This is a genomic window from Asanoa siamensis (assembly GCF_016862555.1).
In the GTDB taxonomy this organism is placed as follows: Bacteria; Actinomycetota; Actinomycetes; order Mycobacteriales; family Micromonosporaceae; genus Asanoa; species Asanoa siamensis.
The window spans coordinates 1-55,647 of sequence record NZ_BONE01000048.1; the positions used below are offsets into that span (position 1 = coordinate 1).

A 55,647-nucleotide genomic window follows, 5' to 3' on the forward strand; every position below is an offset into this window, starting at 1 on the left:
GGCCGGGCGGGGTGCCCCAGCCACCGGGCGGCGTGGCCTGCGGGCCGCCACCGGCCACGGCCGTGCCGATCACCCGGACGAGCCAGGCGTTGACGGAGATGCCCTCGGTCGCGGCGGAGCGCTCGACGGCATCCTTGAGACCCTCGGGCATCCGCAGGGTGATCCGGGTGACGTCACCGCCGGCGTCAGGTGACGTCGCAGTGCCGCCGGGTGGCGGCGGGGGAGCGGGCGGGGTCGGGGGCAGCGGCGGCTCGGGCAGGTGCTCGGTCACCACCAGCTCCGGCTCGCGGCCGCGCAGGCGGAGCTCGACGCTCGCGGCGCTGAGCTTGGTGGTCACCTCGTCGGCGGCCTGGGCGAGCGCGTCGAGGAGCGCCAGCCGGGCCGCCGCGTCGATCGAGCCGGTGAGCAGCTCGGCCGCGCGGGTGACCTCGGGCCCGCCGGGCGCCGCGGCCGCGTTGAGGTCGCGGCGGAGGCTTTCGACGAACGGTGCGATGTCCATGACGTCACTATGCCACCCGAGTGACGTCACCGCAAGACACAATGACAGCATCGTGGTGTCGCGAACCGGCCACCAACCGCCGGGGGTTAGAGTCTGCCGAGTCGCGCGAGGCAGAGGGGGCGCCGTGCCTGAGATCGTTCCGCCGCAGGTCAGGATCATCGCCTGGACCCAGTTCGAGGCACCGGAGGACGTGCCCTGGAGCACGGACGCCGAGGGTGGCGAGGCGCTCGCCGAGTTCGCCGGGCGGGCCTGCTACCAGTCGTGGAAGAAGCCGAACCCGGCCACCGCGACCAACGCGGGTTATCTCGCCCACATCCTCGAGGTCGGTCACCTCTCCGTCCTCGAGCACGGCTCGGTGACCTTCTACCTGAGCGGCGTCTCCCGCTCGTTCACCCACGAGCTCATCCGCCACCGGCACTTCAGCTACAGCCAGTTGTCGCAGCGGTACGTGCCCGGCCGGGACGCCGCGATGGTCGAGCCCGACGTGATCGCCACCGACCCGGACCTGCACAAGACGTTCGTCGAGGCGGCCGAGGCCAGCGTGCGGGCCTACAACGAGCTGCTGGAAGGGCTGGAGCGCCGGTTCGCCGACGAGCCCAACGGCACGCTGCGGCGCAAGCAGGCCCGCCAGGCCGCCCGGGCCGTGCTGCCCAACGCGGCGGAGACCCGGATCGTGGTCACCGGCAACTACCGTGCGTGGCGGCACTTCGTCGCGCTGCGGGCCACCGAGACGGCCGACGTCGAGATCCGCGAGATCGCCGTCGCCTGCCTGCGGGAGCTCCAGCGGGTGGCCCCGAACGTCTTCGCCGACTTCACGATCACCACGCTGCCGGACGGCACCGAGGTGGCCGCGAGCCCCTACGCGGAGCGTTCCTAGCAGAGCGTGCGCTTCGCGCGGAACCCGACCGGACGAGACCGGCGCCGACCTGCCGTCCGCTAGGTTTGTCAGCATGACGCAGGAGCTTTCTGTCGCGCGGCCGTTCGGCGAGCTGATCACGGCCATGGTGTCGCCGTTCACCGCCGACGGCGCGCTCGACCTCGACGGCGTCCAGCGCCTGGCGACCCACCTGGTCGACGAGCAGGGCAACGACGCGCTGGTGATCAACGGGACGGCCGGCGAGTCGCCGACCACCACCGACGCCGAGAAGGAAGCCCTGGTCCGGGCGGTGGTCGAAGCCGTCGGCGACCGGGCCAAGGTGCTCGCCGGTGTCGGCACCAACGACACCCGGCACACGATCGAGCTGGCGCTGGGTGCCGAGAAGGCGGGCGCCCACGGCCTTCTCGTGGTGACGCCCTACTACAACAAGCCGCCCCAGGCCGGCCTGCTGCGCCACTTCACCGCGGTCGCGGAGGCCACCGGCCTGCCGATCCTGCTCTACGACATCCCGCACCGCAGCGGTGTGCCGATCGAGACCGAGACCCTGGTCCGGCTCGCCGCGCACCCGCGCATCGTCGGCGTCAAGGACGCCAAGGGCGACCTCACCGCGACGTCGTGGGTGCTGGCCCGCTCCGACCTCGCCTACTACAGCGGCGACGACGCCACCACGTTGCCGGCGCTGTCGGTGGGCGCGGTCGGCATCGTCGGCACCTCGACCCACTTCACGGGGCCACAGACCAAGCAGATGATCCAGGCGTACGCGCGCGGCGACGTCGCCGGAGCACTGGCCCTGCATCGCCGCCTCATGCCGTTGTTCACCGGCGTCTTCCGTACCCAGGGCACGATCCTGGTCAAGGCCGGCCTCGCCCTGCGGGGCCTGCCCGCCGGCCCGGTCCGGTCGCCCCTGGTCGACGCGACCGCGGACCAGGTCGCCCAGCTACGCGCCGACGCCGCCGCGTGCGGACTGGAGTTCCCTGCATGACCCTGGCACATCTCGAGCTCGAACCGCCGCCGCCGCTGCCCGAGGGTGGCCTGCGGGTCATCCCGTTGGGTGGCCTCGGCGCGATCGGCCGCAACATGACGGTCTTCGAATACGACGGCAAGCTGCTGGTCGTCGACTGCGGCGTGCTCTTCCCCGACGTCGAGCAGCCCGGCGTCGACCTGATCCTGCCCGACTTCGCGCCGATCATCGACCGGCTCGACGACGTCCAGGCGATCGTGCTCACGCACGGCCACGAGGACCACATCGGCGCGGTGCCCTACCTGCTCGCCCACAAGAACGACATCCCGCTGGTGGGCTCGCAGTTCACGCTCGCGCTGGTCGAGGCCAAGCTGCAGGAGCGGCGGATCGAGCCCTACACGCTGACCGTCACCGAGGGGCAGCGCGAGCGGCTCGGCCCGTTCGACGTCGAGTTCTTCGCCGTCAACCACTCCATCCCGGACGCCATGGCGGTCGCCATCCGCACGCCGGCCGGGCTGGTGCTGCACACCGGCGACTTCAAGATGGACCAGCTTCCGCTGGACGGCCGGATCACCGACCTCGCGGGCTTCGCCCGGCTGGGCTCCGAGGGCGTCGACCTGCTGCTCTCCGACTCGACCAACGCCGAGATCCCGGGCTTCGTGACGCCGGAGCGCGAGATCGGCCCCGTGCTCGACGCGATCTTCGCGAAGGCCCGCGGCCGGGTCATCGTCGCGTCGTTCGCCTCCCACGTGCACCGGGTGCAGCAGGTGCTCGACGCCGCCGCCGTGCACGGCCGGCAGGTGGCGTTCATCGGCCGCTCGATGGTGCGCAACATGGGCATCGCCCGCGACCTCGGCCTGCTCCGCATCGAGCCCGGCCTGGTGGCCAGCATGGACGACGCGATGCAGGCGCCGCCCGAGCGGATCGTGCTGATGTCGACCGGCTCCCAGGGCGAGCCGATGAGCGCGCTGGGCCGGATGGCCACCGGCGACCACCGGCACATCACGATCGCCCAGGGCGACACGGTGGTGCTGGCCAGCTCGCTGGTGCCCGGCAACGAGACCTCGGTCTACCGCGTGATCAACCAGCTCTCCCGGGCGGGCGCCAACGTCATCCACAAGGACGTCGCCAAGGTGCACGTCTCCGGCCACGCGCCGGCCGGCGAGCTGCTCTACCTGCTCAACGTGGTGCGGCCGAGCAACCTGCTGCCGGTGCACGGCGAGTGGCGCCACCTGCGCGCCCACGCCCGCATCGGCGTCGAGTCCGGCATCGCGCCGGAGAACGTCGTGCTCTGCGAGGACGGCGACGTCGTCGACCTGGTCGAGGGTCAGGCCCGGCTGGTCGGCCACGTGAAGAGCCGCTACATCTACGTCGACGGGCTGGCCGTCGGCGACATCGGCGAGTCGCTGCTGACGGAGCGCCGGATGCTCGGCGACGGCGGTTTCATCGCGGCCACCGTGGTGATCGACTCGGTCACCGGCAAGGTGGTCGGCGGTCCGGCGGTGTCGGCGAAGGGCTTCTCGGAGAACCCCGAGGCGTTCGACGAGGTGGTCCCGCTGATCACCGAGGCGCTCAGCCGGGCGGCGGCCGACAACATCACCGACCCGCACCAGCTCCAGCAGGTGGTCCGGCGCACGGTGGGCCGCTGGGTCAACGACCGCTACCGCCGCCGGCCCATGATCGTGCCGACCGTGGTCGAGGTCTGACCCCTGACGATGCACCCGGGCGAGCTGCCCATCACCGAGGACCTGGTCGCCCGGCTCGTGGCCGACCAGTTCCCGGCGTGGGCGGGCCGGCCCGTCACCAGGGTGGCGTCGTCGGGCACCGTCAACGCGCTGTTCCGGCTCGGCGACGACCTGGTGGCCCGGCTGCCCCGGGTCGACTGGTCGCTGCAGGACGTCGAGACCGAGGCGACCTGGCTGCCCCGGCTGGCCCCGCTGCTGCCGGTGGCGATCCCGGCGCACGTCGCGGCCGGTGCGCCGGGGGAGGGCTATCCCTGGCCGTGGGGCGTCTACCGGTGGCTGCCCGGCACCGTGCCGGTCGAGGGCCGGCTGGCGGACCCGCTCGGGCTGGCCGCCGACCTGGCGGCCTTCGTCCGGGCGATGCGCGCGGTCGACCTCCCGGACGCCCCGGCGGCCTACCGCGGCGGTGGACACTCCCTGCTGGACGAGACCGCCCGGCGCGCCCTGGCCGGGCTGGGCGACCTGCTCGACCCCGGGACGCTCGACGCCGCACGGGCGGTCTGGGACGCGGCCCTGGCCGTGCCGGACCACCCCGGGCCGCCGGTCTGGCTGCACGCCGACCTGATGCCCGGCAACCTGCTGGTCGACGCCGGCGGCCGGCTGACCGCGGTGATCGATTTCGGCACCCTCGGCGTCGGTGACCCGTCCTGCGACCTGATCGTCGCCTGGAACCTGCTCACCCCCGCGGGCCGGGACGTCTTCCGGGCCGCCCTCGACGTCGACGACGCGACCTGGACCCGCGGCCGCGGCCGGGCGCTCGCCCAGTCGCTCGGGAGCCTGGTGTACTACCACCGGACCAATCCGGCGTTCGCCGCCAACGCCCGCCACACGATCAGCGAGGTGCTCGCTTCATGGCAGCCGTCGAGGAGCACCTGACCGGCGGGAACGTGACCGCCGGGGTCGTCCGGGTCGGCGCCACCGTGCGGCGGCCGGTCGGGCCGCAGACCGACGCGGTCGACGCGCTGCTGGCCCACCTGCACGCGGTGGGCTTCACCGGCGCGCCGCGGCCGCTGGGCCGGGACGAGCGGGGCCGCCAGGTGCTGGAGTACGTACCGGGCGAGCTGACCGAGGACCTGGACCCGCGGCACCTGCCGGACATCGCCCGGATGCTGCGCGACCTGCACGCGGCGGCCGCCTCGTTCACGCCGCCCCCCGGGGCGGTCTGGCACACCGAGATCCCGCCCGTCGGCGTGCCCGGCTCCCCGGTCGGCGAGGTGATCTGCCACCACGACGCCGCGCCGTGGAACCTGGTCCGCGCCGACCGCGGCTGGGTGCTGATCGACTGGGACAACGCGGGGCCGGGCTCCCGCGCCTGGGAGCTCGCGTACGCGTCGCTGACGTGCTGCGGGATGCGCCCGGAGCGCCCGATCCCGGAGTCGGCGGCCCGGCTGCGGTCCTTCGTGGACGGCTACGGCCTCGACCCGGCACTGCGGCCGGCGCTGGCCGCCCTGCTGGGGGTCAACGCCGGCGCGATGTACGACCTGCTGGCCACCGGCGCCCGCGACGGACGCCAACCTTGGGCCCGCATCTACACGGAGGACGGCGCCTTCTGGCGGGGCGTCGCCGACCACCTGCACGCCAACGTGGCGGAATGGCGCTCAGCCCTGGGCGAGGAGTAGCCCGACCTCCTTGGAGCGTTGGCCCAGCACGGCGCGCAGCAGCGCGGCCTGCTCCTGCGGGGTCGCGACGGCGCCCAGCCGCTCGACCACCTGCTCGTCGACCTGGCTGGTCTCGGCGCGGCTCGCGGCCACCGCCGCGTCGATCGCGGCGAGGTCCTTCTTGAGCTGGGCGGCCACGTTCTCGTCGACCTGGCTCACCGCGTTCGCGATCGCCTTGACGGTCCGGACCATCCACATCGCCTCGTTGCGGCTCGGGCCGCCGCGCACGCTGTCGGCGCCGACGGTCAGGGCGTCCAGCCGCCAGGCGTCCACCTCGAGCTGCTTGGCCTGTGCTGGGGTCATCTCGTCCTCCTCGACGAACCAGGGCTTGGTGCTGCGCTCGTGCGACTGGCGACTGTTCCAGTGCACGTGCTTGTCATGGCGGTTGCGGTTCGGGCCGGCGTACGCGTAGGACCGGGGGCGCCAGCCCTCGTCGCGGAACGCGATCCGGTCGTTGTGGATCCAGTAGCCGGCGGCCTCGTGCGCCTGGAACGCGCGCTTGCAGGCCGCGACGTCCACGCGGTCGACGTCCATGTCCCAGGCGTCGACCGAGCCGTCCCCGTCGGGGTTGTGGTCGGAGTTGGACGCCTGATGCGCCTCGTCGCCGATCGTGCCGTCGGACGTCCGGTCACGGCGCGGCCAGCGGCTGTCGACCTCGTTGCGGAAACGGGTCAGCGCGGGGTTGAGGAACCAGGCCATATGCCCGAAGTTACCGGTGTGCCCGGCAAGTCGCATCCCCCCAGAGCGGGACAGCGTCAGCCCGCCCACTCCTCCGCGAGCAGCCCGAACACCGCCTCGTCGAGGAACTCACCGTCCACCCAGGAGTTGCGTCGCAGCGTCCCCTCGCGCCGGAAGCCGACCCGCTCCGCCGCGCCGGTCATGGCCGTGTTGTCGGCGAGCGTCTCCAGTTGCAGCCGGTGCAGCCCGCGCACCCGGAAGGCGTAGTGGCAGAGCACCCGGACCGCGTCGGTGCCCAGGCCGCCGCCGCGCATCGCCCGGCGCAGCGACAGGCCGACGTGGGCCTGCCGGTTGTGCGTGTCGATGCCCCAGAGCAGGGCCTCGCCGGCCAGCGTGTCGTCGGCCAGCCGGACGACGCTGAAGATCGCGGCGTCGTCGCTCGGCGGCCCGGGCGCGAACGGGGACGCGGGGGAGTTGGCCGGGATGGGGCGCCAGGCCCGCCCGTCGGCCCGCGACCGCATCGCCACGTCCTCGTAGAGGTCGGCGTGCAGCACGGGCACGTCCTCCTCGCGCCGGGCCCGCAGGAGCACCTTCTCGCCGCGCAACATGGCGTGTTCGTACCCGATGGCGGCCGGAAGGATCAACCCGGCTCGGCAAATCCGACATCCTGGGCGAGTCTCGCGCCATAGCCTGAACGGGTCAGAACACCCCAGGGAGGCCGGATGCCGTTGCACGCCGGAAAGGCACCCGATGCTCGGCCGCACCACCGCGCCGGCAACGCCGTCGCCACCGTCGCCAACCCGGACTTCGGCCGGGAGCTGACCCCGCCGATCCACGCCCTGGGCGCGGACCCGGTGCCGGCCGCCGTCGCGTACCAGTTGATCCACGACGAACTGCTGCTCGACGGCAACGCGGCGCTCAACCTGGCCACGTTCGTGACCACCTGGATGGAGCCGGAAGCCGGCGTCCTGATGGCCGAGTGCGCCGACAAGAACATGATCGACAAGGATGAGTACCCGATGACCGCGGAGCTCGAGCGGCGGTGCGTGGCCATCCTGGCCGACCTGTGGCACGCGCCCGACCCGGCCGGCACCGTCGGCTGCTCGACCACCGGCTCCAGCGAGGCCTGCATGCTCGCCGGCATGGCGCTCAAGCGGCGCTGGGCCAAGCAGTCCATGGGCGGGCGGCCCAACCTGGTCATGGGCGGCAACGTGCAGGTGTGCTGGGAGAAGTTCTGCAACTACTGGGAGGTCGAGCCGCGGCTGGTGCCGATGGCCGGCGACCGGTTCCACCTGAACGCGGCCGAGGCGGTCGCCCGCTGCGACGAGAACACCATCGGCGTGGTCGCGGTGCTCGGCTCCACCTTCGACGGCTCGTACGAGCCGGTCGCGGAGATCGCCGCCGCCCTCGACGACCTGCAGGCGCGCAAGGGCTGGGACATCCCGGTGCACGTCGACGGCGCCTCGGGCGGGATGATCGCGCCGTTCCTCGACCCGGACCTGGTCTGGGACTTCCGGCTGCCGCGGGTGGCGTCGATCAACACCAGCGGCCACAAGTACGGCCTGGTCTACCCGGGCGTCGGCTGGGTGCTCTGGCGCGAGAAGCACCTGCTCCCCGAAGAGCTGATCTTCGACGTGAACTACCTCGGCGGCAGCATGCCGACCTTCGCGCTCAACTTCTCGCGGCCGGGTGCCGAGGTGGTCGCGCAGTACTACATGTTCCTGCGGCTGGGCCGGGAAGGCTTCCGGGCGGTGCAGCAGGCGTCCCGCGACGTGGCCCGCTACCTGGCCCACAGGATCGCCGGCACCGGCGAGTTCCAGCTCGTCAGCACCGGCGACCAGCTACCGGTATTCGCGTTCACCACCGCGCCCCGGGTGACCTCGTACAACGTCTTCGACGTGTCCCGGGCGCTGCGTGAGCGGCGCTGGCTCGTCCCCGCGTACACGTTCCCGAAGAACCGCACCGACCTCGCCGTGTGCCGGATCGTGATCCGCAACGGGTTCTCGCACGACATGGCCGACCTGCTGATGGCCGACCTGGAACGGGCCCTGCCGGACCTGCGGGCGCAGCCCGCGCCGCGCCGGTCCGCCAAGGACGCGTCGTCGTTCCACCACTGAAAGGGGCGCTGCGATGTGCCGCTGGATGGCGTTCTCCGGCTCGCCGCTGCTGATCGACACGCTGCTCTACAAGCCGAAGCACTCGCTGATCGACCAGAGCCAGCACGCGGAGCTCGGCGCCGAGACGACGAACGGCGACGGGTTCGGGCTCGGCTGGTACCCGACCGACCCGGTGCTGAGCGGCACGCCCGGCACGTTCCACGGCGTCGGGCCGGCGTGGAGCAACCGGAACCTGCGCGACCTCGCCGGCCACCTGCGCTCGCCGCTGTTCTTCGCGCACGTCCGGGCCTCGTCCGGCACGGCCGTGCAGGAGACCAACTGCCACCCCTTCCGCCACGAGAACTGGCTGTGGATGCACAACGGCTCGATCCGGGACTTCGCGCGGCTCAAGCGCGACCTGCTGCTGGAGGTGGACGACGCGCTGTTCCCGCTGATCCAGGGCAGCACGGACTCCGAGGCGATGTTCTACCTGGCCCTGACGTACGGGCTGCGGGACGACCCGGTGCCGGCGGTCGAGCGGATGGTCGGCTTCGTCGAGGCGACCGCCGCGCGGCACGGCGTGGCCGATCCGGTGCAGATGACCGTGGCCACCACCGACGGCGAGCGCATCTGGGCGTTCCGCTACTCGACCGCGCACCAGTCCCGCACGTTGTTCTACTCGCGCACCGTGGACGGCCTGCGCGCCGTGCACCCGGAGGTCGAGGCGCTGCGGCTGCTCTCCGACCAGGACCGGCTGGTGGTCTCCGAGCCGCTGGGCGTCATGCCGGACGCGTTCCGGGAGGTGCCCGAGTCGACCTACAGCGTGATCTATGCCGGCCAGGACGAGATGTCCGGTTTCAACCCGCGCTGAGCTGGGTCCGCGTACTCACGGAACGGGCGCCGGATCCGTCATACGCTCGCTGCGTGGGTTGGTCTGCGCTCGCGCTCGTGTTCCTGGCCCTGCACTTCGCCTTCATGGCGTACGTGCTGCTCGGCGGCTTCCTCGCCTGGAAGTGGCCGAAGACGCTCTGGCTGCACGTCCCGGCCATCGCCTGGGGCATCGCGCTGATCGGCTTCGGGCTCAACTGCCCGCTCACGTACGCGCAGAACTGGGCCCGCGGCCACGCCGGTGAAGGACCCCTGACCCGCGGCTTCGTCGACACCTACATCGAGGGTGTCCTCTATCCCGAGCGCTACGTGCATATCGCGCAGGCGGTGCTGGCCCTGATCGTGCTGGTCTCGTACGTCGGCATCTTCGTGCTCTGGCGCCGCCGCCGGAACCGCGCCGGCGCGGTCGAGATGCACCGCGAACGCGTCTAGGGGAGCTCCGCCACGGCCGCCGCGAACGTCGTGCCCGTCGCGATCGCCGCGTTGATCAGGGTCGCGAGCTGCCCGGTGGTCGCGCCGTGCTCCAGGTCCGTGGTCACCTCGCCGGCGACCAGCAGGTCACCCTCGCCGGAGTCGTGCACGTACGCCTTCGGCATCAGCTTGTCGTGGTTCCAGGCGTTGCAGAACTCGTAGGCCTCCAGCAGCCGGCCGGCCGGCAACCGCCGCTCCGCCACCACCCGCACCTGCAGGATCTCCCGGCGCTCGCCGAGCCGCTCGAACTGGATGTACGCGCCCGGCCAGCGCCCGCCGACCAGCCCGTCCTCGTCGACCGCGTAGTGGTCGCCGCGGGCGTCCAGCACCTCCATGATCGATTCGAGCGTGAGCGGGCCGACCGCCACGTCGTCGAGCAGGATCGCGCCGCCCGTGACCACCGGCAGCTCCGTCAGCCACTCGCCGACCAGCCGCGACTGGTGGTCGGTGCCGTTGCGGGCGTCGAACCGCGCGGCCAGCGTCGCCGCGACCGCCGCCAGCACGCTGCCCAGCTCCCGCACCGTCAGGTCGGCGGCGGGCCGGTCACCGTGGGCCGGCCGGTGCACCCGCCGGTCGCCGAGACCCTCGGCGGTGGCCCGCCGGCAGACCAGCGTGCCGGCGGCGGCGAAGCGCATCGCGGACAGCTCGTCGTAGGGGTCGTCGAGGTCGCCGAGGTGGGTGGCGAGCAGGTCGACGCCGCGCCCGGCGAGCCCGGCCAGCGCGCAGAACCGCAGGTGGTCCGCGAGCAGCGGGAACGAGGCCCGGTCGAGCCGGTGGCGCCGGTAGGCGCGCAGGTGCGCCGCGGCGGCCTCGTCGAGCCGGCCGAGCCGCAGATAGGGGATCATCAGCGCCGCCAGCGCGCGCTCGGGTTGCTCGGGGCAGGCACCGGCGGACCGCAGGACCGGCTCGGCGACCGCCACGGCCGCGGCCCAGTCGCCCCACGCCGCGTGCAGGAACGCCCGGTCGGCGGGGTAGCAGGACGGGCAGAAGCCCGCGTCGCCCGGCTGGCCGTCGGAGAACCACGCGGCGTCGCCCGGCGGCGGCAGCTCGGCGTCGCAGCGGGCCAGCCACTCCCGGGCCGCCGCCAGGTCACCGACGTGGTCGGCCACCTCGGCGCGCAGCCGGTGCACCGCGAACAGCGGGCGCTGGTCCTCGCGGAACCGGCGCTCCAGGTCGTCCAGCAGCGCTTCGGCCTCGGCGCGGCCGACGCCCGGCGACGCGCGAAACGTGCCGACCGCCCACAGGTGGTAGTAGCGCAGCAGGGCGAGCTCCGTGTCGGAGAACAGCAGCGGCTCGCGGTCGGCGGCGGCCCGGCACCAGGCGAACAGGCCCAGCACCCGGGCCGGTTCCGCGGCGTCCAGGCACGCGTCGATCAGGTCGAGCCGGGCCTCGAAGCCGAGCCGGACGTCGCCCGCCCGGTCGGCCGCGGCCACGACGGCGTCCAGCTCGGCCACCTTGGCGGGGCCGGGCGGCAGGTCGCGGGCGTCCGCGAGAGCGTCGCTCACAGCTTCAGCCGTTCGAGCGTGTCGGCGAGCTGGCAGCCGCTGGAGATGCCGCAGGCCACGAGCTGGTCGAGCTGGTCGGCGGTGACGCCGTGGTCGAGATCGGCCACGACCTCACCCAGGACGCGTACGGTGCCGTCGTCGTTGACGTGCACGAACGCCTTGGGCCAGAGCTTGTCCTGGTTCCAGCCGTTGCAGAAGTCGTAGAGCGGCAGCACGTCGTCGATCGTGAAGACCCGGCTCGCCAGGGTGCGGATCTGCAGGATCTCGCCGCCGCGGCCCAGCCGGAAGAAGTAGATGAGGTTGTCGTCCCACCGGCCCACGAGGTCACCGGCGTCGTCCCGGGCGAACGCGTAGCCGTGCCCGTCGAGAACGCCCGCGATCAGCTCGTTGGTCAGGGGCAGCAACGCTCCGCCCGGCGATTCCACGCCCGCGATAGTAGGCGCGCCGCGCGCCCACCAGCCAGTGCCGGCAAAGCCGACGGATTCTCGCGGCGCGTCGCGCGCCGCACGACCTGCGGCCCCTTACCGTGAGACCATGCCCGGCCGCGCCCCGCAGACCAGCCGGCGTCGCACCGCGGCGTCGCCACGGTCCGGCACGACCGCGCGCGGGCGCACCACCAGCACCAACACCCGGGCGCGCCCGACCTCGACCTACCGGCGCCGGCCGACCAACAGCGTGGGCTCGGTGGTGGGCCGGGCCGGCGGCGCGCTCTGGATGGGCGTCGCCCACAGCGTCGGGTGGATGGTCCGCGGCCTCGGCCGGGGTGCCGCCACCGCCCGCGACCTCGACCCCGAGCACCGCCGCGACGGCGCCGGCCTGCTCCTGCTGGGCCTCGCGATCCTGACCAGCGTCGCCGTCTGGTTCTCCTCGGCAGGCCCCCTCGGCCAGCGCATCGAGGACGGCGTCCGCCTGTTCATCGGCGCGATCGCCGTCGCGCTGCCGGTGCTGCTGCTGTTCTGGGCGGTGCGGCTGATGCGGCCGCTGGTCGAGCTCGAGCACCGCGGCCGGGGGCTGGTCGGCTGGGGCTCGCTGCTGGTGTCGGTCTCCGGCCTCCTGCACATCGCCCAGTCGCCGATCGACACCGCGCAGCGCGACCACGCGGGCGGGCTGATCGGCGCCGCCGTCGGCACCGCCCTCGAACGGGCGATCACGGCCTATGTCGCGGTCCCGCTGCTGGTCCTCCTGCTGCTGTTCGGCCTGCTCGTGGTGACCGCGACCCCGATCAACAAGGTGCCCGAGCGGGTCGGTGCGCTGTTCGCGGTCCTGCTGGGCCGGCCGGCGCCGGCCGACGAGCGCGAGCCCTTCGACGACGAGGACGAGGAGGAGCAGCCGACCGCCCGCCGCCGCCCCGCCCGCCGCCGGCAGGGCACCAAGGTCCTCGGGCTGGGCGACGACGAGCCCGGCGCCGACGACGACGACGAGGTCGTGCACGACACCGTCGCGCTGCCGCGGGTCAAGCCGGCCAAGGTGCCCACCGTCCGGAAGCAGGCGCCCGAGCACTCGCCGATGCCCACGCGGGCCGAGCAGCTCGCCATCAACGGGGTCGAGGGTGGCTACCTGCTGCCGCCGGCCAACCTGCTGCGCGGCGGCAGCGCCCCGAAGACCCGCAGCAAGGCCAACGACGAGGTGATCGCGGCCCTGACGGGCGTCTTCGAGCAGTTCGACGTCGACGCCGCGGTGACCGGCTTCACCCGGGGCCCGACGGTCACCCGCTACGAGGTCGAGCTCGGGCATGGCGTCAAGGTCGAGCGGATCACCCAGCTTTCGCGCAACATCGCGTACGCGGTGAAGTCGCCCGATGTCCGGATCCTGAGCCCGATCCCCGGCAAGAGCGCGGTCGGCGTGGAGATCCCCAACTCCGACCGGGAAGACGTCGCGCTCGGTGACGTGCTGCGCTCCCACGCGGCGACCTCCGACCAGCACCCGATGGTCGTCGCGCTCGGCAAGGACATCGAGGGCGGCTACGTGGTGGCCAACCTCGCCAAGATGCCGCACATCCTGATCGCCGGGGCGACCGGCGCGGGCAAGTCGTCCTGCCTCAACTCGCTGCTGGTCTCGATCCTGAGCCGGGCCACCCCCGACGAGGTGCGGCTCGTGCTGATCGACCCGAAGCGCGTCGAGATGTCCGCGTACGAGGGCATCCCGCACCTGGTCACGCCGATCATCACGAACCCGAAGAAGGCGGCCGACTCGCTCGACTGGGTCGTGCGCGAGATGGACATGCGCTACGACGACCTCGCCGCGGCCGGCGTACGCCACATCGACGACTACAACCGCAAGGTCCGGGCCGGCCAGATCAAGCCGCCGCCGGGCAGCGAGCGGGAGATCCGGCCCTATCCCTACCTGCTGGTCATCGTCGACGAGCTGGCCGACCTGATGATGGTCGCGCCGCGCGACGTCGAGGACTCGGTCGTCCGGATCACCCAGCTCGCCCGGGCCGCCGGCATCCACCTTGTGCTGGCCACCCAGCGGCCGTCGGTCGACGTGGTGACGGGCCTGATCAAGGCCAACGTGCCGTCGCGGCTCGCGTTCGCCACCTCGTCGCTGGCCGACTCGCGGGTCATCCTCGACCAGCCCGGCGCCGAGAAGCTGATCGGTCGCGGCGACGGGCTGTTCCTGCCGATGGGCGCGTCGAAGCCGGTCCGCATCCAGGGCGCCTGGGTCAACGAGTCCGAGATCACCGACATCGTCAACTTCTGCAAGAAGCAGCGCGAGCCGGAGTTCCGGCCCGACGTGCTGACCAAGCCCGAAGACCCGAAGAAGAAGATCGACGAGGAGATCGGCGACGACCTCGACCTGCTGGTGCAGGCGATCGAGCTGGTCGTCACCTCGCAGTTCGGCTCGACCTCGATGCTCCAGCGCAAGCTGCGGGTCGGCTTCGCCAAGGCGGGCCGGCTGATGGACCTGATGGAGACGCGCGGCATCGTCGGCCCCTCGGAGGGGTCGAAGGCGCGCGACGTGCTCGTCAAGCCTGATGAGCTGGAGGGGGCGCTGGCCGGTCTCCGCGTCGAATGAGGCGGGCCGCCAGGCTCACGGCGGACACGACGGTCCAGGTGCCTTCCAGCAGCAGGAAGCCCCACGACTGCTGGCCGGCCGCGATCACCGCGAGGATGCCGGCGCCGGCGATGTTCAGGACGAGGTACGGGATCGAGTGCGCATCCAGCTTGCCCGCCTGCGACGCGGCGAAGCCGGCGAGGATGAGCAGCGAGCCGATGATCTCGACAATGTCGACAAGATGCATGGTGTGTTGCGCGCCGTCTTTGCTCGGCCGGGTACGGGGCGCTGCTCGTCCGGGGTGGGCGCCGTGACTGGCGCCGCCGCCACACACCTTAGCGACGTTTGAGCGCCCGGGATGGTGGGATTCCTCACCGCGTGGGTCGTTGACCTGAACCGCGCTTCAACATCGAGGATGGTTTGGTGCCATTGCTCCTGACCGATGCCGACGTCGCCGCGCGGCTCGACGCGCCCACGGCCGTCGCCGCCATGCGCGACGCGCTGGTCGCGGCGCACGAGGGCCGGCTGATCGCCCCGCCGCGGGCCAGCGCCGTGCTGGAGGGCGGGCGGCTGGTGATGACCGCGGGCCATCTCGCCGACGAGTGGTACGGGTTCCGGTCCTACGACACCTTCGGGCACGCCGACGGCGAGCAACTCGTGGTGCTGCACGACGCCCGGGACGGGCGGATCCGGGCCATCGCGGTCGGCGAGGAGATCGGCTCGCGGCGCACGGGTGCGCTCGGCGGCGCCGCCGTCGACCTGCTGGCCCGCCCGGACGCGGCGTCGGTCGGCGTGATCGGCTCCGGGCGGCAGGCCTGGACCCAGCTCTGGGCGGCCGCCGCGGTGCGGCCGTTGTCGTCCGTGCGGGTGTTCAGCCGGTCCGCGGCGCGCCGGGGCGCCTTCGCGGCCCGGGTGTCCGCCGCGCTCGGTGTGCCGGCGGCGCCGGTGGAGTCCGCCGCCGACGCGGTGCGCGGCCGGGACCTGGTGATCGTCGCGACGACCAGCGAGGAGCCGGTGCTCTCGGCCGCGGACGTCGTGCCGGGCGCGCACGTCAACCTGGTCGGGTTCAAGCAGCGGGGGCGCGCGGAGTTCGGCATCGACCTGCTGGGCCGGGCCGGGGTGATCGCCACGGACTCGCCGGCGCAGGCGGTCGCGTACTCGCCGCCGCTGTTGATGTGCGGCACGCCCCTCGAGGGCGCGCTGTGCGACCTGGGCGCGATCGCCGCCGGCGCGGCGCCCGGCCGGCGGTCCGCCGACGAGATCACCGTGTTCCTGTCGGTGGGACTGGCGGGGACCGAGGTGTTCCTGCTCGACCGGGTCGCCACGCTGCTGACGTCAGCGGACGTCGGCTGAGGGTCGCCCGGTACCCTCGTTAGGTGTCCGCTTCCTCCTCGACCGATGGCGCCCGTCGCAGGGTCGCGCTGCTGACCCTGGGCTGCGCCCGCAACGAGGTCGACTCCGAGGAGCTGGCCGCCCGGTTGCACGGTGGCGGCTGGGACGTGACCACCGACGGCGAGGGCGCCGACGTGGTCCTGGTCAACACCTGTGGCTTCGTCGAGAAGGCCAAGCAGGACTCGATCCAGACGCTGCTCGCCGCGGCCGACACCGGCGCCAAGGTGGTCGCCGCCGGCTGCATGGCCGAGCGCTACGGCAAGGAGCTGGCCGACAGCCTGCCTGAGGCCGAGGCGGTGCTGGGCTTCGACGACTACCCCGACATCGCGGCCCGCCTCGACGCGGTGCTGGCCGGCGAGACGATCAACCCGCACATCCCGCGCGACCGCCGCGAGCTGCTGCCGCTGACCCCCGTCGCCCGCCGGGCCGCGGCCGTCGTGCAGCCCGGGCACGCGGTCGTCGACGAGCACACGCCCGCCCACCTGCGCACCGTGCTGCGCCGCCGGCTCGACCAGGGCCCGGTGGCCTCGCTCAAGCTGGCCAGCGGGTGCGACCGGCGGTGCACGTTCTGCGCGATCCCCGCGTTCCGTGGCGCGTTCGTCTCGCGTACCCCGGACGAGCTGTTGGCCGAGGCCGAGTGGCTCGCCGGCACGGGGGTCCGCGAGCTGGTCCTGGTCTCCGAGAACTCGACGTCCTACGGCAAGGACCTGGGCGACCCGCGCGCGCTGGAGAAGCTCGTGCCGCAGCTCGCGGCGGTGCCGGGCATCGTCCGGGTGCGGGCGAGCTACCTGCAGCCGGCGGAGACGCGGCCGGGCCTGGTCGAGGCGCTCGCGACGACACCGGGCGTCGCGCCCTACTTCGACCTGTCGTTCCAGCACTCCAGCGAGCCGGTGCTGCGCCGGATGCGCCGGTTCGGCTCGACGGAGCGGTTCCTGGAGCTGCTCGCGTCGGCCCGCGCGCTGGCGCCTTCGCTGGGCGCCCGGTCCAACTTCATCGTCGGCTTCCCGGGCGAGACCCGCGGCGACTTCGACGAGCTGGTCCGGTTCCTGAGCGAGGCGCGGCTCGACGCGATCGGCGTCTTCGACTACAGCGACGAGGACGGCACCGAGGCGGCGGGCTTCACCGACAAGGTCAAGAACGCCACGATCAAGCGGCGGTACGACAAGCTCGCGGCGCTGGCCGACGAGCTGTGCTCGCAGCGGGCCGAGGAGCGCCTCGGGTCGCTGGTCGAGGTGCTGGTCGACACCGTCGAGGACGGCGTCGTCGAGGGCCGCGGCGCGCACCAGGCCCCGGAGGTCGACGGCTCGACCACGCTGGTGGCGCCGGCCGACGGCTCTGTGGACCTGGCGGCCCTGCGCCCCGGCGACCTGGTCCGCGCCCGGGTGACCGGCTCCGAGGGCGTCGACCTCGTGGCGGTCCCGGAAGAGATGATCAGCGCGGCCCCGCTGGTCCGCGCCGCCGCGGACGTCCCGGCCCAGGCGGCCCGCCGGTGACCGGGGCTCCCGCTCCCGACCCCGCACCGACCGTCGCTCCCGTCCTCAACGCCGCCAACGGCCTCACGGCCCTGCGCATCCTGCTGGTCCCCGTCTTCGTGGCGCTGGTGATCGCGTCACAGCTCGAACACGCGGGCTGGCGCATCGCGGCGTGCCTGACCTTCGCCTTCGCCTCGGCCACGGACCTGGTCGACGGCTGGATCGCCCGCCGGTACGGCCTGGTCACGCCGTTCGGCAAGGTCGCGGACCCGATCGCCGACAAGGCCCTGACGGGCGCGGCGCTGGTGCTGCTCTCCTGGTACGGCGCCCTGCCGTGGTGGGTGACGGCGGTGATCCTGGTCCGCGAATGGGGCATCACGCTGATGCGCCTCTGGGTGATCCGCTACGGCGTGATCGCGGCGAGCCGCGGCGGCAAGCTGAAAACGGCACTGCAGATCGTCGCGATCGCCTGGTACCTCTGGCCGGTGCCGGACGCGATCGAGCCCATCGGCTTCTGGATCATGACGGCCGCGGTGGTGGTCACGGTGGTGACGGGCCTGGACTACATCCTGCAGGCGATCCGGCTACGCCAGAACGCCCGGCACACCCCGCCGAGCCACACCGTCGAGCCCACGGGCACGCCCGACACAGCGCTCTAGGGAACGGTCTCCGCTCTTCCCCCATCCCCCCGATCGGTGCCAGGTCCTCGGCTCTCGATCGGGGTCAAGGGTGGCCGGCAGGCCATCGGCGCAGCCGACGCGAAGCGCCCTTGATGCCGGTCGAGGGCCGTGGAGAATTGCAAGCCGGGGGGACGGATCTCCCTGCGAGATGCCACCCACACGAGCAGAATCGCCAAGGTGACAAACCCATCCGCCCCGGAACCGGTTCTCGCCGCCCCGGTCGTACACCTCCTGGTCGAACGCGGCGAAACCCTGGCCGTGGCCGAGTCGCTCACCGGCGGCCTCCTGGCTGCGACCATCGTGGAGGTAGCCGGCGTCAGCGCCGTCTTCCGCGGCGGCCTCGTCGTCTACGCGACGGACCTCAAGGCCACCCTGGCGGGTGTGCCACAACCTCTGCTCGACAAACAAGGCCCGGTCGACCCCGACGTCGCCCTGGCCCTGGCGGAAGGCGCGCGGCGCACCTGCCGCGCCGACTGGGGCCTCGCCACCACCGGCGTCGCGGGCCCCGACCCGCAGGACGACAAGCCACCCGGCCTGGTCTACGTCGCCGTCGCCGGCCCGACCGGCCGCCGGGTGGACGAACTCAAGATCGACGGCCCCCGGACGGCCGTCCGCGCCGGTGCCGTGTCCCACGCGCTGGAATCCCTGGTCACGCTGCTGCGTTCGCCCACGGCGAACACCCCGCACCACTGATGCCCGAGTGTCTCGGCGTGTCGTGGACAAAACGGACTTCTGACGCTCTCGGGCCGTCCGGCCGCCCGGCGGGGCAGGATGTCGGTGAAGCGGAGAACGGGTACGGTTGCGGGAAGCCTTCGGCGTAGGTCGGGGCGACGGCGGAGGGGGAGGTGCGAATGGTCCTGCTACGTCGGGTGATCGGCGACGCATTGCGCGCACGCCGGCAGGGGCAACACCGCACCCTGCGCGAGGTCTCCACGGCCGCCAACGTCAGCCTGGGCTACCTCTCCGAGATCGAGCGGGGGCAGAAAGAGGCCTCCAGCGAGCTCCTCTCGTCGATCTGCGACGCCCTCGACACCCAGCTGTCGCAACTGCTCCGCGAGGCCAGCGACACGCTGGCCCTGGCCGAGCAGCTCGGTGGCGTGCTGGTCGGGGTCGACGGCGACGACACGCCGCCGGAGCTCCAGCCGGCCCGCGTCGAGCCGACGACGCCGGTGCTCGACCCGTCCAAGACGCCGGCCGCGACCGCGCCGACCCCGGAGCCCGCGGCGCCCGCCGCCCTGGCCACCCGGGCCGCGCGCGCCAAGGCCCCCGTCCGTCAGGTCGCCACCGACGGCAAGGTTTCCGTCTCGGTGCACCAGACCTCGCCGCTCAAGGCCACTCTGCGGGCCAAGCGCAACACCGGCGGTCCCCGCGACCGCGACGTCGTTTTCGCAGCCTGAGAGGCATAGCCGCCGGTTTCCGCCGCGCGTACTGTGATCAATAGCTGCCAAGGCAGTGACCGGCTGGCGCGCGCCTGAGACGATGGAGCGAACGGCCGTAAGCACGGACACGAGGGGATACCGCGGACATGGCGAACCCGTTCGTCAAGGGATGGCGCTACATGATGGCGCTCTTCGGCGCCAAGATCGACGAGTACGCCGACCCGAAGGTGCAGATCCAGCAGGCGGTCGAGGACGCGCAACGGCAGCACCAGGCCCTCGTGCAGCAGGCCGCGGCCGTGATCGGCAACCAGCGCCAGCTCGAGATGAAGCTGTCGCGCCAGATGTCCGAGGTCGAGAAGCTGGGCTCGATGGCCCGTCAGTCGCTGGTGCTCGCCGACAAGGCGCGGGCCGAGGGCAACGAGTCCGAGGCCGGCAAATACGAGCAGACCGCGCAGCAGCTCGCCTCCCAGCTCGTCTCCGCCGAGCAGGGCATGGAAGACCTCAAGAGCCTGCACGACCAGGCGATCAGCGCGGCCGGCCAGGCTCGCAAGGCCGTCGAGAACAACCAGATGATCCTCCAGCAGAAGCTCGCCGAGCGCACCAAGCTGCTCAGCCAGCTCGAGCAGGCGCGCATGCAGGAGACGGTGGCGCGCTCGCTGGAGTCGATGTCGTCGCTGACCGCGGCGCCCGGCAACACCCCGTCGTTCGACGAGGTGCGGGAGCGCATCGAGCGGCGCTACGCCAACGCGATGGGTCGGGCCGAGCTCGCCTCCAACACGGTCGAGGGCCGGATGCTCGAGGTGCAGCGCTCGTCGCTCGACATGGCCGGCGCCAACCGGCTCGAGCAGATCCGGGCCAGCATGGCCGGCGAGAAGCTGGGCAGCGGCGCCGAGCGCCCCGCGGTCGAGGCGCCGGCCGAGGCCCAGCAGGGCAACGGCGACAAGGCGGCGGAGCAGCAGGCCGACGTCGCCGGGATAGCGCGCCTCGACGAGCTGCGCGCGAGCATGTCCAAGGACAAGAACCCCGGCGGTTCGAGCGCCGCCGGCTGACACCTGGGGGACTGAAGTGGCCGACGAGCGGGCCCGTTATTTCCGGCGACTGCGCCGGCTACGTCGTTCCGCCCGTCGCTGGAGTGTGGTCGGCGCCGGTTTCGCCGGCGCGGCCGCCGTCCTGACCCCGTACGCCGGCCTGGGCCTGCCCGACGCCGCCTGGGCGGCCGCCGCCGGCGGCTCGCTCGTGCTGGCCGGCTGGCGCTGGGCCGACCTGCGCCGGGTCTCCGCCCGCCCGGCCCCACCCGCGCCCGACCCGGCGATCGCCGCCGAACGCACCCGCGCCCGGCTGCTGGCCGCGGTCGAGGCGGCGCCCGGCGGCCGCACGGCCCTGGCCGAGGTCCGCCGGCAGCGAGGCCGCTACGCGCTGCGCGGCAGCGCCGCCGCGGCGGCCTGGGACCGCCTGGACCGCGCCAGCACGACGCTGGGCAGCCTCGCAGCGCGGTTGACCGGCATGGGCGCCAACGCGGTCCTGGAGGCCGCGGTGGCGGAGGACTCGCTCCGCGACCTGGCCCACCGCGTAGCCGGCGTCGAAAAGGCGCTGCGCTTCGCCCCACCCGACGCCCAGGCGAGCCTGACCGAGGCCCACCGCGACCTGGGCCACCAGCTCGACGAGGGCGTGTCGGCCTACGAACGCCTGGTCGCGGCCGCCGCCTCCTACGTCGCCGAGGACGGCCGGCTGGGCGCGGCCCACCCGTCGATCTCCCGCCTAACGGAGGCCAGCGACCTCCTCCGCGGCGTAGCCATGGGCCTGGCCGAGGTCCGCACCACCACCCCCGACCCGATGCGCGCGGCCTCCTGACCAGCTCCGGGTTGTCTGCCTGCGGGGCGGCGCGAAATCAGGGGACGTCGGACTGCGTGGCGCATGCCGTGACCCGGCGCGGGCCCGGCAGTGAAGCGGAGCGAGCGGTGCGCGCGGGAGCGAGCGGTCGTGACCACCGCGGACGTGCGTAAAGTCAAAGATTGTCTGGTTTGGGTTGGCACCGCGGGCACCAGTAGGTCACCCGCTCGCCCTGTTCGGCCTTCTGGATCGGGCCCGCGCAGCGGCGGCACGGCTGGGCCCGGCGGCCGTAGACGTAGTTCGCCTCGCTCTTGCGCAGCGCGCCCGTCGTCGTCTGCAGCCAGCGCCCCCGGTTGTTGGCCAGCAGGCGTTGCGCGAGGCTGACCAGGGCCGGCAGGTCCGACACCGCGCGCACCGGGGTCCACGGCCAGACGCCGCGCAGGAACAGCGTCTCCGACTTGTAGAGGTTGCCGATCCCGGCCAGGTTGCGCTGGTCGAGGATGGCCTCGGCGATCGTCGCGTCGGGGTGTGCGGCCAAGCGGCGGACCGCCTCGGCCGGGTCCCAGTCGGCGCCGAGCAGGTCCGGGCCGAGGTGGCCGACGAGCTCCGCCTCGCGAGCCGTCGGCACCAGTGACAGGTCGTGCAGGTGATAACCGACCGCGACCGCGTCGGCCGTGCGGAGCACCACCCGGATCAGGTGGGCGGGCTTGGCGGCCCACCGCTCACCCGGCGCGTACGCCCGCCACGCCCCGTCCATCCGCAGGTGCGAGTGGAGCGTGCGGTCGGTGCCGGCCGGGTCGCGCAGGCGCAGCAGCAGGTGCTTGCCGCGGCTCGTGGACTCGAGCACCCGCCAGCCGGTCAGCCGGGTCGTCGCCAGGCGCGGCACCCGGAAGTCGGACGCGGTCAGCTCGCCGCCGCCGATCGCGCGCTGCAGGGTGCGCGCCGTGTTCCAGACCGTGTCACCTTCGGGCACGGTTCCATCGTGCCGCACCGGCGGGGGTCAGCGCGCGGTCGTGATCCGCACCACATCACCCGGGCGTACGCCGAGGGCGGCGTCGGCGGGTGCCCCGTTGGCCGCGACCGCCACGAGGCCCGCTGAGTCGACCAGCACGACCAGCTCGCCGGGCGGTGCGTCGGCGAACGTCTCACCGACGACGGCGGCCGCTGCCCCGACGTGTACGCGCGTGCCGACCGGCGCCGGCAGGCTTTTCGCCGCGGTCTGGACATTGCCGAACCGGTCGACGCTGATCACCTCGGCGGCGAGCCAGCCCGCACCGGCCGTGACCTCCGGCTCGGGCAGGCGGGTCAGGTCGGCGGGGTCGATCGGCGGGCCCGCGTCCGCCGGCGGTGCGCCCGCGCTCAGCCGGGCCGCGACCGGCGCGAAGATGTCGCGGCCGTGGAACGTGCGGGTCACCACCGGTGCGTGCCAGGCGGGGTTGCTCAGCTCGACGGCCGCGATGACCCCGCCGAGCGCCTCGGCCGCCCCGATCAGCAGCCCGTTGTCGGGACCGACGAGCAGGCCGCCGGGCGTGCGCAGCGCGATCGGCCGGCGGGCGGTGCCGACACCGGGGTCGACGACCGCCACGTGTACGGAGGTCGGCAGGTCACCGACGGTCTGCGCGAGCACCACCGCACCCCGGGCGACGTCGCCCGGCGGGATGTCGTGCGTGACGTCGATGACGCGCGCCTCGGGAGCGATCCGGGCGATCGCGCCGTGGCAGGCGGCGACGAACCCGTCGAGCCGGCCGTAGTCGGTGGTGAAGCTGATCCACATCGTCTTTTCACTGACCTTCGATCGACAGTTCCAGGCGCAACTCGTCGTGGATGGGCACGCCGTTGTCGCCGACGGTCGGGATGCTCGGCTTCATGAGCCGCGCGCGGTCGACCGCACCGGCGTCCACGCCGACGATCCGCAGCCCGCGCCGCTGGTAGAAGCGCAGCGCCCGCAGATTGTCGTTGGTGGTGACCAGCCAGACCCGGCGCGACCCGGCGGCCCGTGCTTCGGCCACGACGGCGTCCATCAGCGCGGTGCCGACGCCGTGGCCGCTGGCGGCGGCCGCGATGCTGACGACCTCGAGCGCGTCGCCGTCGACGCGCCAGCACAGGGCGCCGGCGAGCTTGCCGTCGGCGTCGTGCGCGACCAGGGCGGGCAGCGTACGCAGGTCGATCGCCTCGTCGTGGGCGACCACGATCGGCCCGCCCCACGCCCGCCGGTGGAACTCGTCCAGCGCCTCGCGGTCGTCACCGCCGAAGGACTGGCGGATCTGCCAGGTGGTCATCGGGCTAGGTTGGCACACATGCGTTTGTGCATCTTCACCGAACCCCAGCACGGTGCCAGCTACGCCGACCAGGTCAAGGCCGCCCGCACCACCGAGGAAGCGGGCTTCGAGGGCTACTTCCGCTCCGACCACTACCTCACCATGGGCGGTTTCGACGGGCTGCCGGGCCCGACCGACTCGTGGGTCACGCTGGCCGGCCTGGCCCTGGAGACCTCGCGGGTCAGGCTCGGCACGCTGGTCACCTCGGCCACGTTCCGCCACCCGGGCCCGCTCGCCATCAGTGTGGCGCAGGTCGACGAGATGAGCGGGGGCCGGATCGAGCTCGGCTTCGGCGCGGGGTGGTACGAGGAGGAACACCAGGCGTACGCGATCCCGTTCCCGTCGGTGCGCGAGCGGTTCGACCGTCTGACGGAGCAGCTGGAGATCATCACTGGGCTGTGGGGGGTGCCGGCGGGGTCGCGGTTCAACTACTCGGGGACGCACTACTCGGTGGTCGACTCGCCCGGTCTGCCGAAGCCGGCACAGTCGCCGCGCCCGCCGATCATCATGGGTGGCGCGGGTCCGAAGCGGACGCCGGCGTTGGCGGCGCGGTTCGCGGACGAGTTCAACGTCCCGTTCCGCTCGGCGGCCGAGGCCGCCCGGATCTATCGCGTGGTCGACGACGCGTGCGTGCTGGCGGGCCGCAACGACCTGCCGGTGAAGTCGGCGGCGGTGACCGTCGTGAGTGGACGCACGGACGCGGAGGTCCGCTCGCGCTGGGGCGGCGAGGTCCTGGACACGGACTCGGGCGAGGGCGCGGTCATCGGCACGCCGGACAAAATCGTCAACGACCTCGGCGCGTACGTGGAAGCCGGCGCGACCAGGTTGTTCCTGCAGCTGCGGGATCTGCGCGACACGGACCTCATCGAGTTGATCGCTGCCGAAATCGCGCCGCAACTCGGCTGAACCGCTCGCGCCACGGTGCCGCCCAGCGGTCGAGCGCGGGCGGCACCGCGCCGGATCAGGTCCCGCTCTCCGAGGTAGGCCAGGATGAGATCGCGGAAAGGCCGGAGCGCACCCGGTTCCAGTCGACCTGCCGGGGCGCCGCGAGGCGTTCGGCCAGCCAGTGGCTCCGGCGCACGTGCTCGGCACGAAGCATCGCCAGGTCAAGATTAACGTCCGTCGGTGGGCCGGTCTGTTCCAGCACGGCGACACGTTCCTCCATCGCCGCGATGAACCGACGATCGAAATCTCGCACCGCGGCGAAGAAATCGTCCGTCGGCACGCTGACGTCGAGACGTCGCGGTCCCTCGAACGTCCCTTGGGCGGCCGGCGGGATTCGCTGGCTGATCGTCACCAGGTCGTTCCCGGCGGCCAGGTGTCGCCAGCACGTGATGTCGGGAGCGTCGGTCAAATAGCCCATATCGAGCTGATCCGCGATCAGCCCTCCGTGACCTCTTTCCGACGCACGCCGGCGTCAGGCGGCGCGACCTCGAAGGTGATCGCTCGTCAGCGTCGGGACCGGGTGGGCATCGTCGCGATGGCCCTGCCCCGGGCCGGCCCGGCGCGGCTACTCGGTCAGCGCGTCGTGTGCGGAGTGGTCGACGAGGTCCGCTGACGGCGGCGCGTAGACGTGCGGGGCCAGCCGCGCGCAGCAGCGCAGGTTGCGGTAGCGGCCCTGGTAGTCGAGGCCGTACCCGACCACGACCCCGTCCGGGACGTCGAACCCGACATATCGGATGTCGATGCCCCGGGCGCCCGGCTTGCGGAACAGGCCGCAGAACTCGATCGAGGCCGGCCCGCGACCGCGCAGATTGGTCATCAGCCACGCGGCGGTCAGGCCGGTGTCGATCACGCCGTCGACGATCAGGACGTCGCGGCCGGACACGTCGACGTCGATGTCCTTGCGCAGTCGCACCGCGCCGGAGCCGCCCTGACCGGCCCCGTACGACGTGATGCCCATCCAGGTGATCTCCACATGGCGGTGCAGGGCGCGGGCCAGGTCCACCGTGACCGTGGCCGCACCGTTGAGCACACCGACCAGGAGCGGTCGCGGCCCGCGTAGTCCGCTTCGATCCGGGCCGCCAACTCCGACACCCGGGCGGCGATCTCGTCTTCGGTCGCGAGGACCTCGGCCACGTCGTCGATCACGTGCGCGTGCTCCACGGGGCTCAAGCTACTCCTGCCGGCGGCGCACCCTCCACCACCCGAACGTGGGGCGGGCGCCCGGCCCGGCCGGCTGGCACCATCAGAGCGTGCCGCTCACCGCGTCCCGCGCCCTCGTCCGGCAGACCGAGCGCTGGTTCGTGCGGCGCGGTGTGCCGCAGATGACCGCCGGCTACGACTTCCGCCGCCACGTGCTGCCGCGCATGGTGCCCTACCTGGCCCTCGTGGCGTTCGTCGATCTGGCGTGGTTCGTCCCGCTGGTCTTCGGCGTCAGCTTCGGCACCCGCGATCTGATCGGCCTCGCCGCGCTCGTCGCGGGCGTGGCCGCCTGGCCCGTCCTGGCCGCCTGGAGCCGCCGGATGCCCAGGTTCTCGCTGGTCACGGCATGGGCACTGCTCGTCGGGTACGCCGTGCTCCTTGCCGCGGTGCCGTTGGCGGCTTTGAAGGTCGGCCTGACTGTCAAAGGTCTGACCACATACCTTTTGGCGGCCGCGGCAGCCACCGCCGGCGGATATCTGGCGGTCACCTACGGCTTGTTACCCCTGCTACGCAGCGCATTCCGGCACGCCGTCGACGACATGCGCAACAGCCTGCGGCTGCAGGGACGCGCGTTGCCGATGCTGCTGTTCGTCACGTTGTTCTTCTTCTTCACCGGCGAGCTGTGGCAGGCGATGCACCGGTTGGGCTGGGACCGCGTCGGCTGGGTGCTCGCCCTGTTCGCGGCGGTGACGATCCTGGCCAGCGCGGGCCGCCTGCGCGACGAGATCGGCCGGGTCGAGCGCGACCTGCGCCCGGAACGGCTGAGCCACGCGTGCAAGCGCACACCGCTGTCCATGGTGGACATGGCCGACGTGGCGCCGAAGGGCGACCCGCTGGCACCGGTCCGACTGACCAGCGGCCAGGTCACCAACCTGCTGGTCATCCTGGCCACCCGCCAACTCGTCCAGGCGGCGGTGGTCGGCCTGGGCCTGTTCGGCTTCTTCGTCCTCCTGGGCGTGATCGTCGTGACACGAGCGACGGCGGAACAGTGGATCGGCGAGCCCCCGGCGATGCTCGGCACGGTCCCGGTCGCGCTGCTGAAGAACGCCGCGGTGCTGGCGGGCTTCGGCAGCATGTACTTCGCGGTCAACTCGATGATCGACGCGGAACAACGCCACCAGTTCTTCGCCCCGATCCTCGACGAGGTCGAACGCATCCTGGCCGTCCACGCGGTCTACCTCACGATCCGCGACATCGTCCTCCCCAACGCCCCGGCGGCCCGCCCACGTCCCTCCACACCGGACGACGCAGTGGGGTCGGCAGCCGCGATGCCGGGCCTCACCGCTTCGCTGACGCCGAGGGACGACGACGGCTCCGCAGGGAGGCCAGCCACCGACGGCGCCGACGAGGCACCACCCGAGCCACCAGACAGCGAACCCGCGACCCCCGAAACGCAGCCGGGAGCCACGCGGATCGCTGAGGGCAGCTAGCTCCTCGGCTTCGCTGTCGCGCGGCGTCGGCGCGGCACGGCCGCTCCGGTTGGCGCCATGGCGCGTTCTGGCGCGCGGGACGAGATTCGGCTGTTCTCCGGGGGCGACCGGGCGAGGTGGCGCCTCGGGGGCATCGGCCGCCAGCGGGTGTATGCCGCGTTCTCAACGGGGTCGCAGCCCGATCCAGCCGCGAGGGTCTGCCTGGCCGACGAGGTCACAGCATGGATCGGGGCGACCCCGTTGTCGACGCGCTTCATCGGCCCGAGAGGGCTGATGCCACCACCTTCAGGTCGTCGACCAGGCCGTTGAAGGCGATGTCCTGGTTGTCCGCGCGGAGGACCGCGGAGGGGTGGATGGTCGCGACCAGCTTGCCCGGTGGCACCTCGACGCCGCCTTCGATCGGGGCGGTGCGGAAGTCGTCCGGGTGTTGGGCCGCGTCCGGCCAGGGGAGCAGCTCGCCGCGCTGGCGGGTCACCCGGAACGACGGGCCGAGCAACGCCTTCGCGGCCGTGGCGCCGAGGACCACGACGATCTCGGGCCGGAGCAGTGCGAACTCCGAGACCAGCCACGGCCGGCACGCCTCGATGTGCTGACGCTCCGGCGTCTGGTGGATGCGGCGCTTCCCCCGCATCTCGAACCGGAAATGCTTCACGGCGTTGGTGATGTACAGCGTGCCCGGGTCGATCCCGGCCGCGTCGACCGCGCGCCGCAGCAGGTGGCCGGCCGGTCCGACGAACGGCAGTCCCTTCTGGTCCTCGATGTCACCCGGCTGCTCACCGACCATCACGAGCTTCGCGTGGGCGTCGCCCCGCCCGAACACCACCTGGGTGGCGTTCTCGTAGAGCTCACACCCACGACACCCCGGCGCAGCCTGCTTCAGGTCGTCGAGGCTCCGTGCCTTGTCCGGAATAAACCGTTCCGCCCCAGCTGGGCTCTCCGTCGGCGCCATTGGGAATTTGTACCCGTTCGTCGTCACCGCAACCCGCCCGGGTCGGGCAGTCACCCGCCCGGCAGAACCGGGGGAGCGCACGCGGGCGGCGCCGGCGCGCTTCGGCTGCCGGTCGTGCGCCTCGCGCGTGCTGCGCGGCTGGCTCCCCGCGCCCCGCGTAATCCGTGGTTGCGACGGCGGCCTGGCAGCACGTGTCAGTGGCCGAGCAGGCGGGCGAGTTGGCTGCCGCAGACCAGGGCGGCGCCCGCCGGTCGCGCCTCCAGATGGAATCCGCTCGACCAGCCGGCGGGACCGCGCACGCGCGTAGGGCCCGGTGGCTCGGGTGATCAGCCGCGGGCCAGGCGGTCTCGAAGGGCGACCGAGGCGGCGGGCCAGGCTTCGGCGAGCATCGAGTACTGGACCGTGTCGCGCCAGGAGCCGTCCGGGCGGATGCGGTGGTGGCGTAGGACCCCCTCGCGCGTGGCGCCGAGGCGGGCGATGGCCGCCTGGGAGCGTTCGTTGCGGATGTCGGTGTGCCAGACCACCCGCTCCGCGCCCAAGGTTTCGAACGCGCGCGTCAGCAGCAGCAGTTTCGCCTCCGTGTTGACGCCCGTTCGCCAGGCCGCGCGGCCCAGGAACGTGTGGCCGATCGCCAGCGAGCGGCGGGCCGGCTCGACCTCGTAAAAGGACGTCGTGCCCAGGACCTCGCCCGTCGTCGCCGAGCGTTGCACCCACGGCACCCGGCCGCCGTTGTGCCACTCGGTCAGCGCACCGGCCACGTACGCCGCGACGTCGTCCCGGTCTTTCGGCAACCGCGCCGTCAGGTGTTGCCAGACCTCGGGGTTGGCCGTCGCCCTGAAGAGGTCGTCCACATGGGACATGTCCAGCGGCTCCAGGGCAACGTGCGCACCGCGCAGCGGCGCCGGCTCCAGCCAGGGGGAGCGGTGCGGCAGCAGATAGGGCGGCACCGGCGCCGCGACGCCCGCGTCGGGCTCCGGCACACCGGCCACCTGGCGCAACGGGAGGACGCCGGCCCAGTGCGGCAGGTCCAGGTCATATTCCTCCTCGCGTACGCCGCCGGTGCGTTGCCGGGCGGAGACCTCGCGCAGCGGCAACGCCAGCACCGCCGTCTCGGCAAGCTCCTTCTTGGACGGTGCGCGGGTCTGTGCGGCGCGGCCGGCGCCCATCTTCTCCACCAGCGCCGTCATCGCCGCCCGTTTCGCGGTCTCGTCGGTGACCAATGTGGCCACACCGTGCGCCACTACCGAGCGGTAGTTGGCGCTGTGGTGGAACTGCGAGCGCGCGTAGATCAGGCCGTCGAGCAGCGTGACGGTGACACAGACCCGCAGCCCCTCGTCGCGCGCGGCGAGCAGTGGCCGGCCGCCGGACGAGCCGTGCAGGTAGAGCATGTCGCCGACCCGCACGTGCAGCGTCGGCAGGACCCGCGGCTCGCCGTCGACCACGAACGCCAGCGCGCAGTGGTAGGCCTCGTCGAGAACGGCATGCACGGACGCTTCGTCGTATGCCATCCGATCGCGCGACCGGGTGGCGATGGTGCGTTCCGTCGGGGCGTACATGCTTGCCTCCCGCATTTTGTTCTAGTACATTCTTGAAACTGTGACAGCACATTATCAGATCGTCGGCGCTTCGGCGGCGGAGATTTCGGCGAGCATCGAGGGCGGCGTACGCTCCGGCGCGCTCGCTCCCGGCACGCCGCTGCCGCCGGTGCGCGGGCTGGCCGACGGTCTCGGCGTCGCCGCGGGCACGGTGGCCAAGGCCTACCAGACGCTGCGGACCCGCGGCGTCATCGAGACGGCGGGCCGCAACGGCACCCGGGTGCGCCCCCGCCCGCCGGTCGCCGGGGGCCGCGCCGGTCTCGTCGTGCCGCCGCCGACCGGGGTCCTGGACCTGCTCACCGGCGAGCCCGACCTGCGGCTGCTGCCCCACCTCGGCGCGCACATCGGCGCTCTGGCGGCTGGCGACCCGGTCGGCTACAGCCACGACGGGATGGTGCCCGCGCTGGCCGAGGCGGCCGCCGCACGGTTCGCCGCCGACGGCGTCGATGCCAGTCACCTGACCCTGACCAGCGGCGCCCTGGGCGGCATCGACCGGTTGCTCGCGGCCCACCTGCGCCCCGGCGACAAGGTGGCCGTCGAGGATCCGGGCTGGGCGGCCGTGATCGACCTGGTCGCGGCGCAGGGCCTGGAGATCGTGGGCGTTCCCGTCGACGACCAGGGCCCGACGCCGGCCGGCACGGAGTTGGCGCTGTCCGCGGGCGCACGGGCATTGATCGTGACCAGCCGGGCCCACAACCCGACCGGCGCAGCCGTCACCCGGCGCCGCGCCAGCGATCTGCGCAGGGTACTGGCGGATCACCCTGAGGCGCTGCTGATCGAGGACGACCACTCGGCCGAACTGTCCACTGTGCCCCTGCACCCGCTCGCCAAGGCGACCCGCTCGTGGGCGTTCCTGCGTTCGGTGAGCAAGCCGTACGGACCGGACCTGCGGCTCGCGGTCCTGGCCGGCGACGAGGCGACGATTGCCCGCGTGTCGGGCCGGATGCGGCTCGGCTCGGGCTGGGTCTCGACGCTGCTGCAACGGGTGGTCGCGGGCCTCTGGTCGGACCCGGCGGTGGCGGCGGGGGTGGCGGCCGCGCGGGAGAGCTACGAACGACGGCGTGAGGGCCTGCGCGCGGCGTTGGGCGCGCACGGCATCGACTGCCAGGGGCGCACGGGGATCAACGTGTGGGTGCCCGTCGGCGACGAGACGTCCGTGGTCACCGCGCTACGGGACGGGGGGTACGCGGTGGCGCCGGGGTCGCTCTACCGGATCGGCGCACCGGCCGGCATCCGGATCACGATCAGCCGCCTCGACGACGACGGGATCGAGCCGCTGGCGGCGGCCGTCGCGCGAGCCGTACGGGGTGCACCGCCGCGTGCGTTCAGCGCCTGACTTGATCAAGGAAAGCGTGACCAGCGGCGGACCTGGCAGCGATGCGGAGCGAGCGGTGTCTGGCGGGAGCAACGGTCGCGCGCCGCCGCGAACCCGAGCAAACATGCCGTAACGCGCCCTTTGTCCGCTTCTCTGACCGCGCCCCGTGTTTCTGTCGTACCTGTCGGGCAGGATTGCTGCGTGGACGTGATGGAGCAGTTCTCGCCGGCGACCAGGGAGTGGTTCGCCGCCGCCTTCGCCGCGCCCACCGATGCCCAGGCTGGCGCCTGGAAGGCGGTGGGTGCCGGCCGCAACGCCCTGGTCGTGGCCCCCACCGGGTCCGGCAAGACGCTCGCGGCCTTCCTCTGGTCGCTCGACCGGCTGGCCCGCGAGCCGCTACCGGCCGAGCGCACGCAGCGCTGTCGGGTCCTCTACGTCAGCCCGCTCAAGGCGCTCGCCGTCGACGTCGAGCGCAACCTGCGCGCGCCGCTGACCGGCATCCGGCATGCCGCCGGGCGACTAGGCCTGCCGCCACCGGACATCACGGTCGGCATGCGTACGGGTGACACGCCCGCTGACGAGCGGCGCGCGTTCGCCCGCACGCCGCCCGACATCCTGATCACGACGCCGGAGTCGCTGTTCCTGCTGCTCACCTCGGCGGCGCGCGACTCGCTGCGCGGCATCGAGACCGTGATCGTCGACGAGGTGCACGCGGTCGCCGCCACCAAGCGCGGCGCCCACCTGGCGCTCTCGCTCGAGCGGCTCGACGAGCTGCTGCCCAAGCCCGCCCAGCGGATTGGGCTGTCCGCGACCGTGCGGCCGGTCGACGAGGTGGCCCAGTTCCTCGGCGGCGCGCAGGCGGTCGACGTCGTGCGGCCGGTGACCGCCAAGACGATCGAGGTCAGCGTCCAGGTCCCCGTCGAGGACATGACGCGCCTCGACGAGGTCGAGGAGCCCGGCGAGGGCGACGAGCTGGGCACGCCCCGGCGGGCGTCGATCTGGCCGGCGGTCGAGGAGCGGGTCTACGACCTGATCACCCGGCACCGGTCGACGATCGTGTTCACCAACTCCAGACGCAGCGCCGAGCGGCTCTGCGCCCGGCTCAACGAGCTGGCCGAGGAGGCGGTCGAGGAGATCGCCGCGGGCGGGTCGGCGCGACTACCCGCCGAGATCATGGCGCAGTCCGGGGCCGCTTCCGGTGCCGCGCCGGTGATCGCGCGCGCCCACCACGGCAGCGTGTCGCGCGAGGAGCGGAAAAACACGGAAGAGGCGCTGAAGTCGGGCGTCCTGCCGGCCGTGGTCGCGACTTCCAGCCTGGAGCTGGGCATCGACATGGGCGCGGTCGACCTGGTGATCCAGATCGAGGCGCCGCCGTCGGTGGCCGCGGGGCTGCAGCGCGTCGGCCGGGCCGGCCACCAGGTCGGCGCGGTCTCCCGGGGTGTGGTCTTCCCGAAGCACCGCGGTGACCTGGTCTCCTGCGCGGTGGTCGCCGAGCGGATGGGCGAGGGGGCGATCGAGGAGCTGCGCTACCCGCGCAACCCGCTCGACGTGCTGGCGCAGCAGGTCGTCGCGATGGTGGCGCTCGACCCGTGGGCGCTCGGCGACCTCGCCGTGCTGGTCCGGCGGGCGGCACCGTTCGCCGAGCTACCCGACTCGGCGCTGCACGCGGTGCTCGACATGCTCTCAGGGCGCTACCCGTCGACCGCGTTCGCCGAGCTGCGCCCGCGGCTCGTCTGGGACCGGGCGACCGACCAGCTCACCGGCCGGCCCGGCGCCCAGCGGCTGGCCGTGACCAGCGGCGGCACGATCCCCGACCGCGGCCTGTTCGGCGTGTTCCTCGCCGGGGCCGAGCGTGCGGCCCGGGTCGGCGAGCTCGACGAGGAGATGGTCTACGAGTCCCGGGTCGGCGACGTCTTCCTGCTCGGCTCGACGTCGTGGCGCATCGAGGACATCACCCCCGACCGGGTGCTGGTCTCGCCCGCGCCGGGTCAGCCGGCCCGCATGCCGTTCTGGAAGGGCGACCAGATCGGCCGTCCGGTCGAGCTGGGCCGGGCGATCGGCACGCGCCTGCGCACGCTGGTCAAGCAGGACGAAGACGCGGCCGTCGGCGCCTTGAAGGCGGGCGGGCTCGACGACTGGGCGGCCAGCAACCTCATCGCCTACCTGCGCGAGCAGCGCGAGGCGACCCGCTCGCTGCCCGACGACCGCACGGTGGTCGTCGAGCGTTTCCGCGACGAGCTGGGCGACTGGCGGATGGCCGTCCACTGTGTCCTCGGGGCCCGGGTCAACGGGCCGTGGGCGCTGGCGGTGGGCCAGCGACTGGCGGAGCGCTACGGCGTCGACGCACAGGTGATGCCCTCCGACGACGGGATCGTCGTGCGGCTGCCCGACACAGCCGACGAGCCGCCGGGTGCCGACGTGGTGGCGTTCGACCCCGAGGAGATCGCGCAGATCGTCGAGGAGGCGGTCGGCGGCTCGGCGCTGTTCGCCGCCCGGTTCCGGGAGTGCGCGGCCCGCGCGCTGCTGTTGCCGCGCCGCGACCCGCGCCGCCGGCAGCCGCTCTGGCAGCAGCGCCAGCGCTCGGCGCAACTGCTCGACGTGGCCCGCGAGTACGCCGACTTCCCGATCACGCTCGAGGCCGCCCGCGAGTGCCTGCAGGACGTCTTCGACGTGCCCGGCCTGGCCGGGTTGATGCGCGACCTGGCCGCCCGCAAGGTGCGCCTGGTCGAGGTCGAGACCCAGCGGCCGTCGCCGTTCGCCCGGTCGCTGCTGTTCGGCTACGTGGGCGCTTTCCTCTACGAGGGCGACGCGCCGCTGGCCGAGCGCCGGGCCGCCGCGCTGGCCCTCGACTCGGCGCTGCTCGGCGAGTTGCTCGGCCGCGTCGACCTGCGTGAGCTGCTGGAGCCCGCGGTGGTCGCCGAGACCGAGCGGCAGTTGCAGTGGCTGACGCCCGAGCGGCAGCCGCGCGACGCGGAAGACGTGGCCGAGTTGCTCCGCCTGCTCGGCGACCTGTCGCCCGACGACCTGACCCGGCGGGGCGCCTCGGTCGACTGGGCCACGGAGTTGGTGGCCGCCCGCCGGGCCCTGCTCGTGCGGATCGCGGGCGAGGAACGGTTCATCGGCATCGAGGACGCGGGGCGCATGCGCGACGCCCTCGGTGTGGCGCTGCCGGTCGGGGTGGCCGAGGCCCACCTGGAGCCGGTCGCCGATCCGCTCGGTGACCTGGTCGCGCGCTATGCCCGCACGCACGGCCCGTTCGCGGCGACCACCTGCGCGGCGCGATTCGGGCTGGGCGTCTACGTGGTCGAGCAGTCGCTGCGGCGGCTGGCCGCCACCGGCCGGGTGGTCTCGGGTGAGTTCTCGCCGGGCGGCGCCGGCAGCGAGTGGTGCGACGCCGAGGTGCTGCGGATGCTGCGGCGGCGGTCGCTGGCCGCGCTGCGTCGCGAGATCGAGCCGGTCCCGCCGCGGGTGCTGGCCACCTTCCTGCCGCGCTGGCAGCAGGTCGGTTCGTCGGCCCGCGGGGTCGAGGCGGTCGAGGCCGCGATCGAGCAGCTGCAGGGCCTCGCGGTGCCGGCCTCGGCGCTGGAGCGGCTGGTGCTGCCGGCGCGGGTGGCCGACTACCAGCCGGGCTACCTCGACGAGCTGTGCGCGAGCGGCGAGGTCGTCTGGGCGGGCAGCGGCGCCATCTCGGGCGGCGACGGGTGGGTCACCCTGGCCTACGCCGACTCCGCGCCGCTGCTGCTGCCGCTGCCCGACGAGGCGCTGGCGTTGACGCCGCTGCACACCGCGGTGCTCGACGCGCTCGCCGACGGCCAGGCCCTGTTCTTCCGTACGCTCTCCGACCGGGTCGGCTCCACCGACGACGCCGACCTGGTCGCGGCCGTGTGGGACCTGGTCTGGGCGGGTCACCTCACCAACGACACGCTGGCGCCGCTGCGCTCGGTCCTGGGCGCAGGCGGCGCCCACCGGTCGCGGCCGAGTGCGCCGCGCACCCGCTACCGCCGCCCCGGCGGTCGGGCCGCGATGCCGACCCGCACGGGTCCGCCGACGGTCGCGGGCCGCTGGTCCCGGCTGCCGGAGCGCGACACCGACCCGACCAGGCGCGCGGCCACGACGGCCGAGGTGCTCCTCGAACGCCACGGCGTGGTCACCCGCGGCGTGGCCGCGGCCGAGAGCGTGACCGGCGGCTTCGCGGCGGTCTACCCGGTGCTGGCGGCGTTGGAGGAGCGCGGCGCGGCCCGCCGGGGCTACTTCGTCGAGGGTCTGGGGGCGGCCCAGTTCGCCGTGCCCGGCGCGGTCGACCGCCTGCGCGCCATCGCGGACCGCAACGACCGCGTGGAGGCGGTCGAGGAGCCCCCGGGCCGCGGCCGCGCCCGCGGCGGCTTCGCCCTGGTCCTGGCGGCCACGGACCCGGCCAACCCGTTCGGCGCCGCCCTACCGTGGCCGGACCGCGCGATCGACTCGGGCGAAGGCCAGCCGGGCGCGACCCCGGGCCACCGCGCGGGCCGCAAGGCGGGCGCACTGGTGGTCCTGGTGGGCGGCGAGCTGATCCTCTACGTCGAACGCGGCGGCCGGACCCTCCTGTCCTTCACCGACGACGCGGAGGCGCTGGCTTCGGCGGCCAAGGCACTGGCCGACGCGGTGCATACGGGGGCGTTGGGGGCACTGTCGGTCGAACGGGCTGACGGCGAGGGCGTCTACGCGTCGCCGCTGCGCGACGCGCTGACGTCGGCGGGGTTCCGGGCGACACCGCGCGGCCTACGACTACGCGGGTGACGAGGCGGAACCGCGGATCGGCTCGAACGCCCGACGCCGGTAAGCGGCCGGCGACCGGGAGGCGGTCGGGCACCCGTTCGGCTGACTGTCGCTCTGCTGCGGTCGGTGCGTAGTCCGATCAGGCCGTTGGCGGCTGAGGAGTCAACGTCGGGCCGTCGACGAGGGCGCGGCCCAGGGCATACGCGCCGAGGAGATCGTCGCCCGCGTAGGCCACCGCCGCCAAATGGGCGACGTGGGCGTCCGCGTTGACCGCCACCGTGTTGCCGCCGAGATGGGCGAAGAGCGGTGCGTCCGATATGGAGTCTCCATAAGCGACACACCGCGACCGGGGCAAGCCGTGCCGGGCCAGCAGCTCCTCGACGACCCGGACCTTGTCCGCCGGCGTCAGGATGCCCGCCGGGTCCACCGGTGTCGCGAACGGCACCGCCGGGAAGCGGGACGCGACCACCTCGTCGACGCCCTCCTCCAGCAGCAGCCGGGCGAAGAAGTCCGGGGACATCGTGATCACCGCCGACCGCTCACCCCGCGCCCGGATGTCGGCGCACACCTCGCGGATCCCGGACAACCACGGGCTTCCGGCATACACCGCGGCCACCAACTCGACCGTCAGCGCGTGCCAGAGCCGGCGCACACCACGGGCGAAGCCCACCGTGTCGATCTCGCCCGCCATGAACGCCGCCTCCAGCGCGGCTACCTGGTCGACCGTGCCCGTCGCCGCGGCGATCTGCAGGCTGGCCGACGAGCCGCGCAGCAGCGTGCCGTCCATGTCGAAGACATGGAGGACCGTCATGACAGCATCTCCCGCGCCGCGGCCAGGAAACGGTCCTCGGCGGCCGCCGACTCGGGCGAGGTGTCGCGCGCCGTCGGGAAGTCGTGCAGCAGGCCGGCCTCACGCCAGTGCCGCACCGGTACGCCCGCCGACGCCAACCGGGCCGCGTACGCCTCGCCCTCGTCCCGCAAAGGATCGTGCTCGGCGGTGACGATCAGCGCCGGCGGCTGCGCCGCCACGTCCGCCACCAGCAGGTTCACCGCCGCCGACGAGCGGATCGACGCGTCGGGCAGCCACCAACCGATCCACCGGCGCAGCACGTCGGGGTCCAGGAACGGGTTGTCGGCCTCCGACCGCACACTCGGCGAGCTCAGCGTCGGGTCGGCGTTCGGGCAGACGAGCACCTGCGCCACCAGGCCGGGTACGCGCAACGCGACCAGCGCCGCCACCATGCCGCCGGACGAGTCGCCGGCCACCGCGAGCGGCAACCCGCCGCCGGCCAACGACGTCAGCACCGCCTCCGCGTCGTCGATCGCGGCCGGCCACGGATGCTCCGGCGCCCGCCGGTAGTCGACCGCGACCACGGTCGCGCCCGTCGCCGCCGCGAGCCGCCGGCACTGCGGATCGTGCGTGTCCAGGTCGCCGATGACGAAGCCGCCGCCGTGGAAGTAGGCGACCACCGAGGCGGCGTCCGGCTGGTAGACCCGCACCGGGACGCCACCCAGGAGGCGGTCCACAGCGGGCATCGACGGCCCGGGCCGGCGCGCGGCCGCCCGGGCCCGGGCACCTTCCCGGAGTGCGGTGATCTCCTCGGCCATCGTCCCAGCCTAGGTCCCGCCCGGCGGCCCGGCCCAACAAGATCAAAGCCAGCCAAAGATACTCAGCCGCCCGTGAACGCTTCCTCCGCCTCGCGGTCCAGATCGGTCAGCGCCCGCTCCGCGATCTCCGCGAGCGCCGGCTCCTCGAGCCCGTCCGCCGCCAACGTCAGCACGGCGACGGCACCGCCGGCCGGCTCGTCCTGCACCACCAGGTCCGCCTGCCACACGCCGCCGACCTGGTGCCAGCTCGCGGACAGCCCCGGCGCCATCCGGGGCGCGGTGCGGTGCAGCGCCTCGGGCAGCCACGCCGACGCGCGCGCGGGATCCGTGGCCGTGTTGTACACGACCTCCGGCTCGGCCGACATACCCAGCTCACGACGTACGCCCATGCCTCAAGCCCTACCCACCGCGGAGAGGGCGAAACGGTCAGGTGGCCGAGGCCGCGACCTCGCCACTGCGCCGCAGGTGTTGCCAGCGCAACAGGCCGCCGGTGAGCGCCGTGGCCGCGGCGTGCACGAGCACCAGGTACATCACCTGGCGGTAGACGAGTTGCTGGAAGGGGAGCGCCCAGAGTGGTCGCAGCGGCTCGCGGTCGAGCCGGAACGCCAGGACCGCGGTGATCACCTGGATCACCAGCACCGCGAGCCAGGCGACCAGCGCCTCGACCCGGTCGAGGAAGAACACGCCGTAGACGGCGACGATGTCCAGCACGGGGGCGAGCAGCGGCAGGACCACCGAGAACAGCGCGATGAACGGCAGCCCGCGCCGGCCGAACCGGCCCGAGGCCCCGCGCTCGCGCAGCGCCCGGCGGTGCCGCCACATCGCCTGCATCGTGCCGTAGCTCCACCGGTACCGCTGCCGCCACAGCTCCGGCAGCGTGCTCGGCGCCTCGGTGCGGGCCAGCGCGGTCTCCTCGTACACCACCTGGAACCCGGCCCGGTGGATCGCCATCGTCAGGTCGGTGTCCTCGGCCAGCGTGGCCCGGCTCAGCCCGCCCGCCGCCAGCACCGCCTCGCGCCGGAAGCCGCCCAGCGCACCCGGGATCGTCGGCATGCAGTGCAGCGTGTCGTAGAGCCGCCGGTCGAGGTTGAACCCGATCACGTACTCGATGTGCTGCCAGCGCCCGATGATCCGGCGCCGGTTGCCCACCTTGACGTTGCCGGCGACCGCGCCCACCGCGGGGTCGGCGAACGGCTGCACCAGCCGGTGGATCGCGTCGCGCTCGACGACGGTGTCGGCGTCGACCATCACCAGCAGGTCGTGCCGGGCCAGCGCGACACCGGCGTTCAGCGCCGCCGCCTTCCCGCCGCCGGGCACCCGGACCACCCGCACGTTGGGCAGGCCGAGCGCCTCCACCTCCTCGGCCGTGCCGTCGTCGGACTCGTCGTCGACGACCAGCACCTCGACCTCCGGATGGGTGCCGGTGGCGAGGCTGCGTACCGCGGCGGCGATGGTCTTGACCTCGTTGTACGCCGGCACGATCACCGTGACCGGCGCGTTCACCTCGGGCCCCCACGACCAGGTGCGGGCGCGGCGCCGGCGGGCGTGGCGGAGGGCGAAACCGAAGAGCACGAGGGTACGGGCCAGCGTCAGCGTCCCGACCAGCAACAGCAGCACCCAGAGCAACCGCCCGGTGCCGTCGGCGATCTTGACCGCCCAGACCAGCAGGCCGCCGCGCACCTGGTCGCCCGTGGAAGCGTGGCCCGCCGCCAGACCCGGCGCCGCACCGCCGAACGCACCCTCCACAGTGGTGAAGCGGTAGCCCTGCGCGCGCATCGCGGGGATGAACGTGTCGAGCGCCGCCACCGTCTGTGACCGGTCGCCGCCCGCGTCGTGCATCAGCACCACCGCGCCGTGCCCGTCCTCCGGTGTCGAACTGCGCACGATCGCGTCGACGCCCGGCCGGGCCCAGTCCCGGCTGTCGGTGTCGTCGAAGACCGAGACCATGTCCTGACCGCCCGCCGCGCGGACCACCGACCAGTGCTTGTCGTCGAGCGAGTCCACTCCGCTGGAGTACGGCAGCCGCAGCAGCGGAGTCGTCACGCCGGCGGCGTACGCGATGGCCGACCGGGTCTGGCTCAGCTCGAGCCGTTGCCGCCAGCCGGACAGCCCGGCGAGGTCGGGGTGGGTGAACGTGTGCGCGCCGACCTCGTGCCCCTCGCGCACCATCCGCTCCACGAACTCCGGGTAGCGGCTGGTCTGCGAGCCCAGGACGAAGAACGTGGCCGGGACGCCGTGCTTGTGCAGCACGTCCAGCACCTGCGGGGTCCACAGTGGATCAGGACCGTCGTCGAAGGTGAGTACGATCGTGCGGTCCGGGACCCGGTGGGCGACGGCCCGGCCGTCCCGGGCGTCGACCACCGGGCCGCCCTCGCGGACCGCCGCCGGCACTCCGCTCTGCCGTCCCGGCTCGCCCTCGTTGTCGGGCGCGAAGCGCGAGTTCGCGTACGCGCCGATCGCGAGCAGGTTGGCCAGCACCAGCGTGCCGATGCCGGCGAGGATCCATCGCCGCCCGGAGAACCGGGACCGTCCGGGCTCGGGCAGGACGACGTGCTGCGTGTCGCCGATGCGCTGGCCCCCTCGCCAGGTGCCCATCAGCCGATCTCCACCACCTGGGTGAGCCAGAGCAGGGCGAGCAGCGCGAGGACGAGCAGCGAGACGGCGTACAGCGTCCACCGTAGGCGCCGGCCGCGGCGGCCGCTGTGGTCGACGAAGATGGCCTGCGTGGCGTCCGGGAGACGGATGACCCGGGTGCCGACGTCCGGTTTGTCGACCCGGGCCCGCACGGTGTGGCGGGTCGAGGGCCGCGGGGCGTCCAGCCGGACCGGGTCGGCGGTTCGCGCGCGACCTACGAAACGCTTGGCCATGGCGAAAGCGTAGGTTTCTCACCCGACCTTCGCATGATCAACTAACGGACGAGCACTGCGGAAAGGTCGCTGTGACGCTGACGACCTGACGGGGTCAGGTCGCCAACGCTTCGGCCACCGCCCGATCAAGGCCCAGCGCCGCGCCCTGCCGGCGGGCCCGGTCGAACGTCGCGTTCCCCAGCTTGCGGCGCAGCGAGTCCTCGTCCGGGCCGTCGTCCGGCCACGACAGCACGTACGCGCCGAGCCACGTCGCCCCCGACGGCGTCTGCAGGGCCGCGGCCGCCGCGGCCAGCCGCACCGCCCGCTCCGGCTCGCCCAGCCGGGCGTCCAGATCGCCCAGCGCCGCGATGAACAGCGGCGGGCTGTTGGTGTCGCCCTTGCCGTAGGCCGCCGACAACCCGTCGGCCAGGTAGTCGTGTGCTTCGGCGAAGTCGCCCCGGGCCATCGAGTTGAGCGCCAGGCTGTAGAGCGCCACCGAGGTGCCCACCGAGTCGTCGGCCTGCTGCGCGGCGACCAGCGCCTCGTGGAACTCGTCCGCCGCCCCGTCGTGGTCGTCCTCCAGCATCGCGATCGTGCCGAGCCGGCTGTGGTGGACGCTCGTCTGCCAGTCGTCGCCGATCTGCGCGGACAGCCGGCTGGCCTCCTCGATCAGCGGCCGCGCCCGGTCGAAGTCGTACTGGATGATCGCGAGGTGGCCCAGCGGCCCGGCGGCGCGGGCGATGCCCTCCATGTCGCCGACCTCGCGCAGGATCAGCAGGGCCCGCTCCAGCCGGGGCCCGCCGCGGGCGAGGTCACCGCTGGCCAGCGACATCGTCCCCGCCGAGAGCAGCGCGCGGCCGTACCCGCGGCGGGACAGGTATTCGCTCATCTCGAAGATCCGGGTCAGGTAGCGCAGCGCCTCGTCGATGTGCCCGTGCAGCCACCAGAACACCCAGATCGCCTCGGCCAGCCGCAGCGCGGACTCGGGGTCGTGGCGGTCCAGGAACCAGGTCATCGCCGCGGTCAGGTTGTCGTGCTCGGTCTCGAGCCGGTCCAGCAGCCCGGTCTCGGCCAGCCGGTTCAGGCTCGACTCCGCCGTCAGCGCCAGGTCGAGGTAGTGGGCGGCGTGGGCCTGGTGCGCGGGATCCCAGTCGGGCCCGTCGCGGAGCTGGTCGAGGGCGAACTGGCGGATGCTGTCGAGCATCCGGAACCGGGTCTCGTCGGCCGGCTTGCTCACCTGGCGCACCAGGCTGCTCTGCACCAGCCCGTCGAGCGAGTCCACGACGTCGTCGTCCGCGCCCGCGCCGACCGCTTCCGCCGCGTCGAGGGTGAAGCCGCCCGTGAACACCGCGAGCCGGCGGAAGAGCCGGCGCTCGCTGAAGCTGAGCAGGTCGTAGCTCCAGCCGACGGTGTCACGCAGGGTGCGCTGCCGGTCGGGCAGGTCGCGCGCACCGCCGGTGAGCAGCTCCAACGGCCGGCCGAGGCGCTGCAGGATCGCGGCCGGCGGCAGCACGCGGATCTTCGCGGCGGCCAGCTCGATCGCCAGCGGGAGCCCTTCCAGCCGCCGGCAGATCTCGACGACGGCCGGCAGGTTCTCCTCGTTGAGGCTGAACGCGCCCGAAGCGGCCCGGGCGCGGTCGACGAAGAGCCGCACCGAGCCGTAGTGGCCGACCACGTCCAGCGTGATGTCCCGGTCGGGGATCGCCAGCGGCTCCAGCGCGAACGCGTGCTCGCCGCTGATCCGGATGGGGGAGCGGCTGGTCACGAGCGCGGTCACGCCCGCCGCGCCGGCCAGGATGTCGGCGACCACCGGTGCGGCCTCCGCGACGTGCTCGAAGTTGTCGACCACGAGCAACATCTGGCGGGTACGCAGGAACGCCACGATGTCGGCCAGCGGGCGCCAGGTGCTCGACGTGCGCAGCCCGAGCGCGCGGGCGATCGCGTCGACGACCAGGTCGGGGGTGTTGACGGTGGACAGCTCCACATAGCCGATGCCGTCCGGGAACAGCCGCCGCAGCCGCTCGGCGAGGTCGGTGGCGAGCCGGGTCTTGCCGACCCCGCCGGGCCCGGTCAGGGTGACCAGGCGCACGTCCTCGTCCGTGAGCAGCTCCGTCAGCGCGGCGATCTCGAGGTCGCGGTCGAACATCTGCGTACGCGCGACCGGGATCGCCGCCGGCGGCGCGGTCTCGGGCCCTACCCCGCTTTCCTGGAACCGCTCGGTGAGCAGCACCGCGATGTCGTGCTCGACCAGCCGGCGCAGCTCGCGGGCGTCGGAGAAGCGGCGGAACGAGACGTCGGCGCTCGACTCGATGTCCTCGATCAGCGCGGCCAGCCGCGGGTCCCGCCGGGGTGCCGGCGTCTTGACGTAGATCAGCCGGGGCATGTCCGAGGCCAGCCGGTACTCGTCCTCGATGCCGGACAGCGACGCCCCCGGGGCGATCCAGCCGTAGTCCTCGCCGTACACCCCGATGAAGACGTGGCTCTGCGCGATGTCGGCGCGGTAGACGTCGCGCGGCGCGTGGGGCCGGCCACAGTCCTCGCACATCACCGGCGCCAGGTGCAGCCGGCGCACGGCCTCGCTGACGGCCGTCCGCTCGATCGAGAGCTCATCGAGCGTGGAGCTGACGAACACCCGCAACCGCTGGTCCGGAGTCTGGATCAGCTCGGACGGCGTGGTAGGGGTCGACACCTCGACACGGTACGCCGCGGGCGTGCGCGCTGTGGTCGCCCGCGCCCCGAGCGGGGTGTGAGCAGCGTGACAAAGCGGGTCAGGCCTCGCCGGGTAAGGCGGTGTTGTCCGGTCAGTCCCTTACGGTGCCGGGTGTCGGCCGTTAACCTGCCGCTCATGGATGTCTCGGCCGTTCAGCGGCGCACGCTCCGGCTGCTGTTCGGCACGCAGATCCTGGCCGGGATCGGCACCACTGTCGGGATCGCGGTCGGCGCGCTGCTGGCCGCCCGGATCGGCGGCACCGCCGTCTCCGGCGTCGCCTCCAGCGCCCTGGTCATCGGCGCCGCCGCCCTGGCCATCCCGATCAGCAAGATCACGACAGCGTACGGGCGGCGCAGCGGCCTGGTCACCGCGTACGCCGTCGGGGTCGTCGGTGCCGTCCTGGTCGTGCTCTCCACCGTGACCGGCAACCTGCCGCTGCTGCTGGTCGGGTTCGCCGCCTTCGGCGGTGGGTCGGCCGCCAACCTGCAGGCCAGGTACGCCGCGATCGACCTCGCGACCCCCGACCGCCGCGCCCGCCAACTCGCCGTCGTCGTCTGGGCGACCACCCTCGGCGCCGTCGCGGCTCCCAACCTGACCGCGCTCGCCGACAGCGGCGGGATCCGGCTCGGCCTGCCGGCGCTGGCCGGCCCGTTCGCGGCGAGTGTGCTGGCGTTCACGGTCGCGGCGATCCTGCTGTTCGTGTTCCTGCGGCCCGACCCGTTCCTGACGGCCCGCGCGGTCGCGCCCGCCGCGAGCCTGCCGGGCCGGCCGACCGCCCGCGACGGCTTCCGCGCGGTGTTCGGCAACCAGACCGCCCGCCTCGGCGTCGCCGCCGTCGCGGTCGGCCACCTCGTCATGGTCGGCGTGATGTCGATGACGCCGGTGCACATCGACCAGGAGGGCGGCCACGCCGAGGCCGACGTGCTGCGGATCGTCGGGATCGTGCTCAGTGTGCACATCGTCGGCATGTACGCGTTCTCGCCGCTGATCGGCTGGCTGGCCGACCGGCTGGGCCGTCGCGTGGTGGTCCTCGCGGGCGCCGCGGTGCTGGTCGCCGCGTGCGCGGTGTCCGGCGCGTCCGGCCACTCGACCCCGTGGCTGACGGTCGGCCTGTTGCTGCTGGGCCTGGGCTGGTCGGCCACGATGGTGGCCGGCTCGACCCTGTTGTCCGAGTCCGTCGCCGTCGACGTCCGGGCCGCCGCCCAGGGCCTGTCCGACACGCTGATGGGCGTCGCGGGAGCGGCGGCCGGCGCCCTGAGCGGCGTCGTGGTGGAACTCGCGGGATATCCGGTGCTGACACTGCTGGCCGCTACTGCGGTCATCCCCCTCGTCGCGCTAGCGTTACGCCCGTTGCCCACCGGGCCGGCACCTTCTTCCTCCGGCCCGGTCGGGCACCCCACGGCCGTCAACTCGATCGACGGTGGAGCCACCAGAAGCTGAGCACCGCCAGCGCGGCGGCGAGGGCGACGAAGACGCCGGCTTCGATCCACTGCAGGGTCCAGAACTGGTTGCCCGGGTGGTAGACGACGTCCTGGCGCAGGCCGAGCGTGCCGACCCAGTCGGCGCACGAGCCGTTGGGCATGTCCGGGCCGCACCTCGTCGGGTCCGCGGGACCGGTGAACACCTCGCCGGTCGTGGTGATCGGCCGGTTGGTGATCGTCCAGGCGTCGGCGACCGGGTCGGGCTCGATCAGCATCTCGCCGCTCTGACTGATCATCAGGGCGTCCAGCTTTCCCATGTCGAGCGCCGGGGTCTCGTGCGTCGCGGGCGCCAGGTGGGTGCGCAGCCAGAGCGGCATCGCCGCGACCGCGGCCGCGTACCCGATCAGGGTCGTCGCCATCGCCGGCACCGTCCGGCGGACCAGCATGCCGACGGTGACGCCGAGCATGAAGGCGAAGAGGGCGTACGCGACGGGTACGACGCCGCGGGCTCCGAACACCAGTGGGGTGATCCGGTCGGCGGCGGCGCTGTCGACGCGGCCCGCCCACGCGGTCACCGCCCAGCTCAGCAGGCCGATCGCGGCGGCCGTCGCGGCGCCGACCAGCCCGAGCTTGGTGGCCAGCCAGCGGGTCCGGGTGATCGACTGGGTCCAGGCCACGCGATGCGTACCCGCCTCGATCTCGCGGGCGACCAGCGGCGCGCCCCAGAAGACGCCGATCAGCGGCGGAGCGGCGTACATGACGGCCATGGTCGTGTAATAGATCGTGCCGCTCGCGCTGTTGTGGAACCGCGTGAGGAAGGACTCGACCGTGTCGGCGCAGTCGGTCCGGCAGGCGGCGACGCCGGAGTAGAGGTCGCTCACGCCGCCCGCGCTGATCATCAGCAGGGCGGCGACGACGGCCAGCGCACCCGCGGCGACGACGGCCGGCGTGCGGAACTGGCGCCAGGTGAACCAGATCATCGGGCGGCCTCCAACTCGGGCCGGTGCGCCGCGACGGACCGCGACAGGTAGGCCAGGACCAGCTCCTCGAGGGTGAGCTGTTCGACGGTGAGCGACGGGTCGTCGATCGGCACGACGCTGCGGACGACGAACGTGGACTGCCGGCCGGTGGCGCTGTGCTCGATCACCTCGGCGCCCGCGGGCAGGTCGGCGGCGTCGCGCCGGGCGCCGGTGAGCCGGTAGTGGGTGCCCATGAGCTCGTCGACGTCGCCCGCGACCCGGACCCGGGACGCGGTCAACACGATCAGGTGGTCGCAGACCCGTTCCAGGTCGGAGACGAGATGGGACGAGAGGATCACGCTGGTACGGTGCTCCGCCGTGTGCGCCATCAGCGCGCGCAGGAACTCGCGCCGGGCGATCGGGTCGAGGCTGGCCACCGGCTCGTCGAGGACCAGCAGCTCGGGGCGCTTCGCGATGGCCATGGTCAGGGCCAGTTGGGCGCGCTGGCCGCCGGAGAGCCGGCCGGCCTTCTGCCGCGGGTCGAGGCCGAGCGCGGCGATCCGCTCGCCGGCCACCGCCTGGTCCCACCGCGGGTTGGTGCGGGCGCCGAACCGCAGGTGGTCGGCCACGGTCAGGTTGGCGTACGTGGCTGCGTCCTGCGCCACGAAGCCGACCTTAGCGAGCTGGTCGGGACCGGCGCCGGGGCGACCGCCGAGGACCGTGATCGTGCCGGCGGTCGGTGTCAGCATGCCGACAGCGAGCTGCAGCAGGGTGGTCTTGCCGGCGCCGTTCGGGCCGACGAGGCCGACGACCCGGCCGGCCGGGACGTCCAGGGTGCAGTCGGCCAACGCCTCGCGTCGCCCGTACCTCTTCGTCAGGTTTTCCGCTCGCAGCACCGTCATGCTCGTGCCTCGCTCTCCGACTGGGCGCGGAAGGTGGTGGCGAACAGCGCCTCGATGCTCTCCGGGTCGAGGCCCGCCTTCCTGGCCTTGCGCAGCCAGGCGCGCAGCTCCTCGCGCAGCGGCTCGACGGCGGCGGTCTCCGCGTTGAGGGTGCGGGCGACGAACGTGCCGACCCCGGGACGGGCGCTGACCAGGCCCTCGTACTCCAGCTCCCGGTAGGCCTTGAGCACGGTGTTCGGGTTGATCGCGACCGTGGCGACCACGTCCTTGATCGTCGGGAGCCGGTCACCCTCGCGCAGCAGGCCGAGGCGCAGCGCCTGGCGGACCTGCTGGATGAGCTGCATGTAGGGAGCGACGCCGGAACGACCGTCCAGATGAAACTCGATCATGCCCTTCTCGCATTTCTCTAGTTTCATAGGACTATAGGGTGCGCCGGTGGTGTGGGGTCAAGCTCATGGGGCTGGGGATTAACTGAGAGTCGCCGACCCGGCGTAGGTTGGCTATCCGGTTGTCTTCCTTGACGAGGGGTGCTGGGACTGTGCGGTTGACCGATTTCTGGGCGCGGCTCGAGCAGGCGTTCGGGCCCGGCTACGCGGCCAGCATCGCCAGCGACCAGGTGTTGCCGCAGCTCGGCGGGCGGACCGTCGAGCAGGCGTTGGCCGCGGGCGTGGAGACGGTGGTGGTCTGGCGGGCGGTCGTGGCCGCCTACCCCGACAGGGTGCCGGCCCGGTTGCGGTGAGCGGGTCTTCACGTTCGGCGTGTCGACTCCGCGTAGAACACCTGTTCGGCTAGAGTCCTCACCTGGCGGTTATCCACAGGCGCGGCACGGCGGCTGTTTTCTGTCATACCCAGCGCCTAGGTTGTCCGCGTGACGAAGAGTTCGAAAATGCCGGCGAAGGCAGGGGTGGCGGCGATGGCGACAGGGCCAGATCGGGACAAGGCGCTAGACCTTGCTCTCGCGCAGATCGACAAACAGTTCGGCAAGGGTTCGGTGATGCGGCTGGGAGAGCGGCCGGTCATCCAGACGGCGGTGATCCCGACCGGGTCCATCGCGCTCGACGTGGCGCTCGGCGTCGGCGGCCTGCCGCGCGGGCGGGTCATCGAGGTCTACGGTCCGGAGTCCTCCGGCAAGACGACGGTGGCGCTGCACGCCGTGGCCAACGCCCAGCGGGCGGGTGGCATCGCGGCCTTCATCGACGCGGAGCACGCGCTCGATCCCGACTACGCCAGGGCGCTCGGTGTCGACACCGACGCGCTGCTGGTCTCCCAGCCCGACACCGGTGAGCAGGCGCTCGAGATCGCCGACATGCTGATCCGCTCCGGCGCGCTCGACATCATCGTCATCGACTCGGTGGCGGCCCTCGTGCCGCGCGCCGAGATCGAGGGCGAGATGGGCGACAGCCACGTGGGTCTGCAGGCCCGCCTGATGAGCCAGGCGCTCCGCAAGATCACCGGTATCCTCAACAACTCGGGCACGACCGCGATCTTCATCAACCAGCTCCGCGAGAAGATCGGCGTGATGTTCGGCAGCCCGGAGACCACGACCGGTGGCCGGGCGCTGAAGTTCTACGCCTCGGTCCGCCTCGACGTGCGCCGCATCGAAAGCCTCAAGGACGGCACCGACGTGGTCGGCAACCGCACCCGCGTCAAGGTCGTCAAGAACAAGGTCGCGGCGCCGTTCAAGCAGGCCGAGTTCGACATCATGTACGGCAAGGGCATCTCCCGCGAGGGCTCCCTGATCGACGTGGGCGTCGAACAGAACATCATCCGCAAGTCGGGCGCCTGGTACACCTACGACGGCGACCAGCTCGGCCAGGGCAAGGAAAAGGCCCGCGAGTTCCTCAAGGAAAACCCCGACGTAGCCGCCGAGATCGAAAAGAAGATCCTCGAAAAGCTCGGCGTAGGCCAGGGCGCCGGCGACGCGGCCGGCGGCCTCGAGTTGCCGCCGGTCGACTTCTAACGAGCTGACCGGCCATGGCCGGTCGACGCAGGGGTGCCCGTTCCGGCCGAGGCTGGGACGCGGCACCACCACGTCCACGCACCCGCCGCCCCCATCCGGCGCCGGACGGCGAGACCCAGACGGACCCGGCGGCCGAGTTCGCCTGGCCGGAGGGGGCGGAGCCCCTCGACGACCCGTGGGGCGGCCGAGCGGCGGTCCTGGACCACGAGGGGCCGTCACCGTCCGCGGACGCTGACGCTCCGGCCACCCGGCGCGGCGGTCGCAGCCGCCCAGCCGGCGACGGCTCGGATGCCGGTGCGGGCGGTGGTTGGTCTGCGCGGGGTGGTCGCGGTGCGGGTCGGCAGGGCGGCGATGCCGCCGGTGACGGCTCGGGCAGTGGTTGGTCTGGGCGGGCTGATCGCGGTGTGGGCGGGTTTGGCGACGGCGACGCGGCTGGCGACAGCTCCGACGCTGGTGCGAGCGGCAGGTGGTCCGCCCGCGGTCGCGCCGGTGGTGGCGGTGCGGGTCGGTTCGGCGGCGATGCCGCCGGTGACGGCTCTGACGCTGGTGCGGGTGGTGGCCGCGGTGGCTGGTCCGGGCGAGGTGGTCGAGTCGGTGGCGGTCGCGGTCGTGGGCGGTCCGGCGGGTTCGGCTCGTCGGGACGCGCGGCGTCCGGGAGCGGCACGGGTGCTCCCGCGTCGCCGGCCGACGAGGCCGAGATGGCCCGGGAGATCTGCCTCCGGCAACTCGCGGTGCGGCCACGCACCCGCGCGGAACTGGCGCGCGCACTGGCCCGCCGGGGCATCTCGGAGGAGACGGCGGCCGCGGTACTCGACCGCTACGACGAGGTCGGCATCATCGACGACGCGGCGTTCTCCCGGGCGTGGGTGAGCAGCCGCCACGCGGGCCGCGGGCTGGCCCGCCGGGCGCTGGCCAACGAGCTACGCAAACACGGCGTCGACTCCGAGACGGCCGGCGCGGCCCTCGAACAACTCGACGACTCGACCGAGGCCGACACCGCCCGCGCACTGGTGGACCGCAAGCTCCGCACGGTCCGCGGCGACCCGGAACAGGTGTTCCGGCGACTGGTCGGCATGCTGGCCCGCAAGGGCTACGCCCCGGGCGTCGCGATCCGCGCGGTCAAGGACGCCCTGGCGGCGCAGAGCGCCGAAGCAGCCGAGTTCGCCGACAACGTCGACGTCGACGCCCTGGCCGAGGCCCAGTCCTCGATGGACACGGACGCCGACCTCACCCGCCCGACGGACGCGGACTAGCAATCGAACGATCTTCCCCGGCCGTCGCCCGCGACGCTGGCGCGACGGCGCCGCGAGCCGCGGCCACGAAACTGCGGTCACCGCGCCCGCGCCCGCAGCCGAACGAGCGTCGGTGGCGCATTCGCGCGGAGGGCGTAGCAGGGGGAGCCCGCGCTGCGGCCGCCGCGCGGGCAAAACGACGGTTGGTGCCGGCATCGGCGCCGTAGTTGGTGGCGTCACCGGGGAGCATGCGCCGGGGCCGCGGGCGCGGCAGAACAACGGTCGGTGCCGGCACTCGCGCCGGCGGCGTCGCGAGGGGGCGCGCGCCGCGGCGGCCGCGCCAGGGCCAAACGGGCACCGGTGCCGGCATTCGCACCGGCGGCATCGCCGGGGGAGCGACGTGCGGCGGTGGACGCGCCCGGGCCGGACGAGGGTTGGTGCGGGCGTTCGTTGCCTGGCGGGTGGCGTCATGAGGGAGTAGGTGCGGCGGTCGCCGCGCCTGCGCCGGACGAGGGCTGGCGCGAGCGTTCGTTGCCCGGCGGGTGGCGTCGTGGAGAGAGCAGGTGCGGCGGTGGCCGCGCCTGGGCCGGACGAGGGCTGGTGCGGGCGTTCGTTGCCTGGCCGGTGGCGTCGCGGGGGAACATGCGCCGCCGGCAGCCGTGCCCCGGTTAGGCGAGGGCTGGGTGCCGGTGTTCGCGTCGTGGCCGGTGGCGTTGCGGAGGGGCATGGCCGCGGCGCCCGCGCCCGCGCTAACGAGAGCCGGCGTCCGCGCTATGGCCGGCGGCGTCACCGTAGGAGCACGCGCCGTGGCCGAGGCCGAACAGCGGTCGCATCGGCATCCGCGCCGTGGCCGGTGGCAGCGGTGCTGGCGCGCCCTCACCTCGGGAAGCGCGCTGGGACCGATGACCGCGCGTACCCGCATCCGAGCCGCTGCGACGGCATCGCTGCTGACCACGGCTCCTCGCAGGGACCAGCGACCCACCCGCATCGACGTCCGCGGCATCGCTGCTGGCCCGCGCACCACGGCACCCGCGCGGCAACGACCACTCGCACCGACATCCGAGCGTGAGCCAGCAGCCCTACCGCCGCCCCGGCCTACTCCGGCAGCCAGCGCAGCCACTCCGGATCGTGGGCGAACCCGGTGCGTTCGTAGAACGGCACCGCCTCCGGACTCGAGTGGACCGTCACGTGCTCCAACCCCAGCGCCCTGGCCTCCGCCAGCACCGAATCCATCAACGACCGACCCACCCCAGCCCCGCGCAGATCGGGGACCACGTACACCGACTGCACGTCGCCGCTGCGGCGGGTGCGGCGTTTGGGCGTCGGGACCCGGTCCGCGATCATCAGCCAGGCCATGCCGACGAGCTCGTCGGCGTCGCCGAGCGCGACGAACGGTAGGTGGGTCGCGCTGTTTCTGACCAGCCACTCACTGAACAGACCGACGAACTCCGCCCGGTCCGTGCCCCCGTACCCGCGTTCCTCCGTCAACCGCCGCCAGCGTAGGCCCGCCAGCGCCGGGCCGTCCGCCGTCGTGCCGCGTCGGATCGTCACCGTCATGCCGAAACCTCCAAGATGGCCTCGACCCCGCGCGCGAACAGGTCGTCGTCACTCCACGCGTCGTCGAGATGGCCCGAGGCGACGAGCGTCGGATACAGGTCGGGCGCCGAAGAGACATAGTCCCGGGCCGCCGCGCGCGACGACGACGAGCCGTCCGACGAACGCTGCCACGTCGACTCCGTCAGCGCCGCCCCGATCACGAAGTTGGCCAGCAGCCGGGTCACCACCGCCAGACGGACGCCCGAGAAACCGCCCCGGACCAGCGCCGACTGCAGGAACTCGGTGCGTGCCAGTACGTTCGGCCCGAGCAGTGGCCGACCCACCAGGCCGGGCGCCCACGGATGTCGGAGCATCACCGCGCGCCACCGGCTCGTCAAGGCCAGCACGTCAGCCCGCCACTCGCCGGCCCGCGGCACCTCCACCTCGCCGAAGACCGCGTCCAGCGCCAGGTCGAGCACGTCGTCCCTGGTCGCCACGTGCCAGTAGAGAGCGGTCGCCGTCACCGCGAGCCGGGACGCCAACCGGCGCATCGTCAAGCCGTCGACCCCACCCTCGTCGAGCACCGACACGGCGGCGTCGACGATCCGTGGCCTGGTCAACGGCAAAGGCCGGGGATCACGGTGCGATTCGGGACGGAGCCAGACCGTCGCGTTCATGGCCACACCCTATTACAGTGTGCAACCAACTTAACGTCGTTAAGGACGGGCCGAAGACATGCCGACGATCCGCATCCAGCTCGACACCGACCGCGCCACCGCCAAGAAGGCGATGCGGCTCCACCGGGACGGCAAGATCCACCACGAGTCCCGCGAGGCCGCCCGCGACGCGGTCCACCGTCAGGGCCGGATCCCGGCCGCGGAGCCCGTCTTCGTCGGCGTCACCAACGGCGAGCCGAAGAAGCTGCTCTACGACGTCGAGGTCCATCTGGACACCGAGGGCCACCGGTGACTGTGGACAGCGGCTGTGGCACCATCGGGTATCCACGGTGTGCGACCGCGCGATTACCGACACGCCACGTGGATGTTGTTGGCAACTTCAGTTCCAGTTCGAAGCGTGTTGAGCAGGGGGTGAGCGCATAGGTGCCCTATGTCCCTCGCCCAGCCGGATCATGAGTCCTTGACCGAACGGCCCCTCGCGACCTAGCCTCGCGTTACAGATTGGATTGCCCGACCATCGCAGGCTAAGCGCACAACATAGATCGCGTAACAAGACGGCATCACTTTGGCTGGATACCCGGCCACATACCCCGTTATCGGACAGGCCGGTTCGGTGACGAGGTGATAGCAGTTTCGGCCAACCGGCGGCGCAGAGGCGCACCTCCGGTCGGCTCATCACGGCCACAGCCGCCTCGGTCGGGCGTCCGTACAGCCGCGCGCGAGTGCGGGAGGGTCACCCCCTCCCTCGTGCCGGACCGGTGAGGGGAGGCGTCATGACCGGGCGACACCGGCGATGCCGCTGCGGAGGCGGCAAAGCATGAGCGCGCTCGACGTCATACTCCTCTCGGCCGTCATCCTCCTCGCCGGCGCGGTGTTGGTCGGCCTCGTGCTCGGTGCCCGCGCCCTCCGGCGCCTGAGCGGTCCCGCCACCAGAACGGACGTCGAGGACCCGCAGCTCACCGCCGAACGCGAGCGCCACGAACAGTCGCTGGCGTCGCTGCGTACCAAGGCCGAAGAAGTGTCCTCCACCGTGGACACCGCGAAGACCGCGGCCGCCGCCGCCCGCACGGAGGCCGCCGCCGCGAAGGCGGAGGCGTCCGCGGCGCGCGCCGAGGCCCGCCGCGTCCTCGACACCGCCCGCGCCGAGGCCGACACCGTCCTCGAACGCGCGCACAAGCAGGCCGAGCAGGACGCCGAGCAACTTCGCGCCGCCGCCCGCCGCAGCGGCGAACGCGAGGCCGCGATGCTCGCCACCACGACCAAGGAACACGCGGCCGACGTCGAGCGGCGCGCCGCCCGGATGGACGACCGCGAGCGCCAGCACAGCGAAGAGGTCGAGCGCCTCACCGAACGTGAGCGCCGCCTCGCCACCGCCGCTGCCGAGCTGGCCGAGCGCGAGAAGGCGTTGCAGGCCCGCGAGGTCGAGCTCGCCGAAGCCGACGAGCTGCGCCGCCGGGAGTTGGAGCGGATCGCCGGGCTCACCGCCGACACCGCCCGCACCGAGCTGGTCGAGTCGATCGAGGTGCAGGCCAAGCGCGAGGCCGCGATCCTCGTCCGCGACATCGAGGCCGACGCCCGCGCGACCGGCGAGCAGCGCGCCCGGCACATTGTCGTCGAGGCGATCCAGCGGGTGGCCAGCGAGCAGACCGCGGAGAGCGTGGTCAGCGTCCTGCACCTGCCGGGCGACGAGATGAAGGGCCGGATCATCGGCCGCGAGGGCCGCAACATCCGCGCGTTCGAGTCGGTCACCGGCGTCAACCTGATCATCGACGACACGCCCGAGGCCGTACTCCTGTCGTGTTTCGACCCTGTCCGTCGCGAGATCGGCCGGCTCACGCTGGAGAAGCTGGTCCTCGACGGCCGGATCCACCCGCACCGCATCGAAGAGGTCTTCGAGAGCGCGAAGCAGGAGGTCGAACGACTCTGCCAGCGGGCGGCCGAGGACGCGCTGGTCGAGGTCGGCATCACCGAGATCCACCCGGAGCTGGTGACGTTGCTGGGCCGGCTGCGCTACCGCACGAGCTACGGGCAGAACGTGCTCAAGCACCTGGTCGAGACCGCGCACATCGCCGGCATCATGGCCGCCGAGCTGCGCCTGGACGCGCCGCTGATCAAGCGCGGCGCGTTCCTGCACGACATCGGCAAGGCGCTCACGCACGAGGTCGAGGGCAGCCACGCGCTGATCGGCGCCGACCTGGCCCGGAAGTACGGCGAGGCCGAAGAGGTCGTGCACGCGATCGAGGCGCACCACAACGAGGTGCAGCCGCAGACGATCGAGGCGGTGCTGACCCAGGCGTCGGACGCGTGCTCGGGCGGCCGGCCGGGCGCGCGCCGCGAGAGCCTCGAGGCCTACGTCAAGCGGCTCGAGCGCATCGAGGAGATCGCCGGCGGCAAGACCGGCGTCGAGAAGGTCTTCGCGATGCAGGCCGGCCGCGAGATTCGCGTCATGGTCAAGCCGGACGACGTCGACGACATCGGCGCCGCCGTCCTCGCCCGCGACGTCGCCAAGCAGATCGAAGAGGAACTCACCTACCCCGGCCAGATCAGGGTCACGGTCGTCCGGGAATCGCGAGTCACGGAGATCGCGCGCTAAAGAGAAAGATGTGGTCCCGGGCTCGTCGGGGGCGCGACCGTCGCTCCCGCCGGACACCGCTCCGCTTCGCTCCGCTGCCACGTCCGCGAGCCTCACCCTCGAAGAGAAAAGACCATGGAGCGCAAGGTCCACGCCTGGCGGATCGAGGAGCGGGAGATCCGGCGGCACGAGGCGCGGCGGGGCCGCAGGCACGCCTACGCCAGCCTCGACGCGACCCGCACCGCGCTGATCGTCGTCGACATGGTGCCGTTCTTCGTCGACGACAACCCGTACACGTTCGGGATCGTCCCCAACATCTCCCGGCTCGCCACCGCTGTGCGTACGGCCGGTGGCACGGTCGCCTGGGTGCTGCCCGGCTACACCGAGCCGTCGCCGATCCGCCAGGAGTTCTACGGCGCCGCGACCGCCGCGATGTTCGCCCGCAGCGGCGGCGACGGCCCGCCCCGGCAGCGCCTGTGGCGAGAGTTCGAGCCCGACGACGCGGACCTGTTCGTCGAGAAGACCGCGGCCAGCGCCTTCTTCCCCGGCCACTCACCATTGCCGGCCCTGCTCGAGCGACGCGGCGTCGACACCGTGCTCATCACGGGCACCGTGACCAACGTCTGCTGCGAGTCGTCGGCCCGTGACGCCAGCACCCTCGGCTACCGCGTCGTCATGGTCGCGGACGGCACGTCGGCCCGCCGCGACGAGGACCACAACGCCACGCTCTACACGATCTACCGCACGTTCGGCGACGTCCGCCCCACGGACGAGATCATCGCCCTGCTCGCCGCCTGACGATCAGCGGCCGGCGTCCTAGAACAGCACCAAAACCGACGACAACGGGCTCCGCCCGGCGGGAAGGCCCGGCGAAGCCCGTCGTACGCGCGGGATGTCTAGACGTTGCCGCCCCCACCCATCGCCGCGCCCTGGTCGACGGGCACGGGCTTGATGCCGCTCCGCCGCGTGCGGCGGTCGAGGTAGTTGGCCAGCCCGGTCAGCGCGAAGTTGACCACGATGTAGAGCACCGCGGCCACGATCGCGGCCTGGATCACGTTGAAGAAGTTCGCGGCGACCACGTTGACGCCGAGCTGCAGCAGCTCCGAGTACGACACGATGTAGCCGAGCGCCGTGTCCTTCAGCAGCACGACGAGCTGGCTGACGATCACCGGCAGCATCGCCCGGGCCGCCTGCGGCACCAGGATGTGCCGCATCACCGCGCTCTTGCGCATGCCGACCGCGTACGCCGCCTCGCTCTGACCCGTCGGCACCGCCCGGATGCCGGCGCGGAACGCCTCCGCCAGCACCGACCCGTTGTAGAGGGTCAAACCGATGACCACCGACCAGAACGGCGGCACGGGCGAGTCGATCAGGAACGGCACGCCGAACGAGATGAAGAAGATCATCAGGAGCAGCGGTACGGCACGGAAGAACTCGACCACCACGCCCGCCGGCACGCTGATCCAGCGGTGTTCCGACAGCCGCCCGATCGAGAAGATCAGGCCGAACGCGAGCGCGAGGACCATCGCCGTCGCGGCCGCCTTCAGCGTGCCCTCGATGCCCGGAAGGATGAAGTTCTTCCAGACGTCGCCCTG

At 73.0% G+C, this 55,647-nt stretch carries 51 protein-coding genes and 1 pseudogene (1 of these 52 only partly in view); 27 read left to right on the plus strand and 25 right to left on the minus strand.

Annotated features, from left to right (window positions below; all coding sequences use genetic code 11):
- The coding region (locus tag Asi02nite_RS26335) for a hypothetical protein (RefSeq protein ID WP_203716597.1) at positions 1 to 499 on the minus strand (499 nt) is incomplete at its 3' end.
- 133 nt (positions 500 to 632) lie between these two features.
- Between Asi02nite_RS26335 and thyX the strand changes: the two genes are divergently transcribed.
- The 5 genes from thyX to Asi02nite_RS26360 all read left to right on the plus strand — a co-directional run bounded on the left by thyX (position 633) and on the right by Asi02nite_RS26360 (position 5,698).
- On the plus strand, positions 633 to 1,376 hold the full coding sequence (thyX, locus tag Asi02nite_RS26340) for an FAD-dependent thymidylate synthase (protein WP_203716652.1): 744 nt from the start codon (positions 633 to 635) through the stop codon (positions 1,374 to 1,376).
- A gap of 73 nt (positions 1,377 to 1,449) precedes the next feature.
- On the plus strand, positions 1,450 to 2,358 hold the full coding sequence (gene dapA, locus Asi02nite_RS26345) for a 4-hydroxy-tetrahydrodipicolinate synthase (RefSeq protein ID WP_203716598.1): 909 nt from the start codon (positions 1,450 to 1,452) through the stop codon (positions 2,356 to 2,358).
- A complete protein-coding gene (locus tag Asi02nite_RS26350) occupies positions 2,355 to 4,043 on the plus strand; it encodes a ribonuclease J (protein WP_203716599.1) in 1,689 nt (562 codons plus the stop codon). The genes dapA and Asi02nite_RS26350 overlap by 4 nt, the downstream gene beginning before the upstream one ends.
- A gap of 9 nt (positions 4,044 to 4,052) precedes the next feature.
- Positions 4,053 to 4,955 (plus strand): aminoglycoside phosphotransferase family protein, encoded by a 903-nt coding sequence (locus tag Asi02nite_RS26355; RefSeq protein ID WP_239127108.1) that lies wholly within the window; start codon positions 4,053 to 4,055, stop codon positions 4,953 to 4,955.
- The gene (locus Asi02nite_RS26360; protein WP_203716600.1) at positions 4,931 to 5,698 is read left to right on the plus strand and encodes a phosphotransferase enzyme family protein; all 768 of its coding nucleotides are present in this window, start codon (positions 4,931 to 4,933) and stop codon (positions 5,696 to 5,698) included. The genes Asi02nite_RS26355 and Asi02nite_RS26360 overlap by 25 nt, the downstream gene beginning before the upstream one ends.
- Here Asi02nite_RS26360 and Asi02nite_RS26365 read toward each other — a convergent pair.
- Together Asi02nite_RS26365 and Asi02nite_RS26370 are read right to left on the minus strand one after the other, a co-directional pair.
- The gene (locus tag Asi02nite_RS26365; RefSeq protein ID WP_203716601.1) at positions 5,678 to 6,436 is read right to left on the minus strand and encodes a hypothetical protein; all 759 of its coding nucleotides are present in this window, start codon (positions 6,434 to 6,436) and stop codon (positions 5,678 to 5,680) included. The two genes, Asi02nite_RS26360 and Asi02nite_RS26365, sit on opposite strands and share 21 nt — an antisense overlap.
- Positions 6,437 to 6,492: 56 nt before the next feature.
- Entirely contained in the window at positions 6,493 to 7,023 is a 531-nt protein-coding gene (locus tag Asi02nite_RS26370) for a GNAT family N-acetyltransferase (protein WP_203716602.1), read from the minus strand.
- Between the two features lie 114 nt (positions 7,024 to 7,137).
- Here Asi02nite_RS26370 and gad point away from each other — a divergent pair, with 114 nt between their 5' ends.
- Genes gad through Asi02nite_RS26385 form a run of 3 tightly spaced genes read left to right on the plus strand, consistent with a single transcriptional unit; the run spans position 7,138 to position 9,831 of the window.
- Complete coding sequence (gene gad / locus Asi02nite_RS26375; protein WP_203716603.1) at positions 7,138 to 8,532, plus strand: glutamate decarboxylase; 1,395 nt, start codon at positions 7,138 to 7,140, stop codon at positions 8,530 to 8,532.
- A gap of 13 nt (positions 8,533 to 8,545) precedes the next feature.
- The gene (locus tag Asi02nite_RS26380) at positions 8,546 to 9,382 is read left to right on the plus strand and encodes a class II glutamine amidotransferase (protein ID WP_203716604.1); all 837 of its coding nucleotides are present in this window, start codon (positions 8,546 to 8,548) and stop codon (positions 9,380 to 9,382) included.
- A 53-nt stretch (positions 9,383 to 9,435) separates the two neighbouring features.
- Positions 9,436 to 9,831 (plus strand): DUF2784 domain-containing protein, encoded by a 396-nt coding sequence (locus tag Asi02nite_RS26385; RefSeq protein ID WP_203716605.1) that lies wholly within the window; start codon positions 9,436 to 9,438, stop codon positions 9,829 to 9,831.
- Here Asi02nite_RS26385 and Asi02nite_RS26390 read toward each other — a convergent pair.
- Together Asi02nite_RS26390 and Asi02nite_RS26395 are read right to left on the minus strand one after the other, a co-directional pair.
- Positions 9,828 to 11,375 (minus strand): type III secretion system chaperone family protein, encoded by a 1,548-nt coding sequence (locus tag Asi02nite_RS26390; RefSeq protein WP_203716606.1) that lies wholly within the window; start codon positions 11,373 to 11,375, stop codon positions 9,828 to 9,830. The genes Asi02nite_RS26385 and Asi02nite_RS26390 overlap by 4 nt on opposite strands.
- Positions 11,372 to 11,800 carry a type III secretion system chaperone family protein gene (locus Asi02nite_RS26395; protein WP_239127109.1) on the minus strand — a complete coding sequence of 143 codons (429 nt, stop codon included), beginning with the start codon at positions 11,798 to 11,800 and terminating at the stop codon, positions 11,372 to 11,374. The genes Asi02nite_RS26390 and Asi02nite_RS26395 overlap by 4 nt, the downstream gene beginning before the upstream one ends.
- Before the next feature lie 109 nt (positions 11,801 to 11,909).
- Here Asi02nite_RS26395 and Asi02nite_RS26400 point away from each other — a divergent pair, with 109 nt between their 5' ends.
- Positions 11,910 to 14,390, plus strand: a complete 2,481-nt coding sequence (locus Asi02nite_RS26400) for an FtsK/SpoIIIE family DNA translocase (protein WP_203716607.1) — start codon at positions 11,910 to 11,912, stop codon at positions 14,388 to 14,390.
- On the opposite strand, the gene Asi02nite_RS26405 is transcribed toward Asi02nite_RS26400, so the two are convergent.
- Positions 14,341 to 14,616 carry a CBU_0592 family membrane protein gene (locus tag Asi02nite_RS26405; protein WP_203716608.1) on the minus strand — a complete coding sequence of 92 codons (276 nt, stop codon included), beginning with the start codon at positions 14,614 to 14,616 and terminating at the stop codon, positions 14,341 to 14,343. The two genes, Asi02nite_RS26400 and Asi02nite_RS26405, sit on opposite strands and share 50 nt — an antisense overlap.
- 176 nt (positions 14,617 to 14,792) lie before the next feature.
- Here Asi02nite_RS26405 and Asi02nite_RS26410 point away from each other — a divergent pair, with 176 nt between their 5' ends.
- The 7 genes from Asi02nite_RS26410 to pspM all read left to right on the plus strand — a co-directional run bounded on the left by Asi02nite_RS26410 (position 14,793) and on the right by pspM (position 21,143).
- Positions 14,793 to 15,722: an ornithine cyclodeaminase family protein gene (locus Asi02nite_RS26410; protein WP_203716609.1), complete on the plus strand. Its 930-nt coding sequence runs from the start codon at positions 14,793 to 14,795 to the stop codon at positions 15,720 to 15,722.
- Positions 15,723 to 15,745: 23 nt separating this feature from the next.
- The gene (rimO, locus tag Asi02nite_RS26415) at positions 15,746 to 17,254 is read left to right on the plus strand and encodes a 30S ribosomal protein S12 methylthiotransferase RimO (RefSeq protein ID WP_203716610.1); all 1,509 of its coding nucleotides are present in this window, start codon (positions 15,746 to 15,748) and stop codon (positions 17,252 to 17,254) included.
- A complete protein-coding gene (pgsA, locus tag Asi02nite_RS26420) occupies positions 17,251 to 17,892 on the plus strand; it encodes a CDP-diacylglycerol--glycerol-3-phosphate 3-phosphatidyltransferase (RefSeq protein WP_203716611.1) in 642 nt (213 codons plus the stop codon). The genes rimO and pgsA overlap by 4 nt, the downstream gene beginning before the upstream one ends.
- 198 nt (positions 17,893 to 18,090) lie before the next feature.
- Positions 18,091 to 18,606, plus strand: a complete 516-nt coding sequence (locus Asi02nite_RS26425) for a CinA family protein (RefSeq protein ID WP_203716612.1) — start codon at positions 18,091 to 18,093, stop codon at positions 18,604 to 18,606.
- A gap of 158 nt (positions 18,607 to 18,764) precedes the next feature.
- Positions 18,765 to 19,310, plus strand: coding sequence for a helix-turn-helix domain-containing protein (locus Asi02nite_RS26430; protein ID WP_203716613.1), 546 nt, complete (start codon positions 18,765 to 18,767; stop codon positions 19,308 to 19,310).
- Between the two features lie 128 nt (positions 19,311 to 19,438).
- Positions 19,439 to 20,341 carry a PspA/IM30 family protein gene (locus tag Asi02nite_RS26435; RefSeq protein WP_203716614.1) on the plus strand — a complete coding sequence of 301 codons (903 nt, stop codon included), beginning with the start codon at positions 19,439 to 19,441 and terminating at the stop codon, positions 20,339 to 20,341.
- Between the two features lie 16 nt (positions 20,342 to 20,357).
- Positions 20,358 to 21,143, plus strand: a complete 786-nt coding sequence (gene pspM / locus Asi02nite_RS26440) for a phage shock envelope stress response protein PspM (protein WP_203716615.1) — start codon at positions 20,358 to 20,360, stop codon at positions 21,141 to 21,143.
- Between the two features lie 154 nt (positions 21,144 to 21,297).
- On the opposite strand, the gene Asi02nite_RS26445 is transcribed toward pspM, so the two are convergent.
- From Asi02nite_RS26445 to Asi02nite_RS26455, 3 genes are read right to left on the minus strand one after another with little or no spacing between them, the layout of a single operon-like run.
- The gene (locus Asi02nite_RS26445) at positions 21,298 to 22,095 is read right to left on the minus strand and encodes a DNA-formamidopyrimidine glycosylase family protein (protein WP_203716616.1); all 798 of its coding nucleotides are present in this window, start codon (positions 22,093 to 22,095) and stop codon (positions 21,298 to 21,300) included.
- A gap of 27 nt (positions 22,096 to 22,122) precedes the next feature.
- Complete coding sequence (locus tag Asi02nite_RS26450; RefSeq protein WP_203716617.1) at positions 22,123 to 22,896, minus strand: SAM hydrolase/SAM-dependent halogenase family protein; 774 nt, start codon at positions 22,894 to 22,896, stop codon at positions 22,123 to 22,125.
- A gap of 7 nt (positions 22,897 to 22,903) precedes the next feature.
- Positions 22,904 to 23,401: a GNAT family N-acetyltransferase gene (locus Asi02nite_RS26455; protein WP_203716618.1), complete on the minus strand. Its 498-nt coding sequence runs from the start codon at positions 23,399 to 23,401 to the stop codon at positions 22,904 to 22,906.
- An 18-nt stretch (positions 23,402 to 23,419) separates the two neighbouring features.
- Between Asi02nite_RS26455 and Asi02nite_RS26460 the strand changes: the two genes are divergently transcribed.
- On the plus strand, positions 23,420 to 24,346 hold the full coding sequence (locus Asi02nite_RS26460) for an LLM class F420-dependent oxidoreductase (protein ID WP_203716619.1): 927 nt from the start codon (positions 23,420 to 23,422) through the stop codon (positions 24,344 to 24,346).
- A 55-nt stretch (positions 24,347 to 24,401) separates the two neighbouring features.
- Here Asi02nite_RS26460 and Asi02nite_RS26465 read toward each other — a convergent pair whose 3' ends face one another.
- On the minus strand, positions 24,402 to 24,803 hold the full coding sequence (locus Asi02nite_RS26465) for a DUF5984 family protein (RefSeq protein ID WP_203716620.1): 402 nt from the start codon (positions 24,801 to 24,803) through the stop codon (positions 24,402 to 24,404).
- Positions 24,804 to 24,950: 147 nt separating this feature from the next.
- On the minus strand, positions 24,951 to 25,415 hold the full coding sequence (locus tag Asi02nite_RS26470) for a phosphoribosyltransferase (RefSeq protein WP_239127110.1): 465 nt from the start codon (positions 25,413 to 25,415) through the stop codon (positions 24,951 to 24,953).
- Between the two features lie 220 nt (positions 25,416 to 25,635).
- Here Asi02nite_RS26470 and Asi02nite_RS26475 point away from each other — a divergent pair, with 220 nt between their 5' ends.
- Positions 25,636 to 27,015, plus strand: a complete 1,380-nt coding sequence (locus tag Asi02nite_RS26475; protein WP_203716621.1) for a hypothetical protein — start codon at positions 25,636 to 25,638, stop codon at positions 27,013 to 27,015.
- 253 nt (positions 27,016 to 27,268) lie between these two features.
- Here Asi02nite_RS26475 and Asi02nite_RS26480 read toward each other — a convergent pair whose 3' ends face one another.
- Both Asi02nite_RS26480 and Asi02nite_RS26485 read right to left on the minus strand, forming a co-directional pair.
- Positions 27,269 to 27,964, minus strand: a complete 696-nt coding sequence (locus Asi02nite_RS26480; protein WP_203716622.1) for a UdgX family uracil-DNA binding protein — start codon at positions 27,962 to 27,964, stop codon at positions 27,269 to 27,271.
- Positions 27,965 to 28,290: 326 nt separating this feature from the next.
- Positions 28,291 to 29,520, minus strand: coding sequence for a bifunctional pyridoxamine 5'-phosphate oxidase family protein/GNAT family N-acetyltransferase (locus Asi02nite_RS26485; RefSeq protein WP_203716623.1), 1,230 nt, complete (start codon positions 29,518 to 29,520; stop codon positions 28,291 to 28,293).
- A 40-nt stretch (positions 29,521 to 29,560) separates the two neighbouring features.
- On the opposite strand from Asi02nite_RS26485, the gene Asi02nite_RS26490 reads away from it, so the two are divergent.
- A complete protein-coding gene (locus Asi02nite_RS26490; protein WP_203716624.1) occupies positions 29,561 to 30,895 on the plus strand; it encodes an aminotransferase class I/II-fold pyridoxal phosphate-dependent enzyme in 1,335 nt (444 codons plus the stop codon).
- 189 nt (positions 30,896 to 31,084) lie between these two features.
- Positions 31,085 to 35,650 (plus strand): ATP-dependent helicase, encoded by a 4,566-nt coding sequence (locus tag Asi02nite_RS26495; protein ID WP_203716655.1) that lies wholly within the window; start codon positions 31,085 to 31,087, stop codon positions 35,648 to 35,650.
- 118 nt (positions 35,651 to 35,768) lie between these two features.
- Here Asi02nite_RS26495 and Asi02nite_RS26500 read toward each other — a convergent pair whose 3' ends face one another.
- From Asi02nite_RS26500 to Asi02nite_RS26525, 6 genes are all read right to left on the minus strand, one after another.
- Positions 35,769 to 36,440 carry an HAD family hydrolase gene (locus Asi02nite_RS26500; protein WP_203716625.1) on the minus strand — a complete coding sequence of 224 codons (672 nt, stop codon included), beginning with the start codon at positions 36,438 to 36,440 and terminating at the stop codon, positions 35,769 to 35,771.
- On the minus strand, positions 36,437 to 37,237 hold the full coding sequence (locus Asi02nite_RS26505; RefSeq protein WP_239127111.1) for an alpha/beta hydrolase: 801 nt from the start codon (positions 37,235 to 37,237) through the stop codon (positions 36,437 to 36,439). Before Asi02nite_RS26505 ends, Asi02nite_RS26500 begins: the two co-directional genes overlap by 4 nt.
- A gap of 62 nt (positions 37,238 to 37,299) precedes the next feature.
- Positions 37,300 to 37,626, minus strand: a complete 327-nt coding sequence (locus Asi02nite_RS26510; RefSeq protein WP_239127113.1) for a hypothetical protein — start codon at positions 37,624 to 37,626, stop codon at positions 37,300 to 37,302.
- Positions 37,627 to 37,663: 37 nt separating this feature from the next.
- Positions 37,664 to 39,832: a bifunctional polysaccharide deacetylase/glycosyltransferase family 2 protein gene (locus tag Asi02nite_RS26515; protein ID WP_203716626.1), complete on the minus strand. Its 2,169-nt coding sequence runs from the start codon at positions 39,830 to 39,832 to the stop codon at positions 37,664 to 37,666.
- Complete coding sequence (locus Asi02nite_RS26520) at positions 39,832 to 40,104, minus strand: hypothetical protein (protein WP_203716627.1); 273 nt, start codon at positions 40,102 to 40,104, stop codon at positions 39,832 to 39,834. Before Asi02nite_RS26520 ends, Asi02nite_RS26515 begins: the two co-directional genes overlap by 1 nt.
- Positions 40,105 to 40,198: 94 nt before the next feature.
- Complete coding sequence (locus tag Asi02nite_RS26525) at positions 40,199 to 42,772, minus strand: DUF4062 domain-containing protein (RefSeq protein ID WP_203716628.1); 2,574 nt, start codon at positions 42,770 to 42,772, stop codon at positions 40,199 to 40,201.
- Between the two features lie 156 nt (positions 42,773 to 42,928).
- Here Asi02nite_RS26525 and Asi02nite_RS26530 point away from each other — a divergent pair, with 156 nt between their 5' ends.
- The gene (locus Asi02nite_RS26530; protein WP_203716629.1) at positions 42,929 to 44,233 is read left to right on the plus strand and encodes an MFS transporter; all 1,305 of its coding nucleotides are present in this window, start codon (positions 42,929 to 42,931) and stop codon (positions 44,231 to 44,233) included.
- On the opposite strand, the gene Asi02nite_RS26535 is transcribed toward Asi02nite_RS26530, so the two are convergent.
- Genes Asi02nite_RS26535 through Asi02nite_RS26545 form a run of 3 tightly spaced genes read right to left on the minus strand, consistent with a single transcriptional unit; the run spans position 44,199 to position 46,464 of the window.
- Positions 44,199 to 45,194, minus strand: a complete 996-nt coding sequence (locus tag Asi02nite_RS26535; protein WP_203716630.1) for an ABC-2 membrane transporter-related protein — start codon at positions 45,192 to 45,194, stop codon at positions 44,199 to 44,201. The two genes, Asi02nite_RS26530 and Asi02nite_RS26535, sit on opposite strands and share 35 nt — an antisense overlap.
- Entirely contained in the window at positions 45,191 to 46,075 is an 885-nt protein-coding gene (locus Asi02nite_RS26540; protein ID WP_203716631.1) for an ABC transporter ATP-binding protein, read from the minus strand. The genes Asi02nite_RS26535 and Asi02nite_RS26540 overlap by 4 nt, the downstream gene beginning before the upstream one ends.
- Positions 46,072 to 46,464: a GntR family transcriptional regulator gene (locus Asi02nite_RS26545; RefSeq protein WP_203716632.1), complete on the minus strand. Its 393-nt coding sequence runs from the start codon at positions 46,462 to 46,464 to the stop codon at positions 46,072 to 46,074. Before Asi02nite_RS26545 ends, Asi02nite_RS26540 begins: the two co-directional genes overlap by 4 nt.
- Before the next feature lie 149 nt (positions 46,465 to 46,613).
- On the opposite strand from Asi02nite_RS26545, the gene Asi02nite_RS26550 reads away from it, so the two are divergent.
- The 3 genes and pseudogenes from Asi02nite_RS26550 to Asi02nite_RS26560 form a co-directional block, all read left to right on the plus strand.
- Entirely contained in the window at positions 46,614 to 46,814 is a 201-nt protein-coding gene (locus Asi02nite_RS26550) for a DUF3046 domain-containing protein (RefSeq protein WP_203716633.1), read from the plus strand.
- 174 nt (positions 46,815 to 46,988) lie between these two features.
- Positions 46,989 to 48,035, plus strand: coding sequence for a recombinase RecA (gene recA, locus Asi02nite_RS26555; RefSeq protein WP_203708417.1), 1,047 nt, complete (start codon positions 46,989 to 46,991; stop codon positions 48,033 to 48,035).
- A 674-nt stretch (positions 48,036 to 48,709) separates the two neighbouring features.
- Positions 48,710 to 49,288, plus strand: a pseudogene (locus Asi02nite_RS26560) (regulatory protein RecX); the annotation flags it as partial.
- Positions 49,289 to 50,362: 1,074 nt separating this feature from the next.
- Here Asi02nite_RS26560 and Asi02nite_RS26565 read toward each other — a convergent pair.
- On the minus strand, positions 50,363 to 50,824 hold the full coding sequence (locus Asi02nite_RS26565) for a GNAT family N-acetyltransferase (RefSeq protein ID WP_203716635.1): 462 nt from the start codon (positions 50,822 to 50,824) through the stop codon (positions 50,363 to 50,365).
- Positions 50,821 to 51,423: a TetR/AcrR family transcriptional regulator gene (locus Asi02nite_RS26570; RefSeq protein ID WP_239127118.1), complete on the minus strand. Its 603-nt coding sequence runs from the start codon at positions 51,421 to 51,423 to the stop codon at positions 50,821 to 50,823. Before Asi02nite_RS26570 ends, Asi02nite_RS26565 begins: the two co-directional genes overlap by 4 nt.
- 115 nt (positions 51,424 to 51,538) lie before the next feature.
- Between Asi02nite_RS26570 and Asi02nite_RS26575 the strand changes: the two genes are divergently transcribed.
- The 3 genes from Asi02nite_RS26575 to Asi02nite_RS26585 all read left to right on the plus strand — a co-directional run bounded on the left by Asi02nite_RS26575 (position 51,539) and on the right by Asi02nite_RS26585 (position 54,850).
- Positions 51,539 to 51,772: a hypothetical protein gene (locus Asi02nite_RS26575; RefSeq protein ID WP_203716637.1), complete on the plus strand. Its 234-nt coding sequence runs from the start codon at positions 51,539 to 51,541 to the stop codon at positions 51,770 to 51,772.
- 525 nt (positions 51,773 to 52,297) lie between these two features.
- Positions 52,298 to 54,073, plus strand: coding sequence for a ribonuclease Y (gene rny, locus Asi02nite_RS26580; RefSeq protein ID WP_203716638.1), 1,776 nt, complete (start codon positions 52,298 to 52,300; stop codon positions 54,071 to 54,073).
- 114 nt (positions 54,074 to 54,187) lie between these two features.
- Complete coding sequence (locus Asi02nite_RS26585; protein ID WP_203716639.1) at positions 54,188 to 54,850, plus strand: cysteine hydrolase family protein; 663 nt, start codon at positions 54,188 to 54,190, stop codon at positions 54,848 to 54,850.
- A 98-nt stretch (positions 54,851 to 54,948) separates the two neighbouring features.
- Here the strand turns inward: Asi02nite_RS26585 and Asi02nite_RS26590 are convergent, their stop codons facing one another.
- On the minus strand, positions 54,949 to 55,647 hold the 3' portion of the coding sequence (locus tag Asi02nite_RS26590) for an amino acid ABC transporter permease (RefSeq protein ID WP_203716640.1). It continues 168 nt past the right edge of the window; the window shows 699 of its 867 coding nt (coding positions 169-867); its start codon lies off the right edge, out of view; its stop codon occupies positions 54,949 to 54,951.

What these genes read in the sequence shown, in the direction of transcription:
- dapA (WP_203716598.1), top strand. Translation starts at nt 1,450, where the DNA reads ATGACGCAGGAGCTTTCTGTCGCGCGGCCGTTCGGCGAGCTGATCACG.
- Asi02nite_RS26350 (WP_203716599.1), top strand. Translation starts at nt 2,355, where the DNA reads ATGACCCTGGCACATCTCGAGCTCGAACCGCCGCCGCCGCTGCCCGAG.
- Asi02nite_RS26355 (WP_239127108.1), top strand. Translation starts at nt 4,053, where the DNA reads ATGCACCCGGGCGAGCTGCCCATCACCGAGGACCTGGTCGCCCGGCTC.
- Asi02nite_RS26360 (WP_203716600.1), top strand. Translation starts at nt 4,931, where the DNA reads ATGGCAGCCGTCGAGGAGCACCTGACCGGCGGGAACGTGACCGCCGGG.
- Asi02nite_RS26365 (WP_203716601.1), bottom strand. Translation starts at nt 6,436, where the DNA reads ATGGCCTGGTTCCTCAACCCCGCGCTGACCCGTTTCCGCAACGAGGTC.
- Asi02nite_RS26370 (WP_203716602.1), bottom strand. Translation starts at nt 7,023, where the DNA reads ATGTTGCGCGGCGAGAAGGTGCTCCTGCGGGCCCGGCGCGAGGAGGAC.
- gad (WP_203716603.1), top strand. Translation starts at nt 7,138, where the DNA reads ATGCCGTTGCACGCCGGAAAGGCACCCGATGCTCGGCCGCACCACCGC.
- Asi02nite_RS26380 (WP_203716604.1), top strand. Translation starts at nt 8,546, where the DNA reads ATGTGCCGCTGGATGGCGTTCTCCGGCTCGCCGCTGCTGATCGACACG.
- Asi02nite_RS26400 (WP_203716607.1), top strand. Translation starts at nt 11,910, where the DNA reads ATGCCCGGCCGCGCCCCGCAGACCAGCCGGCGTCGCACCGCGGCGTCG.
- Asi02nite_RS26405 (WP_203716608.1), bottom strand. Translation starts at nt 14,616, where the DNA reads ATGCATCTTGTCGACATTGTCGAGATCATCGGCTCGCTGCTCATCCTC.
- Asi02nite_RS26430 (WP_203716613.1), top strand. Translation starts at nt 18,765, where the DNA reads ATGGTCCTGCTACGTCGGGTGATCGGCGACGCATTGCGCGCACGCCGG.
- Asi02nite_RS26435 (WP_203716614.1), top strand. Translation starts at nt 19,439, where the DNA reads ATGGCGAACCCGTTCGTCAAGGGATGGCGCTACATGATGGCGCTCTTC.
- Asi02nite_RS26450 (WP_203716617.1), bottom strand. Translation starts at nt 22,896, where the DNA reads ATGTGGATCAGCTTCACCACCGACTACGGCCGGCTCGACGGGTTCGTC.
- Asi02nite_RS26455 (WP_203716618.1), bottom strand. Translation starts at nt 23,401, where the DNA reads ATGACCACCTGGCAGATCCGCCAGTCCTTCGGCGGTGACGACCGCGAG.
- Asi02nite_RS26460 (WP_203716619.1), top strand. Translation starts at nt 23,420, where the DNA reads ATGCGTTTGTGCATCTTCACCGAACCCCAGCACGGTGCCAGCTACGCC.
- Asi02nite_RS26465 (WP_203716620.1), bottom strand. Translation starts at nt 24,803, where the DNA reads ATGGGCTATTTGACCGACGCTCCCGACATCACGTGCTGGCGACACCTG.
- Asi02nite_RS26480 (WP_203716622.1), bottom strand. Translation starts at nt 27,964, where the DNA reads ATGGCGCCGACGGAGAGCCCAGCTGGGGCGGAACGGTTTATTCCGGAC.
- Asi02nite_RS26485 (WP_203716623.1), bottom strand. Translation starts at nt 29,520, where the DNA reads ATGTACGCCCCGACGGAACGCACCATCGCCACCCGGTCGCGCGATCGG.
- Asi02nite_RS26495 (WP_203716655.1), top strand. Translation starts at nt 31,085, where the DNA reads ATGGAGCAGTTCTCGCCGGCGACCAGGGAGTGGTTCGCCGCCGCCTTC.
- Asi02nite_RS26500 (WP_203716625.1), bottom strand. Translation starts at nt 36,440, where the DNA reads ATGACGGTCCTCCATGTCTTCGACATGGACGGCACGCTGCTGCGCGGC.
- Asi02nite_RS26505 (WP_239127111.1), bottom strand. Translation starts at nt 37,237, where the DNA reads ATGGCCGAGGAGATCACCGCACTCCGGGAAGGTGCCCGGGCCCGGGCG.
- Asi02nite_RS26510 (WP_239127113.1), bottom strand. Translation starts at nt 37,626, where the DNA reads ATGGGCGTACGTCGTGAGCTGGGTATGTCGGCCGAGCCGGAGGTCGTG.
- Asi02nite_RS26515 (WP_203716626.1), bottom strand. Translation starts at nt 39,832, where the DNA reads ATGGGCACCTGGCGAGGGGGCCAGCGCATCGGCGACACGCAGCACGTC.
- Asi02nite_RS26520 (WP_203716627.1), bottom strand. Translation starts at nt 40,104, where the DNA reads ATGGCCAAGCGTTTCGTAGGTCGCGCGCGAACCGCCGACCCGGTCCGG.
- Asi02nite_RS26530 (WP_203716629.1), top strand. Translation starts at nt 42,929, where the DNA reads ATGGATGTCTCGGCCGTTCAGCGGCGCACGCTCCGGCTGCTGTTCGGC.
- Asi02nite_RS26535 (WP_203716630.1), bottom strand. Translation starts at nt 45,194, where the DNA reads ATGATCTGGTTCACCTGGCGCCAGTTCCGCACGCCGGCCGTCGTCGCC.
- Asi02nite_RS26540 (WP_203716631.1), bottom strand. Translation starts at nt 46,075, where the DNA reads ATGACGGTGCTGCGAGCGGAAAACCTGACGAAGAGGTACGGGCGACGC.
- Asi02nite_RS26545 (WP_203716632.1), bottom strand. Translation starts at nt 46,464, where the DNA reads ATGATCGAGTTTCATCTGGACGGTCGTTCCGGCGTCGCTCCCTACATG.
- recA (WP_203708417.1), top strand. Translation starts at nt 46,989, where the DNA reads ATGGCGACAGGGCCAGATCGGGACAAGGCGCTAGACCTTGCTCTCGCG.
- Asi02nite_RS26565 (WP_203716635.1), bottom strand. Translation starts at nt 50,824, where the DNA reads ATGACGGTGACGATCCGACGCGGCACGACGGCGGACGGCCCGGCGCTG.
- Asi02nite_RS26575 (WP_203716637.1), top strand. Translation starts at nt 51,539, where the DNA reads ATGCCGACGATCCGCATCCAGCTCGACACCGACCGCGCCACCGCCAAG.
- rny (WP_203716638.1), top strand. Translation starts at nt 52,298, where the DNA reads ATGAGCGCGCTCGACGTCATACTCCTCTCGGCCGTCATCCTCCTCGCC.
- Asi02nite_RS26585 (WP_203716639.1), top strand. Translation starts at nt 54,188, where the DNA reads ATGGAGCGCAAGGTCCACGCCTGGCGGATCGAGGAGCGGGAGATCCGG.